Annotated in this window: 50 protein-coding genes, 1 tRNA gene and 1 pseudogene (1 of these 52 cut by a window edge); 17 read left to right on the forward strand and 35 right to left on the reverse strand. The window is 58.0% G+C overall.

Features of this window, described 5'->3' with window-relative positions; genetic code table 11:
- The 8 genes from rdgB to NUW46_RS02865 all read right to left on the reverse strand — a co-directional run.
- Positions 1-226: the start of an RdgB/HAM1 family non-canonical purine NTP pyrophosphatase gene (gene rdgB, locus NUW46_RS02830; protein WP_418141336.1), read on the reverse strand. The gene continues 374 nt to the left of window position 1, outside the view; 226 of the gene's 600 nt are visible here — the first part of the coding sequence; the start codon lies at positions 224-226; the stop codon falls past the left edge of the window.
- A 5-nt stretch (positions 227-231) separates the two neighbouring features.
- Entirely contained in the window at positions 232-687 is a 456-nt protein-coding gene (locus NUW46_RS02835) for a DUF4426 domain-containing protein (protein WP_153634881.1), read from the reverse strand.
- Positions 688-689: 2 nt separating this feature from the next.
- Complete coding sequence (metW, locus tag NUW46_RS02840) at positions 690-1,289, reverse strand: methionine biosynthesis protein MetW (RefSeq protein ID WP_069184764.1); 600 nt, start codon at positions 1,287-1,289, stop codon at positions 690-692.
- Complete coding sequence (metX, locus tag NUW46_RS02845; protein ID WP_069184765.1) at positions 1,286-2,434, reverse strand: homoserine O-succinyltransferase MetX; 1,149 nt, start codon at positions 2,432-2,434, stop codon at positions 1,286-1,288. Before metX ends, metW begins: the two co-directional genes overlap by 4 nt.
- A gap of 127 nt (positions 2,435-2,561) precedes the next feature.
- Positions 2,562-4,526, reverse strand: a complete 1,965-nt coding sequence (locus tag NUW46_RS02850) for a dynamin family protein (protein WP_136630823.1) — start codon at positions 4,524-4,526, stop codon at positions 2,562-2,564.
- Positions 4,527-4,769: 243 nt separating this feature from the next.
- A complete protein-coding gene (locus NUW46_RS02855; protein ID WP_064228405.1) occupies positions 4,770-5,354 on the reverse strand; it encodes a YggT family protein in 585 nt (194 codons plus the stop codon).
- Positions 5,355-5,376: 22 nt separating this feature from the next.
- Positions 5,377-6,210, reverse strand: coding sequence for a pyrroline-5-carboxylate reductase (proC, locus tag NUW46_RS02860; RefSeq protein WP_418141337.1), 834 nt, complete (start codon positions 6,208-6,210; stop codon positions 5,377-5,379).
- Between the two features lie 61 nt (positions 6,211-6,271).
- Positions 6,272-6,976, reverse strand: a complete 705-nt coding sequence (locus NUW46_RS02865) for a YggS family pyridoxal phosphate-dependent enzyme (RefSeq protein WP_418141338.1) — start codon at positions 6,974-6,976, stop codon at positions 6,272-6,274.
- Between the two features lie 140 nt (positions 6,977-7,116).
- Between NUW46_RS02865 and NUW46_RS02870 the strand changes: the two are divergent.
- The 3 genes and pseudogenes from NUW46_RS02870 to NUW46_RS02880 all read left to right on the forward strand — a co-directional run bounded on the left by NUW46_RS02870 (position 7,117) and on the right by NUW46_RS02880 (position 11,013).
- A pseudogene (locus NUW46_RS02870) lies at positions 7,117-8,151 on the forward strand (type IV pilus twitching motility protein PilT).
- 216 nt (positions 8,152-8,367) lie between these two features.
- Positions 8,368-9,489 carry a PilT/PilU family type 4a pilus ATPase gene (locus NUW46_RS02875; RefSeq protein WP_069184769.1) on the forward strand — a complete coding sequence of 374 codons (1,122 nt, stop codon included), beginning with the start codon at positions 8,368-8,370 and terminating at the stop codon, positions 9,487-9,489.
- A gap of 240 nt (positions 9,490-9,729) precedes the next feature.
- Positions 9,730-11,013, forward strand: a complete 1,284-nt coding sequence (locus NUW46_RS02880; RefSeq protein WP_418142003.1) for an OmpP1/FadL family transporter — start codon at positions 9,730-9,732, stop codon at positions 11,011-11,013.
- A gap of 36 nt (positions 11,014-11,049) precedes the next feature.
- Here NUW46_RS02880 and NUW46_RS02885 read toward each other — a convergent pair whose 3' ends face one another.
- Entirely contained in the window at positions 11,050-11,424 is a 375-nt protein-coding gene (locus NUW46_RS02885) for a hypothetical protein (RefSeq protein ID WP_418141339.1), read from the reverse strand.
- Positions 11,425-11,656: 232 nt separating this feature from the next.
- Positions 11,657-14,389: a DNA polymerase I gene (gene polA / locus NUW46_RS02890; protein WP_418141340.1), complete on the reverse strand. Its 2,733-nt coding sequence runs from the start codon at positions 14,387-14,389 to the stop codon at positions 11,657-11,659.
- 87 nt (positions 14,390-14,476) lie between these two features.
- Here polA and NUW46_RS02895 point away from each other — a divergent pair, with 87 nt between their 5' ends.
- Positions 14,477-14,815, forward strand: coding sequence for a DUF2782 domain-containing protein (locus NUW46_RS02895; protein ID WP_069184772.1), 339 nt, complete (start codon positions 14,477-14,479; stop codon positions 14,813-14,815).
- Positions 14,816-14,822: 7 nt separating this feature from the next.
- On the opposite strand, the gene NUW46_RS02900 is transcribed toward NUW46_RS02895, so the two are convergent.
- Positions 14,823-15,032 carry a fibronectin type III domain-containing protein gene (locus NUW46_RS02900; RefSeq protein WP_228290016.1) on the reverse strand — a complete coding sequence of 70 codons (210 nt, stop codon included), beginning with the start codon at positions 15,030-15,032 and terminating at the stop codon, positions 14,823-14,825.
- Positions 15,033-15,487: 455 nt separating this feature from the next.
- Here NUW46_RS02900 and NUW46_RS02905 point away from each other — a divergent pair, with 455 nt between their 5' ends.
- On the forward strand, positions 15,488-15,910 hold the full coding sequence (locus tag NUW46_RS02905) for a hypothetical protein (RefSeq protein WP_136630816.1): 423 nt from the start codon (positions 15,488-15,490) through the stop codon (positions 15,908-15,910).
- Between the two features lie 98 nt (positions 15,911-16,008).
- Here NUW46_RS02905 and NUW46_RS02910 read toward each other — a convergent pair whose 3' ends face one another.
- Both NUW46_RS02910 and pyrE read right to left on the reverse strand, forming a co-directional pair.
- On the reverse strand, positions 16,009-16,662 hold the full coding sequence (locus tag NUW46_RS02910) for a DUF4124 domain-containing protein (RefSeq protein WP_418141341.1): 654 nt from the start codon (positions 16,660-16,662) through the stop codon (positions 16,009-16,011).
- A 3-nt stretch (positions 16,663-16,665) separates the two neighbouring features.
- Complete coding sequence (pyrE, locus tag NUW46_RS02915) at positions 16,666-17,304, reverse strand: orotate phosphoribosyltransferase (RefSeq protein WP_069184776.1); 639 nt, start codon at positions 17,302-17,304, stop codon at positions 16,666-16,668.
- 81 nt (positions 17,305-17,385) lie between these two features.
- Between pyrE and NUW46_RS02920 the strand changes: the two genes are divergently transcribed.
- Complete coding sequence (locus tag NUW46_RS02920; protein ID WP_209399032.1) at positions 17,386-18,192, forward strand: exodeoxyribonuclease III; 807 nt, start codon at positions 17,386-17,388, stop codon at positions 18,190-18,192.
- 137 nt (positions 18,193-18,329) lie between these two features.
- On the opposite strand, the gene rph is transcribed toward NUW46_RS02920, so the two are convergent.
- Positions 18,330-19,046: a ribonuclease PH gene (gene rph, locus NUW46_RS02925; protein WP_136630813.1), complete on the reverse strand. Its 717-nt coding sequence runs from the start codon at positions 19,044-19,046 to the stop codon at positions 18,330-18,332.
- Between the two features lie 168 nt (positions 19,047-19,214).
- Here rph and NUW46_RS02930 point away from each other — a divergent pair, with 168 nt between their 5' ends.
- Positions 19,215-20,081: a YicC/YloC family endoribonuclease gene (locus tag NUW46_RS02930; protein ID WP_222466061.1), complete on the forward strand. Its 867-nt coding sequence runs from the start codon at positions 19,215-19,217 to the stop codon at positions 20,079-20,081.
- Positions 20,082-20,102: 21 nt separating this feature from the next.
- Here the strand turns inward: NUW46_RS02930 and NUW46_RS02935 are convergent, their stop codons facing one another.
- Positions 20,103-20,930 carry an RluA family pseudouridine synthase gene (locus tag NUW46_RS02935; RefSeq protein ID WP_412537047.1) on the reverse strand — a complete coding sequence of 276 codons (828 nt, stop codon included), beginning with the start codon at positions 20,928-20,930 and terminating at the stop codon, positions 20,103-20,105.
- Between the two features lie 149 nt (positions 20,931-21,079).
- On the opposite strand from NUW46_RS02935, the gene gmk reads away from it, so the two are divergent.
- From gmk to NUW46_RS02955, 4 genes are all read left to right on the forward strand, one after another.
- Positions 21,080-21,712, forward strand: a complete 633-nt coding sequence (gmk, locus tag NUW46_RS02940) for a guanylate kinase (protein WP_222466063.1) — start codon at positions 21,080-21,082, stop codon at positions 21,710-21,712.
- Positions 21,713-21,799: 87 nt separating this feature from the next.
- Positions 21,800-22,012 (forward strand): DNA-directed RNA polymerase subunit omega, encoded by a 213-nt coding sequence (rpoZ, locus tag NUW46_RS02945; RefSeq protein WP_069184782.1) that lies wholly within the window; start codon positions 21,800-21,802, stop codon positions 22,010-22,012.
- A gap of 171 nt (positions 22,013-22,183) precedes the next feature.
- A complete protein-coding gene (locus NUW46_RS02950) occupies positions 22,184-24,325 on the forward strand; it encodes a RelA/SpoT family protein (protein ID WP_136631405.1) in 2,142 nt (713 codons plus the stop codon).
- Positions 24,326-24,403: 78 nt separating this feature from the next.
- The gene (locus NUW46_RS02955; protein WP_008169589.1) at positions 24,404-24,790 is read left to right on the forward strand and encodes a RidA family protein; all 387 of its coding nucleotides are present in this window, start codon (positions 24,404-24,406) and stop codon (positions 24,788-24,790) included.
- Between the two features lie 67 nt (positions 24,791-24,857).
- On the opposite strand, the gene NUW46_RS02960 is transcribed toward NUW46_RS02955, so the two are convergent.
- Positions 24,858-25,724 (reverse strand): NAD-dependent epimerase/dehydratase family protein, encoded by an 867-nt coding sequence (locus tag NUW46_RS02960; protein WP_418141342.1) that lies wholly within the window; start codon positions 25,722-25,724, stop codon positions 24,858-24,860.
- 76 nt (positions 25,725-25,800) lie between these two features.
- Between NUW46_RS02960 and NUW46_RS02965 the strand changes: the two genes are divergently transcribed.
- The 3 genes from NUW46_RS02965 to NUW46_RS02975 all read left to right on the forward strand — a co-directional run bounded on the left by NUW46_RS02965 (position 25,801) and on the right by NUW46_RS02975 (position 30,360).
- Entirely contained in the window at positions 25,801-26,760 is a 960-nt protein-coding gene (locus tag NUW46_RS02965; RefSeq protein WP_069184785.1) for a hydrogen peroxide-inducible genes activator, read from the forward strand.
- A gap of 8 nt (positions 26,761-26,768) precedes the next feature.
- Entirely contained in the window at positions 26,769-28,844 is a 2,076-nt protein-coding gene (gene recG, locus NUW46_RS02970; RefSeq protein WP_418141343.1) for an ATP-dependent DNA helicase RecG, read from the forward strand.
- Between the two features lie 151 nt (positions 28,845-28,995).
- Positions 28,996-30,360, forward strand: coding sequence for an aminoacyl-tRNA deacylase and HDOD domain-containing protein (locus tag NUW46_RS02975; protein WP_222466066.1), 1,365 nt, complete (start codon positions 28,996-28,998; stop codon positions 30,358-30,360).
- A gap of 335 nt (positions 30,361-30,695) precedes the next feature.
- On the opposite strand, the gene NUW46_RS02980 is transcribed toward NUW46_RS02975, so the two are convergent.
- The 9 genes from NUW46_RS02980 to rpsU all read right to left on the reverse strand — a co-directional run bounded on the left by NUW46_RS02980 (position 30,696) and on the right by rpsU (position 43,624).
- On the reverse strand, positions 30,696-31,151 hold the full coding sequence (locus NUW46_RS02980) for a DUF2489 domain-containing protein (RefSeq protein ID WP_418141344.1): 456 nt from the start codon (positions 31,149-31,151) through the stop codon (positions 30,696-30,698).
- Between the two features lie 19 nt (positions 31,152-31,170).
- The gene (locus NUW46_RS02985) at positions 31,171-33,465 is read right to left on the reverse strand and encodes a molybdopterin oxidoreductase family protein (RefSeq protein ID WP_291910076.1); all 2,295 of its coding nucleotides are present in this window, start codon (positions 33,463-33,465) and stop codon (positions 31,171-31,173) included.
- A 158-nt stretch (positions 33,466-33,623) separates the two neighbouring features.
- Complete coding sequence (locus tag NUW46_RS02990) at positions 33,624-36,851, reverse strand: Ig-like domain-containing protein (protein WP_418141345.1); 3,228 nt, start codon at positions 36,849-36,851, stop codon at positions 33,624-33,626.
- Positions 36,852-36,863: 12 nt separating this feature from the next.
- Positions 36,864-38,201 carry an alkane uptake protein AupA gene (gene aupA / locus NUW46_RS02995; protein ID WP_418141346.1) on the reverse strand — a complete coding sequence of 446 codons (1,338 nt, stop codon included), beginning with the start codon at positions 38,199-38,201 and terminating at the stop codon, positions 36,864-36,866.
- Positions 38,202-38,474: 273 nt separating this feature from the next.
- Positions 38,475-39,026 carry a PEP-CTERM sorting domain-containing protein gene (locus NUW46_RS03000; protein ID WP_418141347.1) on the reverse strand — a complete coding sequence of 184 codons (552 nt, stop codon included), beginning with the start codon at positions 39,024-39,026 and terminating at the stop codon, positions 38,475-38,477.
- A gap of 368 nt (positions 39,027-39,394) precedes the next feature.
- Positions 39,395-39,471 (reverse strand) — tRNA-Ile (locus tag NUW46_RS03005).
- 96 nt (positions 39,472-39,567) lie between these two features.
- Complete coding sequence (gene rpoD / locus NUW46_RS03010) at positions 39,568-41,412, reverse strand: RNA polymerase sigma factor RpoD (RefSeq protein WP_069184791.1); 1,845 nt, start codon at positions 41,410-41,412, stop codon at positions 39,568-39,570.
- A 119-nt stretch (positions 41,413-41,531) separates the two neighbouring features.
- Complete coding sequence (dnaG, locus tag NUW46_RS03015; protein ID WP_349343860.1) at positions 41,532-43,259, reverse strand: DNA primase; 1,728 nt, start codon at positions 43,257-43,259, stop codon at positions 41,532-41,534.
- A gap of 149 nt (positions 43,260-43,408) precedes the next feature.
- Complete coding sequence (rpsU, locus tag NUW46_RS03020) at positions 43,409-43,624, reverse strand: 30S ribosomal protein S21 (protein ID WP_007153483.1); 216 nt, start codon at positions 43,622-43,624, stop codon at positions 43,409-43,411.
- 238 nt (positions 43,625-43,862) lie between these two features.
- Between rpsU and tsaD the strand changes: the two genes are divergently transcribed.
- Positions 43,863-44,918 carry a tRNA (adenosine(37)-N6)-threonylcarbamoyltransferase complex transferase subunit TsaD gene (gene tsaD, locus NUW46_RS03025; RefSeq protein WP_418141348.1) on the forward strand — a complete coding sequence of 352 codons (1,056 nt, stop codon included), beginning with the start codon at positions 43,863-43,865 and terminating at the stop codon, positions 44,916-44,918.
- Between the two features lie 3 nt (positions 44,919-44,921).
- Here tsaD and plsY read toward each other — a convergent pair whose 3' ends face one another.
- Complete coding sequence (gene plsY / locus NUW46_RS03030) at positions 44,922-45,512, reverse strand: glycerol-3-phosphate 1-O-acyltransferase PlsY (protein ID WP_153634891.1); 591 nt, start codon at positions 45,510-45,512, stop codon at positions 44,922-44,924.
- 140 nt (positions 45,513-45,652) lie between these two features.
- Here plsY and NUW46_RS03035 point away from each other — a divergent pair, with 140 nt between their 5' ends.
- Together NUW46_RS03035 and folK (NUW46_RS03040) are read left to right on the forward strand one after the other, a co-directional pair.
- On the forward strand, positions 45,653-46,027 hold the full coding sequence (locus NUW46_RS03035; protein ID WP_291910062.1) for a dihydroneopterin aldolase: 375 nt from the start codon (positions 45,653-45,655) through the stop codon (positions 46,025-46,027).
- Entirely contained in the window at positions 46,027-46,551 is a 525-nt protein-coding gene (folK, locus tag NUW46_RS03040) for a 2-amino-4-hydroxy-6-hydroxymethyldihydropteridine diphosphokinase (RefSeq protein WP_418141349.1), read from the forward strand. The genes NUW46_RS03035 and folK (NUW46_RS03040) overlap by 1 nt, the downstream gene beginning before the upstream one ends.
- Here folK (NUW46_RS03040) and pgi read toward each other — a convergent pair.
- The 9 genes from pgi to NUW46_RS03085 form a co-directional block, all read right to left on the reverse strand.
- Positions 46,534-48,195, reverse strand: coding sequence for a glucose-6-phosphate isomerase (gene pgi / locus NUW46_RS03045; RefSeq protein WP_418141350.1), 1,662 nt, complete (start codon positions 48,193-48,195; stop codon positions 46,534-46,536). The genes folK (NUW46_RS03040) and pgi overlap by 18 nt on opposite strands.
- Positions 48,196-48,217: 22 nt before the next feature.
- On the reverse strand, positions 48,218-49,066 hold the full coding sequence (gene panC / locus NUW46_RS03050; RefSeq protein WP_069184798.1) for a pantoate--beta-alanine ligase: 849 nt from the start codon (positions 49,064-49,066) through the stop codon (positions 48,218-48,220).
- The gene (panB, locus tag NUW46_RS03055; protein ID WP_069184799.1) at positions 49,063-49,857 is read right to left on the reverse strand and encodes a 3-methyl-2-oxobutanoate hydroxymethyltransferase; all 795 of its coding nucleotides are present in this window, start codon (positions 49,855-49,857) and stop codon (positions 49,063-49,065) included. The genes panC and panB overlap by 4 nt, the downstream gene beginning before the upstream one ends.
- A gap of 59 nt (positions 49,858-49,916) precedes the next feature.
- Entirely contained in the window at positions 49,917-50,414 is a 498-nt protein-coding gene (gene folK, locus NUW46_RS03060) for a 2-amino-4-hydroxy-6-hydroxymethyldihydropteridine diphosphokinase (RefSeq protein WP_418141351.1), read from the reverse strand.
- Positions 50,414-51,778: a polynucleotide adenylyltransferase PcnB gene (gene pcnB / locus NUW46_RS03065; protein WP_069184801.1), complete on the reverse strand. Its 1,365-nt coding sequence runs from the start codon at positions 51,776-51,778 to the stop codon at positions 50,414-50,416. The genes folK (NUW46_RS03060) and pcnB overlap by 1 nt, the downstream gene beginning before the upstream one ends.
- Positions 51,771-52,031, reverse strand: a complete 261-nt coding sequence (locus NUW46_RS03070) for a hypothetical protein (RefSeq protein WP_227514598.1) — start codon at positions 52,029-52,031, stop codon at positions 51,771-51,773. Before NUW46_RS03070 ends, pcnB begins: the two co-directional genes overlap by 8 nt.
- A gap of 417 nt (positions 52,032-52,448) precedes the next feature.
- Positions 52,449-53,852 carry a sigma-54-dependent transcriptional regulator gene (locus tag NUW46_RS03075; RefSeq protein ID WP_069184803.1) on the reverse strand — a complete coding sequence of 468 codons (1,404 nt, stop codon included), beginning with the start codon at positions 53,850-53,852 and terminating at the stop codon, positions 52,449-52,451.
- A gap of 7 nt (positions 53,853-53,859) precedes the next feature.
- A complete protein-coding gene (locus NUW46_RS03080) occupies positions 53,860-56,823 on the reverse strand; it encodes an ATP-binding protein (protein ID WP_418141352.1) in 2,964 nt (987 codons plus the stop codon).
- The gene (locus NUW46_RS03085; RefSeq protein WP_048497702.1) at positions 56,813-56,989 is read right to left on the reverse strand and encodes a hypothetical protein; all 177 of its coding nucleotides are present in this window, start codon (positions 56,987-56,989) and stop codon (positions 56,813-56,815) included. The genes NUW46_RS03080 and NUW46_RS03085 overlap by 11 nt, the downstream gene beginning before the upstream one ends.
- Positions 56,990-56,993 lie beyond the last annotated feature (4 nt).

Genomic DNA, 56,993 nt, shown 5'->3' on the forward strand with positions numbered 1-56,993 from the left:
CCACCGCCAGGCCGCTGTCGTCTGCCAGGGCCGGAAGGCCAGTTTCCCGAGCGGCGTGGCGGGCCTTGAGGATGGCGTTTTCAACAAAGGTAACCGCCGGCTCCTCGGCTTCGTTGACACCCAGGTCGCCCTGGGCAACTGGCGTCATGCCCAGAGGCGACAGCAGCTCCGTCAATTCGGCGATTTTCCCTTTGTTATTGCTGGCGATGACGAGTTTTTCGGTCATAGTACTCAATCGCTGAACAGTGTGTGAGCAAACCGCACCGCCAGGTCCTGCTGGTGTCCGGTCGGACGGGCCGTGACATTGAAGGTCATCAGCTCACCGGAGGAGTACTGGTACTCGGCGATAAAGTACACAGAGTCGCCTTCCTGGATGCGGCGGAACGCCAGGAAACGAACCTGCTGGACATCATTGGTGACCTTGCCTTCCACCTGGCCACTGACCGGGGACATGGATCCGTCCTCGTTTTCCTCCATGATGGAAATATTGACGATTCCGATGCCCTTGCTGCGTTGGAGATTGTTCGCCTTGGCAACTTCAGGGGCGAGGAACGTGCTGGGAAGAACACTCCAGAGCACCGTGTACTCCCCGAAATCTTTCGAACCAGCCTGTGCCTGCAGGCTGAACAGGCCAATCAGAGCAATTCCCAGAAGGTTACGGAATGTGGAGAAGGTTTTCGCAATCATCGCTATGTCTCCCGTGTGATTCGGTAAATGGCGATTTCACCCAACAAATTCGGCCACAGCCGCGCCAGCCAGCTGTTCTGGTGCTGGCCGTCGACCACCCTCCGGCTTTTGATTCTGATGCCTTTCTGCCGGCACAGGGCCTCAAAATCCTTGAAAGTGCACAGCCTTATGTTGGGCGTGTTGTACCATTTATAGGGCAGTGCTTCGGATTCGGGCATACGTCCGCTCAAAGTCAGTCCCCAACGCAGCCGCCAGTGGGCAAAGTTCGGGAAGGTAACGATGCCTTCTTTGCCAACCCGGAGCATCTCATCCAGCACCTTGTCGGGGCGCCGCACCGCCTGGAGCGCCTGGGTCATCAGAACAACATCGAAACTGCCATCGTCAAAGTTGCCCAGCCCCTGAGTGTCCAGATTCTGTTCGATGACCGCCACTCCCCGGCCCATACAGGTGGTGATGTGGTCCGGGTTGATTTCCAGGCCGAAGCCACTGGCCCCGCGCTCCCTCTGGAGGAAGTCGAGCAGGGTGCCGTCGCCGCAGCCCAGGTCCAGGACGTGATGACCCGGCTGAACCCATTGCTGGATGATTTCGAGATCCGGTCTCATGCGCCGACCTCCCGTGCAACCCGGTCCATGTAGGCGTTGAATATGTCAGTGTACCTCGGGGTCGGAATCAGGAACGCGTCATGGCCCCAGGGAGCATCCACCTCGGCGTAGCTGACCTTCCGGCGGGCGGCTATCATGGCGTTGACCATTTCCTCGGAGCGGGCGGGTGTGAAACGCCAGTCGGTGCTGAAAGACAACACCAGGTATTCACAACTGGCTGCCGACAGTGCTTTCGAAAGATCACCGCCAAACTCGTAGGCCGGGTCAAAATAATCCAGCGCCCGGGTCATCAGCAGATAGGTATTGGCGTCGAAAGACTCTGAAAACCGCTCGCCCTGGTAACGAAGGTAGCTTTCCACCTGAAATTCCGCGTCGTAACCAAACTTGTAGGCCTGGTCACGTAGCTCGCGGCCAAATTTTTCGCCCATGGAGGCATCTGACAGGTAGGTGATGTGCCCCACCATCCGGGCCAGCATCAGGCCACGCCTTGGAACAGTTTCAAAGTCGTAGTAGCGACCGTCGTGAAACTCCCGGTCGGTGGTGATGGCCTGGCGAGCCACCTCATTGAACGCAATATTCTGCGCCGTGAGTCTGGGCGTGGAGGCAATCACCACGGCGTGCCTCAGCCGGTCGGGATAATCCAGGCTCCACTGCAGGGCCTGCATGCCTCCGAGGGAGCCGCCAACAACTGCTGCCCAGCATTGAATGCCAAGCCGGTCGGCCAGCAATGCCTGGCTCTTGACCCAGTCGCCCACGGTGATGACCGGAAACTCAGGGCCGAAAGGTTTTCCGGTTTCCGGGTTGATACTGTTTGGCCCTGTGCTGCCGTGACAGCCGCCCAGGTTGTTCAGGCTGACAACAAAAAAACGGTCGGTATCGATCGGTTTGCCTGGGCCAATGCAACTGTCCCACCAGCCCGGTTTCCGGTCGTCGGCGGAATGATAGCCGGCGGCGTGATGGTGGCCACTCAGGGCATGGCAGATAAGAACGGCGTTGCTGGCATCGGCATTCAGGGTACCGTAGGTTTCCACGACCAGGTCATAGTTTTCCAGGGTCTGACCACAGGCCAGATCGATGGGAGCGTCGAAATGATAGGTCTGCGGGGTGACAATCCCGACAGAATCCGCAGGCAGGGTATCAGGCATCGGCGCGATTGGTTCCTGGTTCGATCCGTAAGTGTCTGGAAACGCAATGGCAAAGCCATCGCCAGCCCAGCAGTTTAAAGCCGGGGCGTGATGGCTGCAACCGCCTGAATAGTTGCTCTCGCGGGGCTCAGACGGCCCCGGAGATATTCACCACTTTTTGCTGGATCAGGGTGGGGGCCGGTTTGCGAATCTGTCGCTGCATGGCATCGGCCAGTTCCAGCTGTTTGCGCAGATCGGCAATGGTGTTGGTGAGGCGCTGGCGCTCGGTTCGGCTGTCCCGGTCATTGCGAACCATGTCGCGAAGGCGCCGGATCTGGTGCTCCAGTAGCTGCTTCTGCTCCATGGAGTACTGCATGATCGGCAAGAGTGCCTCTGACGGCCAGCGTTCAACGTCGTGGCGAACGCGAGCGTGCAGGGTGCGGGCTTCGCCCACCATGACGTTGAAGAAACGGCGAACCAGAACCGACTGTTCGGTCAGAAGGTTCTTCGGGCTGATACGGAAGCGTCGGGCCTTCTTGCGCAACTCACGAATGGCGATGACGTGGCGCCCTGCGCGGAGCGGGATGGGCTCGAGATGACGGGCCCGGTTGTCCTCGTTGTAACGACGGTAAATGGCGCCGACCATCTTCTCGGCCAGGTGCCCTTCGCTCAACAGGTTGGTCAGGTCGCTTTCAAGCAATTCGAAGAACTGGTCCATGGCGCGGTTCATGCCGGCGGTGGTCCAGCTTTTCGACATACTGGTGCGGACACGTTCAGCATGTTCTTCGAAACGGTCTTCGCTGACCAGTTTCTTCAGTAAGTCACCCTGGGAGTCCATCAGGCGCCGGCTGGAGCGCAGTGTAATCAGCTTCTTGTAATAAAAGTCGTAGTCTTTCTGGGCGCGCTCTGCCAGCCGGCCCAGCGCTGCCTTGTCCATGGTAACGCCTGCGCACGCCTGGAGTTCTTCCTCCAGGGATTCCAGCCGGTACTGCATCGCTGCCTGGCTGTTCTGGAGCATGCCCAGGAGGTCGTTGATCAGGCTCTGGGTGATCAACTGTTCCTTGTGCATCAGGATGCGCTGGATAATCAGTTGCTCAAGCTGGCCGATATTGGATCGGTCAAACAGGTCGCTGTCTTTCCTGACCCTGGCCACCAGACCCTGTTTGGCGGAAACGGGGATAACATCATGCTGCCGCATGCCGAGGTGATCGGCGGTGTAGCCACGCACCCGCTCGATTGCCTCGTTGGTGTGGCGTTCACCCTGCAGGTCGTCCCAGAGCACATCGATCTTGTTCAAGACGGCAAAACGACCGGCGCGGTGATCGGCGTGTTGAGTGTCGATATGCTCCTTCCAGATGGTCATATCGCTGGCGGTCACACCGGTGTCGGCGCTGAGCACAAAGATGACCGCATGGGCCCGGGGCAGCATGCTGATGGTCAGTTCCGGCTCTGAACCCAGGGCATTCAGGCCCGGAGTGTCGAGGATGCGCAAACCGCGTTCGAACAGAGGGTGACGGATACTGATCTGGGCATTACGCCAGGCCGGCACGAGGACGTTGCCGGGGTTGTTGCGGTCGTGCTCCAGCATATCCTCGTCGAAGCCCAGTTTCCGGGCTTCATCCGGTGATACGCTTTTCACCCGGGCAACTTCGGCCAGCACTTCCCGCATGATTTCCGGGTCACGCTCATCAAGCTCATGCTTTACCCACCGTTCCGGCTGTTTGCGCAGTTGCTGCAGGGACAGGTCTCCGTTTCGGGTTTCAATGGGCAGCAGGAGCAGGTAGTTCTCGTTGGCGCTGCGATCAAAAAACAGCTCGGTGGGGCACATGGTCGTACGCCCTGCCTGCGAAGGCAGCATGCGCTGGCCATATTCCGAGAAGAACAGGGCGTTGATCAGCTCGGTTTTCCCGCGGGAGTACTCGCCGACAAAGGCAATGGTAAGCTCATCCTCAATCAGCAGTTCCAGTCCATGGCGGATGCGGGTGCTGACATCGTCGGAAAACAGATTGTTATCCTGCAGCCACAACCGGTATCGGCCGATCTGTCGGATCAGCTCTTTTTTCCAGTTGTGATAAGCCTCTACCTGCTGCGACAGAGTTCCCTGTTGGTTCATCGGATTTTCCTTCTGCGCGACTTCCGGGTATCCCGGTTCAAACGGGGTGCTCACGGGTGACGGATTAATTACCGTTAATACTATCCTGTTCTATCTATGTTTGCGGCAGAGCGGCACGGAGAGGATTGGAGGCAGTTGGAGGGTTTTGAGATAAAGGACTGCAAAATCAATGACTTGACGTTGCAGTCCGGAGATTATGGATTTCGTGGCTAAGTGTTACAAAGTGTATATTTGAGACGGGGTTTACATACCCAGCCCGATAGAGCCAAGGCCTGCGGCCATTTTCATATGCTCAATCACCACCGAAATTACGTTCAGAATCAGGAACACAATAATGGGTGACAGGTCCAGACCGCCCATGGAGGGCATGATATTGCGCACTGGGCGCATCACCGGTTCCGTGATCTGGGCGACCAGCTGAATCGCCGGGTGGCCGCTGCCGGGAGCTATCCAGCTGACGACCACCACCGCAATCACTGACCAGAAGTAGATCTTTACGATCAGGTCAAGAACGTTCAGCACGGCCCATACGAGCAGAGTGATCGGATTCACGGCGGGGATGCCGCCATTCAGGGCAACCAGTATCAGGAAGAAAGTGATGCCCTGGATGATGACCGCAAGCACCAGCGAAGCGCCATCCACACCGCCCCAGCCGGGAATGAAGCGGCGCAGCGGACGCAGCGGCGGATTGGTGGCCTTGACCACGAATTGTGAGATCGGATTATAGAAGTCTGCCCGGGCCAGTTGCAGCAGGAATCGGAGCAGCACAATGGTCATGTAGAAGGTGGATGCGATCAGCAGGATGGTAATCAGAATGTCTGCCAGCATGAAGCCGTGTCTCCGTTATCGGTTACTGTTTGCCTGCCAGTTCTTTGGCCATTTCTTCCGAGCGTTTGAACGCCGCTTTGTAGGCTTTGGATACCAGCTGGCGCATCCCACCTTCCTCAAAGGTGTTGATGGCCTGCTCGGTCGTTCCGCCGGGAGACATCACGTTGCGCTTGAGTTGGCCGGGGTCGTGCTCGCTCCTCGCGGCCATTTCGGCGGCTCCTGCCATGGTCTGGATGGCCAGTTCTCGCGCGGTTCCGGCAGCAATGCCTGCTTCGGTGGCAGTCTCTTCAAGCGCCTCGAGCATCAGGAAAAAATAGGCCGGGCCGCTGCCGGAGAGGGCGGTGACCGCATGGAGCAGGTTCTCGTCCTCAACCCAGAGCGCTGAACCGATGCTTTCGAACACCGATTCCACCATTTTCTTCTGTTTGTCTTTCACTTCTGCGTTGGCGAACAGGCCCGCGGCCCCTTTGCCAACGAGGGAGGGCGTGTTGGGCATGACACGGACCAACGGCAGTCCGCCTCCCAGCCAGCCGTCCAGTGTGTCAGCTGTCAGGCCGGCGGCAATGGATACCATCAGGGGGCGGGTATTCTGAACGACCGGCGCGATATCGCGACAGACATCCGCCATTACCTGAGGTTTTACCGCGAGAACCACCATGTCAGCCTGCTGGGCGCAGTAGCGGTTGTCTGTCGTTACGCTCACGCCGAAGCGCTTGCGGATTGTTTGAAGGTGCGCGTCATCCGGCGCGCTCACCCAGATATTGCCGGCCTGATAGCCGTTATCCAGCATACCGCCAATGATGGCGCTGGCCATGTTGCCGGCACCAATAAAAGAAATGGTTGGTGATGTGCTCAAGGTTAACTCCCCGGTTGATCGTTTTAACGTCCGGCCCTGATCATAGCAGGAACCGGCAGATTCAGCGCTTTACTGGGCGTTGGCCGAAAAGTGCGGTGCCGACCCGTACCCAGGTGGCGCCTTCCGCAATAGCAACTTCCAGGTCGCCGGACATTCCCATGGACAGCGTGTCAAGCGGCCCGGCGTCGGGATGATCTGCCCTCAGTTGCTTCAGGGTATTGGCCAACTTCCGGAAGCTGGCTCTCAACCCGGATTCGGGCTGATCCGGATCCGGAATGGCCATCAACCCTCTCAATGTAAGGTTTGGCAGTTCGCCGATCTCAGCCACCAGGTCCGGCAACTCCCCAAGCGTGCACCCGGATTTGCTGTCCTCTTCATTAATATTGACCTGAAGGCAGATATTCAATGGTGGCAGTGCAGGGTCACGCTGTTCGCTGAGGCGACGGGCAATCTTGAGGCGGTCGACGCTGTGCACCCAACTGAAGGCAGAAGCCATCTGCCGGGTTTTGTTGGACTGGATCGGGCCGATGAAATGCCACTCCAGGCCATCAAGGTCAGACAGCGCCTCGATCTTTTCCAGGGCTTCCTGCAGATAGTTCTCCCCAAAGGCATGCTGACCGGCCGCGAAGGCTTCCCGCAGATCTTCCGGCGGTCGGGTTTTACTCACGGCGAGCAAATGCACAGCCCCCGGCTCGCGCCCAGCCTGCAATGTTGCTTTTTGTATGCGTCGGGTTACGCTCCCGATGTTGTCTGCTATGCTGCTCATAGTGTGAGATTGCCACGCTCGGTCTGTCACTTGTACGGTGACACGTTACCCGCAGGTCACTGAAATGCCAAGTGAACCGCGCCGGGGCCCCGCCGGGCGGAAGCTACCAGGATAAAAGAAAAAGCCTTCCGAGGATTCCTATGGATATTACTGAACTGCTTGCCTTTTCGGCGAAACAGGGCGCGTCTGACTTGCACCTCTCTGCCGGCCTCCCCCCTATGATTCGTGTTGATGGTGATGTGCGTCGCATCAATCTGCCGCCCATGGAGCACAAGGAGGTCCACGGGCTGATCTACGACATCATGAACGACAAGCAGCGCAAGGACTACGAGGAATTCCTGGAAACCGACTTTTCCTTCGAAGTGCCCGGTGTTGCCCGTTTCCGTGTTAACGCCTTTAACCAGAACCGTGGCGCCGGTGCCGTGTTCCGGACCATCCCTTCCAAGGTGTTGACCATGGAAGACCTGGGTATGGGGTAGGTGTTCAAGGATATTTCGTCGGTGCCTCGCGGCCTGGTGCTGGTAACCGGCCCTACGGGTTCCGGTAAGTCCACCACCCTTGCGGCGATGATGGACTACATCAACGACACCCGGTACGAGCACATCCTCACCATCGAGGACCCCATCGAATTCGTGCACGACTCCAAGAAGTGCCTGGTCAACCAGCGGGAAGTTCACAGGGATACCCTCGGCTTCAACGAAGCACTGCGTTCAGCCCTGCGGGAAGACCCCGACATCATCCTGGTTGGTGAGCTTCGGGATCTGGAAACCATCCGCCTGGCACTGACGGCCGCGGAAACCGGCCACCTCGTATTCGGCACCCTGCACACCACCTCCGCTGCCAAGACCATCGACCGTGTGGTCGACGTGTTCCCGGCGGAGGAAAAGTCCATGGTTCGGTCGATGCTGTCCGAATCCCTGCAGGCGGTTATCTCCCAGACCCTGATGAAGAAAATGGGCGGCGGTCGGATTGCGGCTCACGAGATCATGATTGGCACCTCGGCGATCCGGAACCTGATCCGGGAAGACAAGATCGCCCAGATGTATTCGTCGATCCAGACCGGCGGTTCTCTGGGTATGCAGACCCTCGACCAGTGCCTGGAGCGGCTGCTGCAGAAGGGCCTTATTTCCCGTGAAGCAGCGCGGGCCAAGGCCAAGATGCCTGATAACTTTTAATTGGATTGCTCCCGGCCGTGTCGTTGGTGCCAGGAGCAGACGGGGAATTCATAAGACTCCCCGAATACAGTTTGACGGGTGGGGCGGGTTCCGCTTCCCGGGACTGTCTGCAGCATGGATGCTGCAGTCAAGCGTACATGGACGTATTCACAGCGTGTCCCGGGAAGCGGAACCCGCCCCACCCAAGCACCAAACGATGAAGATTGGGTACAAAAAATGGAATTCGAAAAACTGTTACGGCTGATGGTGGAAAAGGGCGGCTCGGACCTGTTTATTACGGCGGGCGTTCCCCCAAGCATGAAGGTGAACGGGAAAGTGCTCCCGGTCACCAAGAACGCGCTGACGCCGGAGCAGACGAGGGAGTTTGTCTACGGCGCCATGAACGACAAGCAGCGCGCCGAGTTTGAGGAAACCCACGAGTGCAACTTTGCCATCAGTGCCCGGGGCATTGGCCGGTTCCGGGTGTCTGCGTTCTTCCAGCGGAACCTCTGTGGCATGGTGCTGCGTCGGATCGAGGTGAAGATTCCGCAGATTGACGACCTGTCGCTGCCGGAGGTGATCAAGGAACTCGCCATGACCAAGCGTGGCCTGATCATGTTCGTGGGCGCCACCGGTACCGGTAAGTCCACGTCTCTGGCGGCCATGCTGGGGCATCGGAACCGTAACAGTCGGGGCCACATCATTTCCATCGAAGACCCGATCGAATTCGTGCACCAGCATCAGGGCTGTATCGTTACCCAGCGTGAGGTGGGTATCGATACCGAAAGCTTCGAGGTGGCCCTGAAGAACACGTTGCGTCAGGCGCCCGACGTTATCCTGATCGGCGAGGTGCGGACCCGGCAGACCATGGAGTATTCCGTGCAGTTCGCCGAGACCGGTCACCTGTGTCTGGCCACCCTGCACGCCAACAACGCCAACCAGGCGCTGGACCGGATTATCCAGTTCTTCCCTCCGGAACAGCACAACCAGATCTGGATGGACCTGTCCCTGAACCTCAAGGCCATTGTGGCCCAGCAACTGGTGCCAACGCCGGATGGCAAGGGACGCAAAGCGGTAATCGAAGTGCTGATCAATACCCCGCTGGTGGCGGATCTGATCCGCAAGGGCGAGGTGCATCGTCTGAAGGAGCTGATGTCGAAATCCAACGAGTCTGGCATGCAGACCTTTGACCAGGCCCTGTATCAGTTGTACGCAGAGGGCTCCATTACCTACGAAGATGCCCTGGCCCATGCCGACTCTGCCAACGACCTGCGCCTGATGATCAAGCTGGGTGCCGACGCTCAGGGGGCGGACAAGCTGTCTTCCTCTGTGGACAAGCTCTCAATACAGGACGACTGATACGATCAGGTTTTTTTAGACTTTAGTTGTAGAAAGGTAGGCTCCTGAACCGTTAGGGATGGCATTTGAGGCCAGTAAGGGGTGGTGCGTATACTCCGCGCGATTCAATAAGGAGATACCATGCACCACCGATCTTCAATGCTTGCACGAGCCGTACGTTTTGCCACCCTCGCGGCGCTCGCCGCACCTGCCAGCACTCTCGCAGGCGGTTTTTCCCTCAATGAACAGAGCGCCAGCGCCATGGGCACCGCCAATGCCGGTGCCGCTGCCAACCCCGAGAATGCGACCACGGTTTTGTTCAATCCCGCCGGGATGAGCCAACTGTCCGGCACCAATATTTCTTTTGGTGCGGCGGTTCTGGATATTGATGCCGAGGCCAAAGAAAGTAGCATCCGGACGTCACGCAACAACCCTGCGGTACCCGTAAGTCCTGCCAGTAACGGCGGAGACATCGCTGAACCGGCTGTATTGCCCAACTTTTATCTCAGCCATGAGATCAACAAGTCGATTGATGTCGGTTTTGGAGTCCATGCGCCCTACGGCCTCGCGGCGGATTATGAAAACGATTTTGCCGGCCGCTTTTTCGCAGACAAAACAGAGCTTACGGCGATTGCGTTTACGCCCTCGATTTCTCTGAACAATGGCCAGGGACTTTCCATGGGGGTTGGTTTAAACATCCTCTATGCCGAAGGTCGCCTGAGTCGCTACCAGGACATCAGTGCCCAGGTAGGTGCCCCAGCGCTTGCACTTGAAGAACCCTATGCGGATGCAGAGGGTGACGACGTTGGCATGACGTTCCGTGTTGGATTCCTTTATGAGCTGACCAGGGCCACTCAAATTGGCCTCACGCTTCAGACGGGCACGGAACTTGAGCTGGAGGGTGACCTGGAAATCTCTGGCATAACCAATCCGGCTAATCCGATGGGACCGACAATGTCCGCCTCAGAAAATATCAAGGTGCCGTTGGCGATTCCTGAAAGCGCGACTCTCGGAGTGCGTCACAGCCTTACAGACGACGTTACTCTCCTGGCCGGTGCAACCTACGCCCGCTGGAGCCGGTTCGAGGAGCTTGATATCGTCAGCACCGAGGCTGGCGGTGCCATCAGCGGTGCACCGCAAGAGGGCGCCGTGATTTCTCACGTGACCGAGCAGTGGAAAAACAGCTGGCAGGTGAATGCCGGCGCTATCTGGCAGGCTTCGCCGGAGTGGGCGCTCAAAGCCGGGTATGCCTGGGATGAATCGCCTGTGGATCAGTATGTCACTGCCCGAATTCCCTCCAGTGATCGTCATTGGCTCACTCTCGGTGCCCAGTGGGCTGATGCCCAAAGCGGCTGGACGGTTGACGTGGCGCTTGGAACGCTCTTGTTCACGGACGATCCGCAAGTCAATGATAGGAACTATCAGCATGAAAATCCGAGTGAGATCGCGGAACTGGTGGCTGGTGTTCAAGACCCGAGCCGTTATGCTGCCGAGTACGATCTGAGCGCCTGGAGTGCTGCGTTCGAGGTAAGCAAGTCCTTCTGATCTCTCGTTAATCTGGTTGGCCAGCCCAAGGGCTGGTCAGCCAATAACCTGTCCCCGGTAAATCACCTTCTTCTTCCGTGGCGGGTCCAGCTTCCCTTCTTCCAGGTCGTCCGCCGATGCCGATGGGGCATCCGCTATCACCTGACCCCGATAGTTACGCTTGAAGCCGTCATCTTCCTCCTCGGGTTCGATGTTCAGCTGTGGAACCTGTTCCTTGAGAGTTTCCCAGGTACGGGTCAACTGGCTTGAGCGGGTTTTTCGCGCGTAATCGGCCAGTTGTTGTTCCAGGTGCTCTTCCGTGAGGTGCAGTTTCACGCCGAATTCCGTGTGAATCAGGCGGCGGCACTGGTGAACCAGTTTCAGCACGCTGGGGTCCAGCAGCCAGCTACGTTCAGATGCCAGAGAAGTCATGGTTTGAGCCTCGGAGATGGATGTCACAACATGGCGCTGCCCGGATAATGTGGTGGGGCAGGGCGCCGACTCTAATTACATTGCGAATTTCGTGCCGTGACGGTATCGATTCCGGAGAGAAGGCGTGTCCACGGCCTGCCGTGGAGTCCGGAGACTCACAGGCAGGTTCGGGGGTTGGTACTGCGGTTGATTTCGGTGCGTTTTTGGCTTCCATGCCCTGTTCTGGGTCGAATCAGTGTGCTTCGTCCCAGTTGTCACCGGCGCCGGCTTCCACCAGCAGGGGAACGTCCAGTTCGGCTGCTGCCGACATGCGCTTCTCGAGTCCCGAACGGATCTTGTCGAGGGCCGACTCCTTCACTTCCAGAATCAATTCATCGTGAACCTGCATGGTCATGCGGGCCTCATCAGCGTGATCCTTGAGTAGCCAGTTCTCCACATCCACCATGGCCCGTTTGATGATGTCCGCGGCTGTACCCTGCATGGGCGCGTTGATCGCCGTTCGCTCGGCCGCCTGCTGTAGCTGTTTGTTGCGGGCGTTGATTTCAGGCAGGTACAGGCGCCGGCCAAAGAGCGTCTCGACGAAACCGTCGTCATGAGCCTGCTTGCGGATGTTGTCCATGTATTTCAGGACGCCGGGGTAGCGCTCGAAATAGCGGTCGATGTACTGCTGGGCGACCTTGCGTTCAACGTCCAGTTGCCGCGACAGCCCAAAGGCAGACATGCCATAGATCAGGCCGAAGTTGATGGCCTTCGCGCTGCGCCGCTGGTCTGAGGATACTTCCTCCAGGCTGACGCCGAAGACTTCCGAGGCTGTCGCCTTGTGGATGTCTTCCCCTTTTTCAAAGGCCTTCAGCAGCCCCTTGTCGCCGGAGAGGTGGGCCATGATCCGCAGCTCGATCTGGGAATAATCGGCCGCCACCAGTTTGTAACCCTCAGGCGCGATAAAGGCCTGCCGTATACGGCGTCCCTGCTCGCTGCGAATGGGTATGTTCTGCAGGTTTGGCTCGGAAGACGACAATCGGCCGGTGGCGGTGACAGCCTGATGGTAGGAGGTATGAACACGGCCGGTGCGGTGGTGAATCAACTCCGGCAGGGTGTCGGTGTAAGTGGACTTCAGCTTGCTCAGGCTGCGGTGCTCAAGAATCAGGCGCGGCAACTCATGCTCGTGGGCCAGTTCCTGCAGCACCGGTTCCGCCGTTGATGGTGCGCCCTTGGGGGTTTTCTTGATGACCGGGAGCCCCATCTTGTCGTAGAAGATTGCCTGCAACTGTTTGGTAGAACCCAGGTTAAAGGTTTCACCGGCAACATCGTGAGCCTCTTTTTCCAGTTCCGCCATGCGCTCGGCCAGTTCCTGGCTGTGCTGGCGCAGCGTACTGGCGCTGATCAGGGTGCCTCGCTGCTCCATGCGTGAGAGCACCGGCACCAGTGGCAGATCGATTTCTTCATACACCGAAGCCAGTTTCCCGGTGGCTTTCAGCTTTGGCCTCAGGGTCTGGTGCAGGCGCAGGGTTATGTCTGCGTCCTCGGCGGCGTAGGGAGCAGCCTTTTCCAGCTCGATCTGGTTGAAGGTGAGCTGTTTGGCGCCTTTGCCGGCGATGGATTCGAAGCTGATGGTCTTCTCGCCGAGGTAGTGCATGGCGAGGCTGTCCATGTCGTGGCGGGTAGCGACAGAGTTCAGAACGTAGGATTCCAGCATAGTGTCCTCGGCAATGCCCTCCAGGGTGATGCCGTGGTTAGCCAGTACGTTCTTATCGTATTTCAGGTTCTGCCCGACCTTGGCCAGTTGAGGATCCTCCAGCAGCGGCTTGAGCTGCTCGAGAACCTGGTCACGACCCAGCTGTTCGGGGGCGCCCATGTAGTCGTGGCCCAGGGGAACGTAAGCGGCTTCGCCCGGGTTGATCGCGAAGGAGACACCCACTATTTCAGCGTCGATATAGCGAAGGCTGGTGGTTTCCGTGTCGAAGGCAAACAGGTCGGCCGATTTCAGGCGCTCCAGCCATTGATCCAGCTCCTTCTGGTCGGTGATGACGCTGTAGTCTTTTTTACCGGCCTCTTGTTCGGGTTTGTCTTCTCTGGATTGGGGGTTGCTGGAGGATGAAGTCTCTTCCTGCTCCAGTTCGGCAATCCAGGTGCGGAACTCATATTCCTTGAACAATTCGAGCAGCTGCTCGTCATCCTGCTCCCGAAGCTTCAGGTCTTCCAGGCCAAAATCCAGTTCCACGTCCGTGCGGATGGTGGCCAGTTCGCGACTCAGGGGCAGTGTTTCTGTGGCCTCGCGCAGGTATTCGCCGATCTTGCCCTTGATCTCGTCCGCGTGCTTGATGACGTTGTCCAGGTTTTCGTAGCTTTGCAGCCATTTGACCGCGGTTTTCGGGCCACACTTGTTCACCCCGGGGATGTTGTCGACCTTGTCGCCGACCAGGGCGAGGTAATCCACGATCTGCTCCGGCGTGACGCCAAATTTTTCCACAACGCCGTCCCGATCCATCCGCGTCTCTGTCATGGTATTGATCAGGGTGACGTGATCGCTGACCAGCTGCGCCATATCCTTGTCGCCGGTGGACACCACCACATCAATGCCCTTGCTGGTCGCTTCGTTGGCAAGGGTGCCGATCACATCGTCGGCCTCAACGCCTGTCACTGTCAGCAGCGGCAGTCCCATGGCCTTGACGATCTCGTGAATGGGCTCGATCTGACAGGCGAGATCCTCAGGCATGGGCGGCCGGTTAGCCTTGTACTCTTCATACAGGTCATGCCGGAAGGTCTTGCCCTTGGCGTCGAAGACCACCACCATTTTTGAGCCGGGGAAATCCTGCTCCAGGCGTCGGATCATGCTGATAACGCCCTTGATGGCACCGGTCGGATGGTTCTTGCTTGTGGTCAGTGGTGGAAGTGCATGATAAGCGCGAAAAAGATAGGACGATCCGTCCACAAGAACCACGGGTGGTGTGTTTTTGCTGGTCATGTCAAAACAGGTCCGGAATCTGATTGAAGCGTGGGTTGGCTTGTGCAACTCTGTACTGAAATCGATGGACGAAAGGGTATCACGAAAATGAAACGAATCGCCTGCCCGGCTTTGTTGCTCGCCTGCTTGCCTCTGGCTGCCCTGGCGCAGGAGCAAGGCGCCCTGGATGAGACACCGGTGGCAACCCCCGAGGAGCCGGTGGTGATCTCGGATTACCAGCCGGCGAGCGAGGGCCCGGAGATTGTTATCCGGCCGGGTGAAAAGGAAGTGTTCTACGAATACCGGGTTAATGGCCAACTCATGGAAATCAAGGTCGTGCCGGAGGCCGGCCCGGAGTATTACCTGGTGCCGGCAGACGGTGGCGGCTGGATCCGGGAAACCGAGTCCGACATGCTGGTGCCCAGCTGGGTGATTTTCCGCTGGTAAACCGCAATCAGATCAGGTCGATGGTGACCGGCGATGAACGTCGGCTCTCCAGCCCCTCGATATCCACGGTGGTAATTGCAAACTCGTAAGCGCCCGGAGCCATCTGCGCCAGAGAGAGACTCGTTGTAGCGGGGCTTTCAATGCGGATTACCTTGAAGTTTTCCTGATGCCTCAGGCGGTAGTAAATTCTGAACTCGGCGATTTCTCCGGGTTTCAATGAGGAGCCATCTTCGCGCGTCAGCGGAGCCGTCCACCTTAGCTCTCTCCCCTCGGTCGCCGAGTATCCGGATCCTTGGGAATCTCCTCTGCAGCCAGCAAGAAGGAAAAGCGTGGCCAACAATGGCAGAAGAATTCGGGCCAATGGCAGATGTCGTGGTCTACTGGTGATCATCGTTACTCACATACGTGCCGGAAATCGGCCTGATTTTGGGAAAAGCGTATGGAGCCAGAATAAAACGGGGAGACGGGCTTCTTTAACAGCCCGGCATTATGCCAGTCCGGTTTTCAGGATCAAGTGAATAATCCGTAAAACCCCTTATCCGTGCACCTCCTGCTTTTAGTATGAACATTCTAATTTTAGGGCGTAACTTTGATTTTGAGATTAAAGAAAGGCCCTCGTTGCACTGGTTTCGACAGGGTCTTGAAACCTTCAGGAAACCAAGGAGATTCATCATGGGTAAACTCAAGTCCTATCAGGAACAGCTTCAGGAAATCGTCGACAAAGGCATCAATGCCGCTGAAGAGCAGCAGAAAAAACTGGCTGCCAAGCCGTTCGACTACGCAGAAAAGCTGGAGTCCGAAGCGCGTGAATATAGCGTGAAGACCCTGCGCAAGCGCTACAACGGCTACAGCGATAGCCTGTTCGAGCAACTTCGCAACCTGAACAGTCGTTTCGGCAGCTTCGCTGGTGACCTGGTCGCCAAGCTGGAGAAAGAAGCCGCAGAAGGCGCGGATGCCGTTGCAGAAGCCGCTGAAGACGTATCTGACGCTGCCAAGGATGCCAAGAAATCAGTTGAGCCGAAGAAGCCGGCTGCCCGCAAGACCACTGCGCGCAAGACCACTTCTACTGCCAAGAAGAGCACCGCTTCTGCCTGAGCGGCGGATAGCGTCTCACCGGCAGGTGAGTGAAATGAAAAAGGCCGCCGTATAAAACCGGCGGCCTTTTTGTTTTGCAGGTGCGTTCCTGTGAAAATTCAGTCTTCGGTTTTGGTGTGATCGAGTGGTACGGTCCGCGCCTCGCCAGTGACCTCCTCCAGGCGCTCTATGTCGGCCTCGAAGGCCTTGCGCAGCTCTTCGATTTCCTGGGTTTGTGAGGTGATTTCCCGCTCAATATCTCGTATCTGGGATTCCAGGCGCCGGATTTTTTCCAGCGTGGCCTCTGGAATCTCGCGACCGGCCCGCTCCATGTTGGCGGCGCGGCTTTGTTCGCTATCCAGCTGGCTGGATATCACCGAGATGTTGCCTCGCTTGAGCTGTATCAGGCCCTCAAGCTCCCGGATTTTCCGATGCATGGCTTTTACCGCCTGATCCGGATGGCTGAAGCGCTTCAGTAGCGCGCGGTCCTTCTCGCGTTGCTCCGCGAGTTCCTTCTGGCGTTGCTTTTCCGCTTCCCGGGCGGCAATCTCTTCCTCGGTTGGCGCCGGCGGAATGGTCTCAATGACGCGGCCATTGTTGCTCAAAATGTCATAGCCACGTTTGGTGGCTTCCTGGGGAATGGTGCTGCTGATGACGATCTGGCCGTTTTCATCCGTGTAACGGTACATATTGGCAGCGACCTGGGCAGAGAAACCCAGGGCAAGCGCCAATGCCGTAGCTTTGACAGATACTGCGGTCAGACGATTGGCCATCAATCAGACTCCGTAACGATCCCGATAACTGGCCACCTTTTCGGCATGCCCGGCGAACTCCGGGTTGGCTTTGAGGTAGTCCAGCACTTGCTCAAGACGAATGATGCTCACCACCGGGATGCCGAATTCCTTTTCCACTTCCTGGATGGCGGACAGTTCGCCATTGCCTTTTTCCTGACGATCGAGGGCAATAAGCACGCCTGCCGGTTCGGCCCCGGCAGCCCGGATGATGTCGATGGATTCCCGGATCGCTGTTCCGGCAGTGATTACATCATCAACAATCAGTACCTTGCCCTGTAACGGTGCGCCAACAATGTTACCGCCCTCTCCATGATCTTTCTTTTCCTTGCGGTTAAACGCAAAGGGTTTGCTGTTACCGTCTGTAGCCAAGGCCATGGCGGTAACGGTGGCCAACGGAATGCCCTTATAGGCAGGGCCGAAAATAATGTCATAATCCAGCCCGCTGCGTGCTATCGCGGCGGCATAAGCCTTGCTTAATTGAAGCAGGTCGTCCCCGGTATTGAACAGACCGGCGTTAAAGAAGTAGGGGCTGGTTCGGCCCGACTTGAGCGTGAACTCACCAAAGCGTAGTACATTCCGGCGGATGGCAAATTCGATAAATGTTTGCTGATAGTCGTGCATGACAAGGCTTCTGGCGGGTGTTGATCTTTAATTAGCGCGTAAAAACGGTATCATACACACAAACCGAATCAGGGAACACGTATGCGGGTAGTATCAATCAGCGTCAATGGCCTCGCCCAGGCTGTTGAAAAAGGCTTTTTCGACTGGCTGGCAGAGCAGGACGCTGACGTGGTCTGTGTCCAGGATCACCGCATGCGCGCCTACGAGATTGAAGACTACAACCTGATTCCGGAAGGGTACGAAGCCTATTTCATCGATGGTGAAAAAAACGAGGATGGCGGTGTCGGTATCTACACCCGCCATTTCCCGAAAGCCATCATGTACGGGTTCGCGAATGAACAGGCGGATCGCGAAGGCCGGTTCATTCAGGCCGATTTTGACAAGGTGTCTGTCGCCTGCGTGCTGGCGCCCTGCGCCCTTGGCCGAGAAGAAGAGCTGATCGGCGAGGACGACCTCACGGTGCTGGATCACAAGGACGAGTTCATGGAGTCCTTCGGCCTGCACATGCAGAAAACACTGCGCAAGCGTCGGCAGTTCATCTTCTGCGCCAACCTCCAGACCGCCCATCACGTAACCGATGCCAGCCCGCTCTACCACAAACTGGATTTCTCCGGCTTTCTGCCCCACGAGCGTGCGTGGCTGGATCGCCTGTTCGATGAAATGGGCTGCGTTGACGGTTTCCGTGAGATCAACAAGCAGAGCAACCAGTTCACCTGGTGGCCCGAGCAGGCCGAGGGTTCCCGCAAGAATGCCGGCATCCGTGTGGATTACCAGCTACTGACACCTGGCATCCGCAAGACCATCGAAGATGGCTGGATTGACGACTCGACCCGCTTCTCCGATCACGCCCCAGTGATCATGGATTACGACATCGAAATCGGCTTCTAAGTCTGGGGGAAGGCGCCTGCGCGGCAACGCTTTCCCAGACACGCTACAAGCACATCCATGTGCGCTTGAATCGGGCCATCCATGGCCCTCAACAGTCTGGGAAAGCGTCACCACGCGGGCGGCTTAATCAGCAGTCGTCAGGCCTCCAGAGCAGCCTTTTGGATCTCAAACAACTGCTCAATACCCTGTTTGGCCAGAGTCAGCATGCTGTCCAGCTCTGACTGGTCGAACGGAGCTCCTTCCGCTGTTCCCTGGATTTCAATGAAGCCGCCCTGGTCAGTCATGATCACATTCATATCAGTCTCGGCTTCGGAATCTTCCGGATAGTCCAGATCCACCACCGGCGTGCCTTTGTAAACACCGACTGAGAGTGCGGCGACCATCTGCTTGAGGGGCGATTTCTTCAGGCGCTTCTCGGCGACCAGGTGGTTCAGGGCGTCCACCAGGGCCACGCAGCCGCCGGTGATCGCCGCGGTGCGGGTGCCGCCATCGGCCTGGATGACGTCGCAATCGATGGTAATGGAGTGTTCACCAAGGGCGGTCAGATCCACCGCAGCACGCAGGGAGCGACCAATCAGGCGCTGGATTTCGACGGTGCGACCACCCTGTTTGCCGCGGGCAGCCTCCCGACCCATTCGGCTGCCCGTGGAGCGGGGCAGCATGCCGTATTCGGCGGTGATCCAGCCCTTGCCTTCGCCCCTGAGAAATGGGGGAACCTTGTTTTCGACGGAGGCGGTGCAGATGACTTTGGTATCCCCGAATTCCACCAGCACCGAGCCTTCGGCATGACGGGTGTAGTTGCGGGTGATTCGAACATCTCTGGGTTGCTCGGGCGTTCTGCCGCTTGGACGCATAGTATTTCCTGAAATCATTATTGAATGTCCGGGCGCGTGTCCCGGTCGAACGTTTGTCGAAAAGGCCAGTCAGTATAACACGTTGGTGTTGGGCTTTTGTCCGGTTCGCCGACGCTGTTAAGAGCCTGTTAGACTGGGTTTATCATTATCTATCGAAGCGGAGCCAACATGATCCGAAGTATGACCGCATTTGCCCGCAAGGATGTCCAGGGAGACTGGGGTACGCTGACCTGTGAAATCCGGACCGTCAACCATCGATATCTGGAGCCCTCATTCCGGTTGCCGGAGGCTTTCAGGGAACTGGAAAACCGGTTTCGGGAAGAGCTGAGAAAACAGCTGAAACGGGGCAAGGTGGATGTGTCCATGCGCCTGCAGTCTGCAGAGAAGGCGTCCCAGAGCTTCGAGATCAGCGAAGACATGGCCCAGGCGGTGAATGAGGCGGCCAACCACATCAACCGGATGCTGGATAATCCGGCCCACATCAATGCCCTGGATATCCTCAGATGGCCGGGCGTATTGTCTGTGCCGGAGCAGGATTTCAGCCCTGCAAAAGAGGCTGCTATAGGACTCTTCGAACAGACCGTGTCCGACCTGGCCTCGGTGCGCGAGCGTGAGGGGGAGCGCCTGCGGCCTCTGTTCGAGGATCGCCTCAATACCATGGGCAGTCTTGTCGCCGATGTGCGTAAACGCATGCCGGAATTGCTGGATGCCCAGGAAAAAACGCTTCGGGAGCGGTTTGAAAAAGCCAAAGTGGAGCTGGATGCCGAGCGGGTGGCCCAGGAGATGGTCATGCTGGCCCAGAAGAGCGATGTTGCCGAAGAATTGGATCGGTTGGACGCGCATATTGGCGAGGTGACGGATACCCTCAAAAGCGACGACGCTATAGGCCGGCGGCTCGACTTCCTGATGCAGGAGCTGAACCGGGAGGCCAATACCCTGAGCAGCAAGAGCATCGATGCCGGCGTCACACGCATCGCGGTGGATCTCAAGGTGCTCATCGAGCAGATGAGGGAGCAGGTGCAGAACCTGGAATAGCCCGGGCTTCTGTTTTAGTGGTCAGCTCTGGTTCTGTCCCAGGGTGTCCAGCTCTGCGGGCAGTTCGAACACCATCTTGCGTTTGTTGAGGGGGCAGTCGAATTCGAGATAGAAGGCCAGGAGCTGCAAGGGAACGCCCGCGGCCCGACCATACAGGCGATCACCGAGTATCGGGTGCCCGAGGCCAGCCAGATGGCGGCGGATCTGGTGCTTCCGACCGGTCTCGATACTGACCTGGAGCAGGGAAGTCTGCTCAGCCTCATTGGTCGCCAGTGTCGAAACATGACTGACCGCCGGTTTTCCCTCAACGGGCGCATCAACCACCTGGTCTTGCGTCTCCATCACGCCACACACTCGCGCTTTGTAACGCTTGGTCATGGTTCTGCCTGAAAAGCGCTGGGAAAGGGCGCCTGCGGCTTTCGGGTCATGGGCAATCAGCATCAGCCCGGCGGCATCGGCATCAAGTCGGTGGATCAGGTGGCAGGGGCGCTGAAGCTGAAGTTCCGCCAGGCGAAGCAGGCTGCAATGGTCACCCCACTGTGAGCCCTGGGCCAGCAGGCCGTGAGGCTTGAACCACACTGTGTAGCGCTCCAGATCCTCCAGTAGAACCGGACCCTCCGGTTTTCTCGCCAACACCTTTTCATCGTAGTAAAGCTGCAGCCGGATGCCCGGCTTGAGTTCCTTGGTGGCGCGGCGCAGTCGAAGGCGTTTGCCCTTGTGCGTCCACCAGCAAGCACCCTTCGCCATGGCATCCTTGATTTTCTGTCGGGAGAGCCCCGGCGCCGCCTCACTCAGGGCGTCTATGGCTTTGCTGGTTTGTTTCAGGGTGATATCGATGGTGGTTCGCATGGGATTTTGCAGTCATTGAGCGGATGTATAGGTAAATGGTATCAGCTGGCTCGCCTCTGGGGTGCGGTGTTTTGGCAAAGTCCGTATAATTCCCGGCTTTACCGGTCGAAACAGGCGGCCGTCGCGTTCAGGTTTGGAGTTCTCGGGTTATGAGTCAGGCAGTTGAGCAGGGTACTCTGTACGTTATCTCCGCGCCATCCGGTGCCGGCAAGACCAGCCTTGTGGCGGAAATGCTCCGCAATGACGAGAAACTCGGCGTGTCCGTTTCCCATACCACGCGCTCCATGCGAGAAGGTGAGCAGGACGGGGTGAATTATCATTTCGTGGGCAGGGTCGAGTTTGAGGCGATGATCGCCCGGGGCGATTTTCTTGAGCACGCCGACGTCTTTGGTAACTACTACGGTACCTCTCAGGTCTGGGTTCGGGAAACCCTGTCAAAGGGCCAGGATGTGATCCTGGAGATTGACTGGCAGGGCGCCGCCCAGGTGCGCCGACTGATTCCCGAGTGTGTCAGCATTTTCATCGTTCCTCCTTCGCCTGAAGTGTTGCGCCAGCGGCTGGTCGGCCGTGGCACCGATGCGCCGGAAGTGGTGGAGCGTCGTCTGGCAGAGGCTGAGGAGGAGTGCCGTCACGCGGTGGAGTTCGATTACCTGGTGGTCAACGATGACTTCGCCGCTGCGCTCGCTGATCTGCTGGCCATTGTTCGCGCCCAACGCCTGCGCATGGAGGTTCAGCAGCCCAGGCACCGGGCGCTCCTGGCGGGGTTGTCGGGCCCGCGCTGATACGGGGTTTTCCTGTATACAAATTGAACCGGTCACAGTAAACTGTGCGGTCTGCTGAAAACAGTCATTTTATGAGTCGGGGAAGTTATGGCACGAGTTACCGTTGAAGATTGTCTGGAAAACGTAGATAACCGCTTCCAGCTGGTAATGCTGGCAACCAAGCGTGCCCGTCAGCTCGCTACCAAGGGTGCCGAGCCGATGGTGGCCGAAGAAAATGATAAGCCCACGGTTATCGCCCTGCGCGAAATTGCCGAAGGCAAGGTTACTCGTGATCTGCTCAAGGAAGACGACGACGAGTAAGGCACCTGCGGCCAGGTATATAAGTATCTGTCCGCAAGTGAGAAGCATTGAAATCTGTCCCCGCGGTTTTATAGTGTAATTATAGAACGTTGCTGGAAGGACTATGGAAGGACCCGGATGCGTGCATTCGGGTTTTTTTGTCCCTGAATTTCATGGAATTGTGGAGGCGCGGTGTCGGCAGAGGCTACGGTTGAAGGACTGGCTCGAGAGCTCAGCTCCTATCTTGATACCAATCGCATCAACCAGGTGCGACGGGCCTACTATTACGCCGAGCAGGCCCATGAGGGCCAGATGCGCAAGAGCGGCGACCGCTACATTACCCATCCCCTGGCTGTTGCTCATATTCTCGCCGACCTGCGGCTGGATCATCAGAGTCTGATGGCGGCCATGCTCCATGATGTAATTGAAGACACCGGTATTCCCAAGGACGCTCTGGCGGAGCAGTTTGGCGAGGACGTCGCGGAACTGGTGGATGGTGTCAGCAAACTCACCCAGATCGAGTTCCGCTCCAGGGCGGAAGCCCAGGCCGAAAACTTCCAGAAAATGACTCTGGCCATGGCGCGGGACATCCGAGTCATTCTGGTGAAGCTGGCGGACCGGTTGCATAACATGCGCACGCTCGGCCCGATGCCCTACGAAAAGCGCCAACGCATCGCCACCGAAACCCTCGATATCTATGCCCCCATCGCGAACCGCCTGGGCATGCACTCCATCTGCACCGAGCTTGAGGACCTGGGCTTTACCTCCCTGTACCCCATGCGCTCCAAGTACATTTCCAAGGCCGTGGACAAACTCCGGGGCAGTCATCGGGAAATTATCGAGGATATCCGCGGGAAGCTGCAGGAAAAGCTGGAGGAGCGAGGCCTGCCGGGCCGGATTCTGGGCCGGGAAAAACACCTGAACAGCATCTATAACAAGATGAAGTTCAAGCAGAAGTCCTTCCATGAAATCATGGATGTGTATGCCTTCCGGATCATCACCGACACCGAAGATGACTGCTACCGCATTCTTGGCGCCGTTCACAGCCTGTACAAGCCGCTGCCTGGCCGGTTCAAGGACTACATTGCCATGCCCAAGGCCAATGGCTACCAGTCGCTCCATACCACCCTGTTCGGTATGCATGTGAACATCGAGATCCAGATCCGTACGGAGGAGATGGAGCACATCGCCAACAACGGTATCGCGGCTCACTGGATGTACAAGAACGAGCCCAGCAGCGTAACCAGCGTGAATCAGGCGCGGGTGGACCGCTGGGTGAAGGGGTTGATGGAAATGCGGGAGCGGGCCGATGACTCCATGGAGTTCATCGAACACGTGAAAGTGGATCTGTTCCCGGATGAAATCTACGTGTTCACGCCCAAAGGCCGCATCATGGAGTTGCCCAGCGGGGCAACGCCGGTGGACTTCGCCTACGCCATCCATACCGATATTGGTAACGCTACCGTCGCCTGCCGAATAAACCGCAACCTGGGTTCATTGAGTCAGCCTCTGCAGAGTGGCCAGACCGTTGAGATCATTACCGCACCCGGGGCCCGGCCTAATCCGGCGTGGCTGAGTTTCGTGGTGACCGGCAAGGCGCGCAGCAGTATCCGTCATGTGCTCAAGAGCCAGAAGCGGGCGGAATCGCTGGAGCTGGGCCGCACATTGCTCAAGAAGTCCCTCAAAGGCTTTGGCGCGAAACTGTCAGAGATCAGCGACGCCCAGAAGCAGGCGGTCGTGAATCATAATCAGGTGAACAGTTTTGATGATCTGATCAGTGACATCGGCCTGGGCAATCGTATGGCCTACCTGGTTGCCCGTCAGCTAGTCAGCGGCTCTGAAGAAACTGAGGCAGCTGAGGGGCCTCGCGATATCGAGGGTGGCAATCACAGCCCCGTGACCATCCGTGGCACCGAAGGTTTGCTGGTCCGGTTCGCCAGCTGTTGTAAGCCGATTCCGGGAGACCCGGTGGTTGGGGTGATGGATTCCGGCAAAGGCATGGTGATTCATTCTGATACCTGCTCCCGCTTGCCGGAGGATGACGAGGGCCGGGCCCGCCTGACCCATCTGAAGTGGGCCAAGGACATTACCGATGAGTTTTCCGTTGAGCTGCGGGTAGAGCTGGAGCGCCAGCGTGGTGTGATTGCCGAGATGGCCAATGCCGTAGCCATGGCTGACGGAAACATCGAGCGCATTAATGTGGAAGAGCAGAATGCCCGGTTTGGCGTTGTCAGCCTGGTGGTGCATGTCAATGGTCGGCGGCACCTGGCCCGGGTAATGCGTCGAATCCGCAACATTCGTGCAATTACCCACATCAGCCGCGTGCGGCACTGAACCCGACCAAAGCCCGGTTGACAGGCGCGCGCCGCAAGGGCGACGATTGGCGTTTTGGATGAGAGGAAACCAAGGGTCATGACCAACAAATCTGTAATTCAGACCGAGAATGCGCCCCAGGCGATCGGTACATACTCCCAGGCGGTCAAGGCAGGGGACACCGTGTACCTGTCTGGCCAGATTCCGCTGGTACCGGAAACCATGGAAGTGGTCGCCGGCGATTTTTCTGCCAAGACCCGGCAGGTGTTTGATAACCTCAAGGCTGTCTGCGAGGCCGCCGGTGGCGAGCTGAAGGACATCGTGAAGCTGAATATCTACATGACTGATCTGGCGAATTTCGCCACGGTCAACGAGATCATGGCCACCTATTTCCAGGAACCCTATCCGGCCCGCGCGGCGGTGGGTGTCGCGGCGCTGCCCAAGGGTGTGCCCATTGAAATGGAAGCGGTGATGGTGCTCAGCTAAGACCTGATGACACCAGAATTCAGAAAAGGCGGCCTCGGGCCGCCTTTTTTATTTTAATGCCGAAGGCTCAGCCCTGGTCGATCATGCCACGGTAGCCGGCCCGGAAATCCGGATAGCGGAACTGAAAGCCGGTGCTCAGCAGTCTTTTGTTGCAGCAGCGTTTACTGCCGGCCCGCCCGCCTTTTCGGGCATCGGGCTTTGGCTCGGCACAGGGTGTTTGCTGCCGGACCCAGTCCACCACCTCATCAAGCCGCACTGGCTCGCAGTCGCTGGCAAGGTAGCAGGTTTGAAGAGTCGCTCCCGAAAGTGCCAGGCCCACCAGATGGGCCGCCGCGTCTGCGGCATCGTCTTCATGAATCCGGTTGCTGAACGGTGCTGGCTTGGTCGGATTCATGCGTCCCGCCTGAACCTCCTCAAGAAAACGCCGCCGGGAGGGCCCATAAATCCCGCTGTACCGGATGATCGTTGCCGGATGGCCGCTTTCCAGCGCGGTCTGCTCACCGGCCAGAACCTGCTCGCCGCTGAACCGGACCGGTCTGGTAGGGCTGGATTCATCCACCCAGCTATCGTCATCCTGTGAATAGACACTGCTGCTACTGACAAAGAACAGGTGCTTCAGCGATTGACCGCCGAGGGCTTCCAACAAGTTTGCCAGGCCGGTCACGTAGGCGTCCCGATAACCCTGCTCATCGTAGCTGGAGGGCGTCAGGCAATAGAGAACGATGTCGAGCCCTTCCGGCAGTTTACCGCTGAGGGTTTCCGGTTGGGTCAGGTCGGCGCCAATGCCTTGAATGCCCTCTGGAACCCGGTCGGGGTTTCGGCGCAGGCCGTACACGGTGGCCGAGGTTTCCAGTCGGCTGGCAATGGCACCCCCGAGTTTGCCGCAACCGGCCACCAGAATTCGGGGCGCCTTACTACCTGCGGTGATTGCCATAGACAATTTCAATCCTTATGCTTGACCTCATAAATTCGTGAAACTTCGACCCGCATCTTTCTGACCGGAGCTCACCATGACTCTCACCGAGTTACGATACGTCGTTACGCTGGCCCGCGAAAGGCATTTTGGCCGGGCCGCAGAGCGTTGCCATGTCAGTCAGCCAACGCTCAGTGTTGCCGTTAAAAAGCTGGAGGATGAGCTCGGAATCCCGCTGTTCGAGCGAAGCAAAAGCAGCATTCGTGTCACCGAAACCGGGCTACGTATTATCGAGCAGGCACAGCGTGTCCTTGATCAGGTAGGCCTCATCAAAGACATGGCGCAGGATGGCAAGAACCAGCTCAACTCACCGTTGAAAGTGGGTGCCATCTATACCATTGGTCCCTATCTGTTCCCGCACCTGCTGCCGGAACTGCGGCGTGCTGCTCCGGAAATGCCGCTTTACATTGAAGAGAATTACACTGCCAACCTGAGGCAGAAACTCCGGCAGTCCGAGCTGGACGCCATTATTATTGCCCTGCCGTTTGAAGAGCCGGAAGTGGTTACCCTGCCGCTGTACGACGAGCCGTTTGTTGTCCTGCTGCCTGCCGGACACCCGCTGGCAAGCAAGGAGCAGTTGACGGCCGATGAACTGGCTAAAGAGCAATTGCTATTGTTGGGGCCAGGCCACTGTTTCCGGGATCAGGTGTTGGAATCCTGCCCACCCCTGGTGGAGGCGGTAACGCATCGGGCCAACAACGGCTCACCGGCTCTGGTCACCGAAGGCAGTTCCCTCGAAACCATTCGCCATATGGTCGCCTCCGGTCTGGGCATCACGGTACTGCCACTCTCGGCCGCCACGGCCATGCAGTACCATGAGGACATTCTGGCCGTTCGGCCGTTCGCGCCGCCGGTGCCGTTCCGCACGGTGGCTCTGGCCTGGCGGGTTACCTTCCCCCGGCCCAAGGCTATTGATGTGCTGTCCCTGGCTGCCAGTCAGTGCCGGGTCATTGAAAAGGCGAAAACGGATACACCGGCTGTGGCCGAAAGCGCCTGAGCCTGACTATGACGTCACTGGATGACATACCGGTCACCCAGCTCAAGGGCGTAGGGAACGCCCTGGCGGAGAAACTCGCCAAGCTGGGTATCATCTCCCTGCAGGATCTGTTGTTCCATTTACCCCATCGGTACGAAGACCGCACCCGTATCGTACCCATGGGAAGCCTTCGCATTGGCGATGTGGCGGTGGTTGAAGGGGAGGTGATGAAAGCCGATCTCGTGATGGGGCGCAGGCGCAGCCTGCAGGTGACTCTGCGGGATAACAGCGGCTTCCTGGTGATGCGTTTTTTTCATTTCAACGCTGCCCAGAAAAACCAGCTGAGCGAGGGCGCCAGGGTTCGCTGCTTTGGCGAGGTTCGTCCGGGCCGTTCTGGTTATGAGTTTTACCACCCGGAATACCAGGTTAATCCACCGCCTATGCCAGCTGAAGGTGAGGCAACCCTGACGCCGGTTTACCCTCTAACCGAGGGAATTCAGCAGCCCCGGGTGCGCTCGCTGTGCCAGCAGGCCCTGGGCTATCTCCAGAGGTTCCCGATTCGCGACTGGCTGCCGGAGAATCTGCTGGCCGAGTACCAGTTGCCCGGAATCACCGACGCCGTGCAGCTTGTGCATTCCCCTCCTGCGTGCGCGCCGGTAAATCTCCTGATGGAAGGGCGTCACCCGGCTCAGCAGCGGCTGGTAATGGAGGAGTTGCTGGCGCACCAACTTAGCTTGCTTCAGGTACGCGAACAAATCCAGGCCAGGGAGGCGCTGCCACTTTTGCCCACGGGGGATCTGCCCGACCGTTTCCTGGATTCCTTGCCTTTCGCGCTCACTGGTGCCCAGCGTCATGTACTGGCCGACATCCGTCAGGACCTGAGTCAGCCGCTGCCAATGCTCCGGCTTGTCCAGGGGGATGTTGGCTCCGGCAAGACCGTGGTGGCGGCGCTAGCCGCCTTGCAGGCCATTGGCGCCGGTGCCCAGGTGGCATTGATGGCGCCCACCGAAATCCTCGCTGAACAGCATTTCCAGAATTTCCGGGCCTGGCTGGAGCCACTCGGTATTCGCCTCGCCTGGCTATCCGGGAAGGTCAAGGGTAAAGCCCGGGCTGAAACACTGGACGCGGTCCAATCCGGCGATGCCACCGTGGTGATAGGCACCCATGCCTTGTTCCAGGAAGACGTCGAGTTTTACCGCCTTGCCCTGGTGATCGTGGACGAACAGCATCGTTTCGGCGTACACCAGAGGCTGGCCTTGCGGGAAAAGGGCGTGGGTGGGTCGCTGGCGCCCCACCAGCTGATCATGACGGCAACGCCGATTCCCCGAACGCTGGCCATGAGCGCCTATGCAGACCTGGATACCTCAGTTATTGACGAACTTCCGCCGGGCAGAAAGCCGATAGAAACCATCGTGATTCCCGACAGCCGCAGGGAAGATGTGATTGAACGGGTTCGCAGCGCTTGCCGTGAAGGGCGACAGGCCTACTGGGTTTGCACTCTCATCGAAGAATCCGAAGCCCTTCAGTGTCAGGCGGCAGAGGTCACCGCTCAGGAGTTGGCCGAGCGATTGCCGGATCTGAAGGTGGGGCTGGTGCACGGGCGGCTAAAGGCTCAGGAAAAGGCGGCGGTGATGGAGCAGTTCAAGGTAGGCGAATTGGATCTGCTGGTTGCAACCACGGTTATTGAGGTGGGCGTGGACGTACCGAACGCCTCGCTGATTATCATTGAAAACCCTGAACGGCTTGGGCTGGCACAGCTGCATCAGCTTCGCGGTCGTGTTGGCAGGGGCGAGCAGGCCAGTTTCTGTGTGCTGATGTATCACCCGCCGTTGTCTGTGAATGGCAAGGCACGACTACAGGCCCTGAGGGACAGTCAGGATGGCTTCTTCATCGCCGAGAAAGACCTGGAAATCAGGGGGCCGGGAGAGGTGTTGGGGACCCGGCAAACCGGTATGATGCAGTTTCGGCTGGCGGACTTTGAACGGGACAAGGGCTGGATCGAGCCGGTTCGGGAAATGGCGCCAGGCCTGATGGCTCACCCGGAGATTGTCGGCGCTCTGGTTCGACGTTGGCTTGGTGAAAGAACCCGTTACGGCGATGTGTAAAAACGTCCATTCGGTCGCTGAGTGCGTATGAAAGCGGTCTGGAAATAGAGTTCGGTCAACGTCAGGGTAATTTCTTTGCCCTATACTGAGTTTAGTGTGAATTTCAGGCTCGGCGTATACGACGGAAAACAGGAATATTCGGGAGAGATTTATGGAATTACCTGTCGCAGTTCAGCAGGCTCTGGGGGAGACAGCAGCTGGTGTATCCCTGAGGGATGCAGGCCAGGCGAGCCAGAAAGAACTGTTGCGAATGGTTCTGCTCAGTGATGAGCAAGGGAATCTGCAGGTAATCTGCCGGCGCGACGATCTGATTGATCTGGAACAGCTGAACAAGCAGCTTGGCCGCGATCTTCGCCTGATGAAGCGGCGTGAACAGTTGCGGGTTCGGGAAAGGGCCGGTCTCAAGGCGCTTCCGGCTCTGCCGTCACTGACAGGCTGGCCAACCGTGGTCGATGAACGCGTGGATGACCTGCCGGCGGTTGCCCTGGAACTGGGCGAGCAGAATCTGGCGATGGTCATGCCAGCAGAGGATTTCCGGGCCCTGACCGCCAAGGCAGATCGGCGTTCCTTCGCCGTTGCTCCGGAATCCATCAACGTGAATCTTGATGACCACGGCAGGGATCGGGACCAGTTTCATTCCGCCATCAAGAAATTCACCGGCCTGAGAATACAGCAGCGACTGGAAGACACTCTGGAGCTGCCGCCTCTGCCGGAAACGGCCCAGCGGATTATCCATCTCAGGGTCAATCCCAACGCCGTCATGGGTGACCTCGTTGATATTGTCGAGAGTGACCCGAGCCTCGCGGCACAGGTGGTCAGCTGGGCATCCTCTTCCTTCTATGCGGCGGCAGGCCAGGTAAAGTCAGTGCACGACGCCGTTTCCCGGGTGCTCGGTTTCGATCTGGTCATGAACCTGGCGATGGGCCTTTCTCTCGGGCGGGCACTAAAGCAGCCCCAGGATCACCCGGAGGGCTACGTTGATTACTGGCAGCAGGCAATCTGGCAGGCTCAGTCAGCGGGCATCCTGGCCAGCATGATGCCTCGTGGTGAGCGACCAGTGTTCGGCCTTGCCTACCTCGGCGGACTGCTCCATAACTTCGGTCATCTGGTTCTTGCACAGGTGTTCCCACCCCATTTCAAGCTGGTGTGCCGGTCACTGGAAGTAAATCCCGATATTGATTCTTCGGTTATCGAGCACTATCTGCTTGGCATTACCCGGGAACAGATCGCCGCCCAGTTGATGGAGAACTGGGGCATGCCGGATGAGGTCACCCTGGCGATCCGCTACCAGAAGAACCCCTCCTACGATGGCACTCACAGCGTCTATGCCAGGTTGCTGTGGTTGGGCCGTCAGTTGCTAACGGCCAGGGGCGTGGCTCTGGGCGCGGGAGAGGAAGTCAGTCAGGGGTTTTATGATGGGCTCGGGCTCGATCGGGCGCAGGTTGAAGAACAGTTTGATGAACTGGTTAACAGCAAGGACAGTGTGATGGCCATGGCCGGCATGATGAGCCAGTAACAAGCGATCTCTTCCAGATTCATACCAAAAAAAGCCGGCCCCAAGGCCGGCAAGCTCACCCGCTTTATTGCAGTGTCGTCCAAACTTATCAGGAGAAAACAACGTTAGGTGGCACCTTCCGCAGATGATAGGTGCGTCCCTGATTTCAATTTAGACCCTGATAGAAAAAAGAAAAGTCAACAGTTGTAACTGTGAAGGAATGAGCAGGGTGTCAGTTTTTCGAATCTACAGAACCTTTTGATTTGCTGAACTAAAATATCTGTTTTACCACTATTCAAGTTACAAAATGTTACAAAAATGAGGTCTGACCAGTTGCTGCGAGCGCGTAACTGCGGTCAAAAAGAATGGTGTCGGACAGCCGTTGCCGCTCTGCGAATCTCGTCGGCGTGTTTCTGCTCAACCTCGAATCGCTCCTTGTCCATTTTATCCACGAACTTCGTTTCCGTTGCCTGACGGGCCCGATGGGTGGGCATGTGCTGCAGTTGGTCGTGTACTTCCTGAAAAATCTTGAAAGGCGCCTGATCCAACAACTCCGGGGCAATGTGGTCGAGGAGGCCCTTTAGCCTGAGGCAGGCTTCCGAGTATTCGATCTGGTCCTCTTCAACGGCCATAGCTATGACCCGGATACTGCGGATCATGTCTTTTCTGCGGTTGGTCTGGAACTCCTCGGCCTTGGCCTGCCGCTTGCGATTTTCCGAGAGCAATCCTATTTGACGGCGGATAAACACCAGCAAAAGGATGATGGCGACCAGGCCAGCGATGATCAGACTCCATTGCAGCCACTGGGGCATTATCGACTCCTTTTTTGAATCAAGCCCGTTTGCGTTGGCGCTCCGGGCGCCAGACTTTGACACTGACGGGTTGCCCATTCAATACGGAAGTACCGGAGAGCGGATCAATATCGCCGTCGCTGAGCACGTCGTTGATGCTGGCGCCAGCGTGGGCTGTAGCCACCGACTGGCCGGTGCCGTCCCGGTCATGGCCCCAGCCATGGGGAATGGACACCACGCCCGGCATGAGATCCTCGGTAATCTCGACCGGTAAAACAATCTGCCCGGATTCGGATGCAATCTCGGCGGAGTCAGCCGCCTGCAAACCCAGGCGACTGGCATCCCTGGGGTGGATCATCAAAGTGCAACGGTCCTTGCCTTTTACCAGCCGCTGACTGTTGTGCATCCACGAGTTGTTGCTTCGGACATGGCGCCGGCCGATCAGTTGTAGGGAATCTCCTCCGGGAGCTGCCAGGGTATCGCGCAGCCTCCCTAGATCGTCAAGGTAGCGCCTGGGGGCAAGGTTGATCTTGCCGTCGCGTGTAAACAGCCGCTCTGGCAGGGATGGTCGCAGCGGCCCTAGATCGACCCCATTTGGATTATCCTTCAGGGCGCTCAAGGAGAGTCCTTTGGGTAGTTCGTCCCAGTGGCGGTTCAGGGGGCTGAGTTTGGCCAGGCCACGAAGCGGGTTTCGCTTCGGCAGGATGTCAATGGCGAGATCAACTGCGGGCTGCACAAAGCCCCGGGCGCGTCCGGCATCAGCGCCATAGGGACCTGAGCGCAACAGCAGATCAAGAATGGGATCGGGGCCAATCTGTTTGAAAGCGCGCCAGCCCAGCTCCGTGCGCATGGGGAGCTTCCCGCCCTTCTGGAGCTTTTCCAGCCGATGGGCCAGTTCCAGCAAGATCTGCCAGTCATGGCGGGTGTCCGGGCCGGCATCGAACAGTGCTTCGCTGTATTTGGCGAAATTGCGCACCGCAAACATGCTGAAAATCAGGTCGTAGTGGCTGCGTTCCAATGCCGCTGTTGGCGGCAGAATGATATCGGCATGACGGGTAGTTTCGTTCAGGTAATAGTCCACCGAGACCATGAAGTCGAGGCCGGCAAGAGCCTCTTCCAGGCGTCGCCCGTTAGGGCTGGAGAGCACCGGGTTGCCGGCAACGGTGACAAAGGCCCGGATCTGCCCTTCACCAGGTGTCAGCATCTCATCGGCCATGGTGCTGGCCGGGTACTCGCCGGCAAACTCAGGCAACCCCTTGACGCGGCTGTGGCGTTTGCCGAAGTGGCCTTTTTGACCGGCCATGGCGCCGAGTTCCACAAGATCGATCGCCGGTTGCGAAAACAGAACTCCGCCCGGCAGATCCAGTTTTCCGGTCAGGATATTAAGGCAGTAGGCCAGCCAGGTAGCCACACCGCCAAACGTCTGGGTGCTGGTGCCCATCCGGGTATACAGGGCCGCCTTCCGGGTATTGGCCAGTTGCCTGGCCAGCGCCCGGATGTCCTCTGCGGAGATGCCGGTGGGCTCGCTGACGGCCTCGGGGGTGAAGCTGAGGGCGGCCAGGCGCAGAAGGTCTACGTCCTTCACCAAGCGCTCGGCCGGTCCAGGATCCACCAACCCTTCTTCAAACAATGTGTGCACCATAGCCATCAGCATCAGGGCATCGCTTCCGGGCCGGATGAAATGGAACTCGTCGGCCAGCTTCGCGGTCTCGGTGCGGCGAGGGTCAACCACGATCATCCTGCCGCCACGCTGTTTCAGGGCCTTGAGCCGTCCACGAAAGTCCGGAACGGTCATCAGGCTGCCATTGGATGCCATGGGATTGGCGCCAATGCAGATAAACAGATCCGTGTGATCGATATCGGGAATGGGAAACAGAACCTGGTGCCCGAACATCTCCAGGCTGGCCAGCATGTGAGGTAGTTGATCGTTGGAGGTTGCCGAGAACCGGTTCTGGGTTCCGATTGCCCGCAGCAACGGCATGGTGGCAACCAGAGAGCCGTGGTTGTGGACATTCGGGTTGCCCAGATAGACGCCGATGCTGTTGCGACCGTGGTCCTGACGGGTCTGGTGGAGCTTTTCGGCAACCAGATCAAACGCCTCGGCCCATTCCATTTCCTGCCAGCCGCTCTGGGTCTTCCGTACCGGCTTTTTCAAGCGGTCCGGATCCTCGTGCAGGTCTTGCAACGCAACCGCCTTCGGGCAGATATGTCCCCGGCTCAGTGGATCATTTTCATCACCCTTGATGGATGCGATCCGACCGTCCTTCAGTTCGATTGCAACACCGCACATGGCCTCGCAAAGGTGACAGGTACGATAGTGGGTGCCGTTTTCCATGAGGAGGCGCTCCTGGCAGGTTGTTATTGTGTTGTCGCGGTTTCAATGTGCAACCAGATTAGCAGTAAATGACCGAGAGGGGGAATGACCATGGGGTATCCTCCTTTGCAAAAAGGGCCAACCCGAAGGCTGACCCTTTGTGCGGACTCCAGAGCTCTTTAGTGGTCTACCGGTATCTCTTTGACCGGGTTGGAGATGAAGTTGAGGTAGACGCCCTGTTCGGGAATCTGAAGAGGCAGATCAATCGTCACAATTTCACCACCGGGAACGCCCAGGGCTCGCGCCCGAACGTTGATGTCCACCAGATTGGAGTTGCGTTGCTCAATCTGCATCCGGCCGTCATCGAAAAAGGTGATATTGCCTTCGAGTTCAAGCACAAATTCCCGGCCATAAAGATCGTGACGGCCCCCGAGAGGAATTTCCATGTCCGGTGCATCCAGCATCAGTTCCGCCCGGGTCTTGAATACCGGTTGGCCATTGTCGCCTTCGGTGATCACCCCGGGTATCAGGCTGGAGCGGCTGCAGGCTGGGCCCGAACACGTCGGATCGTCCTTGGAGTAGCGCATACGGAGAACCTGGGTATTGGTAATGGATTCCTCCTGAAGTGGAATAAATCCAAATACCCTGAGCTCTGTGAACACGCTGATCGAAGTGGTCGCCAATTGCGTGGGATACAGGTTCACCAGAATCCCTTTATCGCCGGTCGGTTCATACACGCCAGGGCCAACCACCTCCGTGTTCAGGGCATAGGTCTGATAGATGAACTTGTCTTTCGGGCAACGCTCGCCGGTTTCGCAGCCAACCCGGGCATCGGCAGTACTGGCCACAATAACAGGCGGAGAAGCGGAGGCCTCGTTATTGCGCACCCTCAGTTTGGTTGAATTGGCTGAAGCGGCCCAACCGTCATTGTCGCTGCCCTCGTGGGCGAAAGGCTCAAGACACTCCGGATTGGTATTTGAGTCGCAATCCACCAGGAAGTTTGCGTTGGTATCGCGAACGGGCAGGTTCCGCAGCGGTGTGAACACGCTGTCCAGCGGCTCTGTTCCAGTGAAATAGATCACCATGTCATCGGGACCGTTGTTGCTGCCGCCGTCATCCAGCCCTTCAAGCAGGTCGGTTTTCAGGGCTAATCCATCGCTGTCGCAAATCGAACCGTAGTTTCCGGCTGTGCAGGTACCGGCGTCTTCGGATGATTTCAGGGTGTAGCGGTAGTGTGCGCCAGGCTCCCAGGGCTGGTCCGGGTAGAAGCGGATCCGCTGAAGGTTTTTCTCAAGCCGACCAGGCACATCGCTTTCCAGGACTGTCACCGAGCCATTCGGTTCCTGACTCACTTTTTCAACCATAAACGTGTCGCCGGGAACAATCGAATCCAGATCCATGGACTTTGAGAAGACCACGGTGATGGGGCGATCTGACGGCATGGTACTGACTGGTAGAATGTCTCCGACACCGCCATCCGAATAGCACTGCCCAAGTACGCCAGCGGAGAGGTCCAGAAGGCTGTGGTCGGTTTCGCATGGGTAGCCCGGATAGGTGGTCAGGGCCAGGGCAGGGCGTCTGGTTACGGAGGAGTCCCCGATGTCTTCCAGTGAAAACTGCAAGGGAGCGGTGGTGGCCGGGTTGCCGGCGAGATCGGTCAAACCATCAACAACGACTTCATAGTCGACTCCATGGCGAAGGCCACCTTCGGGATTGAGGATGATCGCCGTTCCGTCCAGCTTGGTCTCAAGTGCCTCGACGGGAACACCATCAGCGAACAGCGAGACGCCTGAATCAATGGAGTACTTGGACAGGGGCTCGTCAAAGAAGAGAATGACTGGATCCCCCGGCCGCTGCATAGACTGGCGCGTGTCTGGAATGGCATTGTCGGGGCCGGGCATCCAACTGGACAGGCTCGGCGGTGTGCTGTCCAATTCACGGAGCATTTCGGCATCAAGTACCGAGTCGGCATCGGTCGCGGCCTGCAGGTGGAACGCGATGGTCGAGTCAGTGTACTCCTGCCCCAGAAGATTGGGCTCCACCATGCCGATGGCGTCGATGGTCAGTACACCATCCTGCACCAGGGCAATGCCGCGCAGCTCCACACCCATCAAATCCTGAGACAGCGCCGCATTGGGCTGTGCGTTTTCGGTGTTCATGGAGACATCCATAAACAACGTAATGTGCCTTGGTGCGTTGATGTCGTCGGTATAGGGGTTAGGGCTCAGGTAGCCCGAGGCATCTGAGAGCATGGTGACCTTGATGTTGCCGGTCGTCTGGAGTTGGCCGGTGGCGGCATCCAGAACCGGCACCTCCCCGCCCACGAGAACATCAAGACTGGTGCTGTTCAGCACGCTGCCGCGGGCAATGCGCAACGGCAGTGCTTCATCGGCCCCGAACGCTGGTGCATAGGCCAGCTCCGCAAACAGGTCGCCGGTCTGTTGGGATGGGCCGGCTTCACCTTGCAGTACGGAATTGAGAGTTACGCCGTTGATGACCTGTCCGTTCAGAACTGACCGGGTTGCGTCCTCTTCCACTGCACCTGACGCCAGGCCGGAGTCAACGGCCGATTGCTGCAGCACCACGGTGGGTCCGGTTTCTCTGGGCGTGAATGTAAACTCGTGACTGAACCGATCGGTCTGCGGGGAGTTGAGGCTGGCCAGGTTTTCGAGTTGCAGCGTGTAGGTCTGGCTAGTATCCAGAACATCGTCCTTGCTGCCACATTCCCTGGGATCCTCTACCACGCAGGGATCCACGGTTATCCGGTTGCCTTTTACCCGAACCATCGCCGGGACTTCATCGCCGTTGCCATCGCGAAGCTGGATCGACCCGCCCAGGGCCTCCCACTCTGGGTGGACGGGATGGGTCATGGCCAACCGGAAGGTAGAGAAGTTCATGGCCTTGAACGGACCATCATTTGCCGGCACCTGCCAGGCAATACCAAAATCCTCGGCTGAGTTGGTTGTGCTCGCCGGCCCGGAGAAGCCGCCCCGGGTCTCGAACTGGATGCCGGCGTCGCCCACCGCGTTGGGTGTGACTATTTGTCGACCGCCTTCGGCCACCAGGGGCTCGCTAAAGGTCACCGTGTACGCGCCGAGCTGGTCGAGCTCTGAGGTAGGGGACAGCTTCAGGCTTTTACCCCCGTCCACCCGGCTGATCGAGAAGGGCACGGGTTGGCCCTGGGATTCCACCAGGATCTTTTCTTGCAGGCCCACATCCTCGTCGGTCAAGGCGTGGCTGAAGCGCAGAACGATGTCGGCCTTCGGGCTGACACCCGCCTGCCCGTCGGTCGGATAGGAATAGATCACAGAGCCGGGAGAGACTGTCTCGTTCATGGTCTGTTCGTCGCCGCCACAGGCGGCTAGCAACAGGGCGGGAACCAGTGCCAGTGTTTTGTTGTACTTCATGGCGTGCCCTCCTTAAAACTTCAGGGTAATGGAGCCGCTGACAACGTGAACGTCGCCGTCTGCCGTAACCGGTGTTTCGTTGCCGTCAAAATCCACCAGCGTGAAATCCCGTTCCTGAAGCTGCTGGTACTGATAACCAATGTCCAGGCGGACGGGGTAGGCCAGCAGACGCGTGCGGTCGTAAGTGGCGCTCAGGCCCAGGCCGACCACGATCTTGTCGGTATCGAGATAATTGATCTCCGGATTGCGAGTGGACTTCAGGGGGGATTCCTCGTAGGCCACACCGCCACGCACGGAGAAATTCTTGTTGAGTGCGTACTCGGCGCCGATTCGGGGAATCAGCACGTCGTCGAACTGAATCCGGCTACCCGCTGGCACTGACTGCTGATCCTTGATTGTGTCGGAAGAAAACTCGTTCTCCAGTTCTGACCAGTTTTGCTGCTCCACGCTGCCCCCGATCCGCCAGTTTTCGCCCCTGTACTGGGCACCAACACCAAAGGTTTCCGGTTGGAAGGAATCAATGGTAGAGACCGCCAGACTCAGGCCCGGATCCGGTATGGTCTGGGTAACAATAATGTTGGAGTCCACCGATGTGGAAGCAGCTGACTTGGTGCGATAGGTGAATGCGGTTTCCCAGCCGTCCAGGAAACAGTCGCTGTCCGGGCAAAACGTGCTTCCCAGGTCGATGTTGGTGCCCAGGATCGTTTTCAGTGAGGGTTCAGCGTTGACTGCCAGTCGCTCGCGGCTGGTTTCGCCACCGAGGGTCGAGACCGCATCAAGGTTTGCCTGGGCATCCAGGGTAACGCGCACCGAGGCACCGGCGGAGATGCCACGCCAGATCGGCGTAGCGCCCCCGATATTCAGGAACAAGGGTTCTTTTCCGTACTGCAGGAACTGGCCGTTCTCCGTGGTTTGCGAATCGAAGGCCAGCATTTCCTTGCCGTATTTCTCGACGCCGGCAATAAAGCCCAGATAGATTGGATGCTTGAAGCGAGTTAAAGAACCCAGATTGGTTTTCATGCCAATAAGCACGTGCTGGCTTGGCGAGTTGGCCAGGATATCGCCATTGGCATTCGGGTTGGCAGAACGAAGCTCCTGCTCGGCATGCAGAATGCCGGCGGTCAGCTCACCACGCTCATCCTTGGTCAGATAAGCGGGGTTATAGTAGGTGGCGGATACCTGGTCGTTGAACATCGACAGGGACTGGGCCGTGGCGACATCCACCGGCATAACACCGTAGGTGGTGCCAAGGTTGCCCATGCTGGCATTAACCTGAAGAGAAAAACCGACAGAGGCGGTGGCGATGGCAAGAGACAGTGCTCTTGACCGGGAAAGGGAGGAAAAAGCCATTGATACACTCCATTACTTCGTTGTTTTTATACTCGTGCCGTGAGGTGTCCTTGCACGGCTGGTATTTTTGTTCAGGAGGTAGTGTATTCGGCTTGTCTTTTGGGGACGTTGGCTTTTTTGACACAAATGGACGTCTTTGGAACCACGAGGCAAAGATAGGAAAAGGTTGTGTCTGGATTTACAAGTGCTTTAGGTGGTGCTTAGTTTTTCGTGATTAAAGAAAAAGCTCCTCGTAGAGGAGCTTGGAGAGGTGTTTAAAAAGCTGACAGGTGCTTATGAGGTCTTTCTCTTCCGACGTGCCAGCCCAAGACCGGCCAGGCCAATCCCGAGGAGGCCGATGATTCCGGGCTCTGGTACGCTCACCGTTCCGCCTTGGAATTCAGTAAGGTGGCTGAGAAAAAGTCTGCCCCCTTCCTCATCATCGGGTTCGAGTTTGTTGAGTCCAAAGTAGGTTTCTAAGTCTAGGACCGCCCAATCAAGGCTGGTCTCATTCTCAAACAGCACTGCGTTTTGGCCATCTTTGATGAGGTAATAGCCCGGACTAGTCAACAACTTAATTGCGATTACAGACAGGTCCTCTTTAGTTGAAGTAAAAAATGCCGGGTCAATTTTCGTATCATCGCTTGCGGTTACGGTAAATGGCAGTACTGAACTCGCCCATGCTGCCTCATCTGCTGGGCTCCCCAATACGCCAGTTGAAGCAATGAAGGTGTCTAGACCTCCTACGTCGACGTCAGTTCCGTTGTCATTAATAAAATAGCCAAACGCCGAGCTACTTGCGCCCAAAGCAATGGCCATTCCACAACCGATCATTAGCTTTTTCATTTGTTACCCCTTCATCCTCATACTTGGGCGAGGAATTGCCACCTGCTTACTGCAGCAGTCATGTCCTTGAGTTATGTCGCAGCAAAAAGGGGGCCAAAAACGCATCTGCATGATTTGGTTTTCATTTTTTACAGTTTCAGTTGCGATACTTCCTTAATGCGTAAAAATTTCTGACATGTTCATGACGACTGTGTAAGTGCAGAGGAAATTGACCCTCCAGCAAACAGGCGGATTTGTTGATGGCGGCAGTCGATAGGCTGGTCAGTGGTTCGCTTGGGAGAGGCTCTTTGTATGAGTAAGGCCCTGTTTACGTTCGGTTGACACCTGGCGGAGATGAACGATTAGGGGCATTGTAAGTGCTTGAAATATGGTGGGCCCAGCTGGACTCGAACCAGCGACCAAGGGATTATGAGTCCCCTGCTCTAACCAACTGAGCTATAGGCCCGTTCAGCGAATGCTGTTTTGAAAGGTGTTTCCTGGGGGGAAACAAAGCGGGCGCCATTATACCGGTGAGGTGTGGCGCCCGCTACTGTTGTGGTGCTTATCCGTTGCCCTGGTCGTCGATAAAGCCGCGCAGGTGGTCGGAGCGTGACGGGTGACGCAGTTTGCGCAGGGCCTTGGCTTCGATCTGACGGATCCGCTCCCGGGTTACGTCGAACTGTTTGCCGACTTCTTCCAGGGTGTGGTCGGTGTTCATCTCGATACCAAAACGCATCCGCAGTACCTTGGATTCGCGGGCGGTAAGGCCGGCCAGTACCGAGCGGGTGGCTTCGCGCAGGCCTTCGGCGGTAGCAGAATCCACCGGGGAGAGAGCCTGGATATCTTCGATGAAGTCGCCCAGATGGCTGTCTTCGTCGTCGCCGATCGGGGTTTCCATGGAAATAGGCTCTTTGGCGATCTTCAGTACCTTGCGGATCTTGTCCTCGGGCATCTCCATGCGCTCGCCCAGCTCTTCCGGCGTGGGCTCGCGGCCCATCTCCTGCAGCATCTGTCGGGAGATGCGGTTGAGCTTGTTGATGGTCTCGATCATGTGCACCGGAATACGGATGGTGCGGGCCTGGTCCGCGATGGAGCGGGTGATAGCCTGACGGATCCACCAGGTCGCGTAGGTCGAGAACTTGTAACCCCGACGGTACTCGAACTTGTCGACAGCCTTCATCAGGCCGATGTTGCCCTCCTGGATCAGATCCAGGAACTGCAGGCCACGGTTGGTGTACTTCTTGGCGATAGAAATAACCAGACGCAGGTTGGCTTCAACCATTTCTTTCTTGGCACGGCGAGCCTTGGCTTCACCAATGGAGACGCGACGGTTGATTTCCTTGATATCGGCAACGTCCAGATCCACTTCAGTCTGCACGTTCTGGATGCGCTTCTGCAGGCGAACAATCTCGTCAATACGCTCGGCCATCGGCGCTGCGTAAGGCTTCTTGCTCTTGGCGATCTTGTCGGCCCAATCCAGATTGGTTTCATTGCCCGGGAATGACTTGATGAAGTCCTTGCGGGGCATTTTGCACTCGCGAACACAGATCTGCATGATCGCGCGCTCGTTCTCTCGAACCAGATCATTGGTGGAACGAACCACGTTGACCAGTTCGTCAAATGCCTTGTTGGCGAGCTTGAACGGAGCGAATACCTGGCCCAGCTCGTTCAGTGCTTCCTGGGTTTTCTTGTCGGAACGACCGTGCTTGGCCAAAGCCTTGTTGGCGGCATCCAGCTTTTCGTTGAGCAGTTCGAAACGAAGCCGGGTCTCTTCCGGATCCGGGCCGTTATCGGTTTCTTCTTCCGAGGAGTCGTCGTCATCGTCTGAATCAGAGTCGGAATCATCAGAGCTTTCGGGGGTGGTGTCCTCACCCATGAACGGCTCGGCATCGTCCGGATCCAGGAAGCCCGTTACGATGTCGCTGATACGGCCTTCGTTTTCAAGAATGCGGTCGTAGGCCTGGATAACGGTGCCAGCGGTGCCTGGGAAGTGGGCAACGGCGGCCATCACATCGCGAATGCCTTCCTCGATGCGCTTGGCAATGACGATTTCGCCCTCGCGAGTAAGCAGCTCGACGGTGCCCATTTCGCGCATGTACATGCGAACTGGATCCGTAGTGCGGCCGGCATCGGTTTCAACAGCGGCCAGAGCGGCGGCGGCTTCAGCGGCGGCGGCTTCGTCAGCGGTGGAATCGCCCTCGGTCATGAGCAGGGTATCGGCGTCGGGTGTTTCTTCGCACACCTGGATACCCATGTCGTTGATCATGCGGATTATGTCTTCGACCTGATCCGGGTCGGCGATGTCTTCCGGGAGGTGGTCGTTTACCTCGGCGTAAGTCAGGTAACCTTGTTCCTTGCCTCGTGCAATGAGGTCTTTCAAACGTGATTTTTGCGAATTGCCTGACATAGACACCCTGTGAACTCGCTTTTAGACGGAAAAAAGTTAAACAGCCATTATAGCTGTCGCTCGGTCGCTCTGCCACCGAATGGTTAGATGGTGATCAGTGCGTCAAGTTTCAAGTGCTGCTAGTCCGCGGAGCCACTACTCAGGGACTTCAGCTCCTGTCGTTCCTCGCTTGTGAGGTTGGACAGGTTTCTCAATAATGTGGCAAGCCGCTGCTGGCGGGATGCCTCTTCGTTCGGACTCAGCAGCTCTCGGGCGGCGGCCAGTGTGCTCTCCCGCGCCGGAATATGTTCAATTCCGTCAAACAGGTGGAAAAACCGCTCGCGAGCAGACGAATCCAGTGCCAGAGTACGCACCAGCGTTTTCCGGTCCCGAATGTCGCTTGCCAGAATCCACTCGGCAAAATTCCGGGCCTGATTGAACTGCCGTGAACTGCGGGCCAGCTCGGTCACCTCGGTTGCCAGGTCCGGTGCTTCCAGCAGGGCAAGGCACAGAATGCTGTCCTTGCTGAGCTTTACATCAATCCGATCTTCGGAAACCCGGTCCCTTCGCTCGCCGTTCCACCGGCCTTTCTGTCCCTGCTGGCGGTTCTGCCACTGGTTCCGGCCACCGCAAAGGCGCAGCATTTCGTGCCACATGGCATCCCGAAGGGTGCTTCTGGGCATTTTGTTCAGCAGGGGTTCAACCCTGGCTCGCAGTTCGCCCCGGTGTTCCGGCAGCTGCAGGTCCAGTCCTTCACTCTGCCGGTCAAACAGGTACCGTGACAGAGGTGTTGCGCCTTCAATGCGCTTCTGGAACGCCTGCGCTCCCTCCTTGCGCACCAGGGTGTCCGGATCCTCGCCCTGAGGCAGCATCAGAAACTGCAGGTGCAGACCGTCGGCCATCAGTTCCAGCGCGTTTTCCATGGCCTTGTCGGCGGCCCGGAAGCCGGCCTGATCGCCGTCGAAGCAGAACACTATGTGCCTGACCTGCTTTAACAGTGCCTGCAGGCTGTCCTGATTCGTCGCGGTGCCCAGTGTCGCAACTGCATAGTGAATGCCGTGTTGGGCGAGGGCTATCACATCCATGTAACCCTCAACCACCAGTAGCTTGTCTAGCTGCCGGATGGCCTGCTTGGCTTCGAAAAGCCCGTAAATCTCGCGACTCTTGTGGAATACATCTGACTCCGGAGAGTTGATGTATTTTGCCTTGTCGTCACCAAGCGTGCGCCCACCAAAGGCAACGGTTCTGCCGCGGGTGTTACGGATCGGGAACATGACCCGGTTGCGGAACAGATCTCTTGGCCTGCCGTATTTGTCAGACACCGTCCCTGTTTCAATCAGCGGGCCTTGCAGGTCCTTGCTGGCGGCATCAAACAGGGCGGTACCGGTTGAGGGGGCATACCCCACCTGATACTGCTCAATGATGGCGTTATCTAGTCCCCGTTGTTTCAGATAGTCCCGGGCGTAGGCGCCTTGCTGACCCTTGAGCGCCGATTGATAGAAACGGGTGGCAAAGTCCAGCGCGTCGGTTAGAGTCCGCGCCTGCTGCATTTCCTGCTTTGCCGCCCGGTCATAGGGGACTTCAAGCCCCACCCGTTTGGCCAGTTCCTCAACCGCTTCGGTAAATCCCAGGCCTTCAAACTCCCTCACGAAGCTGATGGCATCGCCGTGGGCGCCGCATCCGAAACAATGGTAAAAGCCTTTGTCTGGCCGGACGTTGAACGAGGGCGTTTTCTCGTCGTGGAACGGGCAGCAGGCCTTGTAGTTGGCGCCGGCTTTCTTGAGCGTAATGCGGGAACCGATCAGCTCCGCCAGATCGATACGATCCAGCAGGTTTTCAACAAACTGTTGAGGGATCAGTCCGCTCATGGGGGCTCCACATCAGGCCGTCATCGGAGTTGGCCAATAGCCAAAAATGCCGCCGAAGCCAGGCCTCGGCGGCATTTTTGAGTCGCTCTGTGCAGCCTGCGGCTGGACAGGCAATCAGTGCTTTGCAGTCAAGCGGCGTCAGGTAAAACTCAGTACAGACGCTCGAACTTGCGCTGTTCCCGCTGAAGCTTCTTGAGATGACGCTTAACGGCAGCGGCTGCTTTGCGCTTACGAACAGCGGTCGGCTTCTCGTAGTGCTCGCGACGACGTACTTCAGAAAGTACACCCGCTTTTTCGCAGGAACGCTTGAAGCGACGCAGTGCTACGTCAAACGGTTCATTCTCTTTCACTTTAACAGCTGGCATTCGGAAATCACCTACCTGATAGATTCGGTTTCAATTTTGTCCGTCTGGCATGGCCAGATCGGTTCTCGATCCCTGGTCAGATTGGCTAAAACTCGACCAGTGCATATTTTAGGGCGGCAATGATAGCGCCTGCGTTATAGCAAGGTCAATGTTTGTTCGATGAATCTGCCAGTGGGTTTCGGGTTTCTGCTAAAATGCGCGTCGTTTTCATTTCTGCCAACCAATATGGCCAGACATTATGCTGATTCTAGGTATCGAGACGTCCTGTGATGAGACCGGCGTGGCGCTGTATGACACCGAAGCGGGATTGCTGGGACATGCCCTGTTCAGTCAGATCGACATGCACGCCGATTACGGGGGGGTCGTGCCTGAGCTGGCGTCCCGGGATCACGTTCGAAAGCTGCTGCCCCTGTGCGACCAGGTACTTTCAGACGCGGGCAAACGTCGGTCAGATATAGAAGGTATTGCCTACACTGCAGGCCCCGGATTGGTGGGCGCCCTGATGGTGGGCGGCTCGGTGGCCCATGCCCTGGGTTTTGCCCTGGGTGTTCCTGTTCTGGGCGTGCACCACATGGAAGGGCATCTGCTGGCCCCCATGTTGGAAGACAACCCGCCCGGATTTCCGTTCGTCGCATTGCTGGTCTCTGGTGGCCACACCCAGCTGGTCAGGGTTGATGGCATTGGCGAGTACGAGATGCTGGGCGAATCGGTGGACGATGCCGCCGGTGAAGCCTTTGACAAGACTGCCAAGATGCTCGGCCTGGACTATCCGGGTGGCCCCCGGGTGGCGGCGCTCGCGGAAAAGGGAACCGAAGGCCGTTACCGGTTCCCCAGGCCAATGACCGACCGGCCCGGGTTGGATTTCAGCTTCAGCGGCCTGAAAACCTTCACCCTCAACACCGTCAATGCTGCACGGAAGGCAGGCGGGCTGGATGAGCAGACCCGGGCGGATATCGCCCTGGCGTTTGAGGCTGCTGTGGTTGATACACTGACTATCAAGTGCCGTCGGGCCCTGGAGCAGACAGGTTGCAAGCGTCTGGTCATTGCCGGGGGTGTCAGTGCCAACAAACGCCTTCGGGCGGGCCTGGAGAAAATGACTGCCAAGCTAAAGGCCCACGTGTTCTATGCCCGGCCGGAATTCTGCACGGATAACGGTGCAATGATCGCCTACGCTGGCGCCCAGCGCATGAGGGCTGGCCAGCAGGATGGTGAGCGGATTGTGGCGGTGCCCCGATGGCCAATGAATACGCTGCCACCGATCAACGAACCGCGATCCACCGGTCTGGTGGACTGATCGCTACAGCCCGGCTTCGCGTCCCTGGGCCAGCCGGATCAGATTGTTCCGATGGCGAACCACAATCAGCAGGGCGAGCAGACCGAACAGGGGCAGGGTTTCCGGTTCAAGGAAGGCGCTGATCAACGGGCCACTGATAATCGCCACCAGGGAGGCGAGAGCTGAGATGCGCCAGCGCCAGATCACCAGCATCCAGATAGCGGCCATCATCAACGTTGTAACCGGAGCCAGGGCAAGGCCGGCTCCGAGAGCGGTTGCAACCCCTTTTCCACCCTTGAAACGATAGAACATCGGGATCATGTGGCCGGTGACGGCGCAAAGGGCAACGACGGCCTGAACCATTACCGAAAGGCCGGCAGCATGGGCCAGCCATACAGGTAGCCAGCCTTTGGCCGCATCCAGCGCCAGAGTCAGCAGCGCTGGCGGCCAACCGCCTGTGCGGTAGACGTTGGTGGCACCGGGGTTGCCGGAGCCCTGGGCCCGCGGGTCTGGCAGTTTCCAGAGTTGGCATACCGGCAGCGCAAACAGCACCGAGCCTGCCACATACGCGGCGGCGCAGAGTAAAACCGTTAACACCGGGTCACTGAGAAGCATGCTGTGGGCTCGGAAGCAAAGACGACCATGGCCAATATGTGCGAAAATGCCCGCCCTGAAAACGCAGGTGGGCTTGATCACAGTATCCCCTGGCTGTGCGTTATTCAATCACCAAAGAGTGGAAGAACCCGGGAGCACCCTTGGCAGACACCGTATTGATCGAAGGCCTGGTTGTGGAGACTGTGGTCGGAGTTTACGACTGGGAGCGGGAAGTCACCCAGAGCCTGGTGATTGATCTGGAAATGGCCTGGGATAACCGGGTACCGGGCAAGACCGACGATGTTGCTGACGCCCTGGATTACGCGGCTGTGAGTACCCGGGTCGAGTCCTGCCTGCAGGCGCTCAGGCCGAAACTGCTTGAATATGGGGCGGAAGTTCTGGCCAAAACCCTTCAGGATGAATTCGGTATAAGCTGGCTGCGACTGGCTATTCGCAAGCCTGGCGCCGTTCCCGCAGCAAAGGCGGTGGGCGTGCGGATCGAACGGGGAGAGAAAACTGAGACAGGAGCACGTTAATGGCAGCGGCCGCCCGGGTATACATCAGCATTGGCAGCAATGTGGACAGGGAGCGCTACGTCACTGCGGCACTTGATGCCCTTTCTGGGTGGTTTGGCGAGCTGATTATCTCCCCGGTCTATGACAGCGAGGCTGTCGGATTTGACGGGTCACCGTTCTTGAACCTTGTGGTGGGTGTAGATACGTCCTTGTCGGTTGCCGAGCTGTCACAGCGTTTCAAACAGTTGGAAGCCGACAACGGCCGGCGTAGGGATGTCCCGAAATTCAGCGCGCGGACCCTTGATCTGGATATTCTCACCTATGGTAACGCGGTTGGTCGGATAGACGGCGTCGAGCTGCCCAGAGGGGAAATCCTGAAAAACGCTTTCGTGCTGCGGCCGCTCGCCGACATCGCGCCGGAGGAGGTGCATCCGGTGTGCGGTAAATCCTACGCCCAGTTGTGGCGGGAATACAGCACCGGCCAGCGGCTCTGGCCGGTGGATTTCAACTGGCAAGGGCGGCAGATCTCAAGCGCTGCCGGCTGAGCGGAACCGCTCAATAAGGTGATCGGTCGAGCTGTCGCTGGCCTGGTTGCCTCCTTCATCCCCAAGCAGTCGCGGCAAAATACCCTTGCCCAGTTGTTTGCCTAGTTCCACGCCCCACTGGTCGAATGAATCTACATCCCAGATTACCCCCTGAACAAAGGTGCGGTGTTCGTAGAGCGCGATCAGGGCTCCCACGGTCTCCGGGGTAACCTTTTCCATGGTCAGGGTATTGCTCGGCTTATTGCCGGGGATGACCTTGTGGGGCGCAAGCTGCTCAATCTCGCTTTCGTCCCGCCCTTCTGCTTTGAGCTCAGACCTGGCTTCTTCCAGTGATTTGCCGGCCATCATGGCCCGGGACTGGCTCAGGCAGTTGGCAAACAGGTCTGCGTGATGGGTAGCCACCGGATTGTGGGATTTCAGGGGGATGATGAAATCCGCCGGAATCAGTCGAGTGCCCTGGTGGATCAATTGGTGATAGGCGTGCTGGCCATTGGCGCCGACCCCACCCCAGATGACCGGTCCGGATTGCCAGCCCAGGGTATCGCCGGCCTGGGTCACGCTCTTGCCATTGCTTTCCATGTCCAGCTGCTGGAGGTGGTCCGGCAGGCTGCGAAGGTAGTGATCGTAGGGCAGGATTGCGTGGGTCTCGGCACCCCAGAAGTTGTTGTACCAGACGCCAAGCATGGCCATGACGACAGGCAGATTTTCCGCCAGTGGCGCTTCACGAAAGTGCTGATCCATGGCATGGGCGCCGGCCAGCAGAGCCCGGAAGTTGGCCATGCCAACACGGAAGGCAATGGGAAGTCCGATGGCAGACCAGAGCGAGTAACGTCCGCCTACCCAATCCCACATTGGGAAAACGTTGTCCGAATCAATGCCGAAGTCCTGTGCCGCGGGGACGTTGGCGGTCACTGCCATGAAATGCCGCGAGACAGCCTGTTCCTCACCGCAGCGGTCCAGAAACCACTGTCGCGCCACCTTGCTGTTCTCCAGCGTTTCCTGCGTACGGAAGGACTTCGACTGGATCAGGAAAAGGGTGGTTTCCGGGTTTACCTGGCGAAGCGTCTCACAAATCTCTGTGCCGTCGATGTTGGCCACGTAATGGCAGCGGATACCAGACTGGGCGTAGGGCTGAAGGGCTTCGCTGACCAGCTTTGGGCCCAGATAGGAGCCGCCGATACCGATGCTCACTACATCGGTGAAAGGCTTGCCGGTGTATCCGGTACGACGTTGGTGCAGAACGTCGTTTACCAGTGTTTCCATGCGATCGAGAGTGCTCTGTACCACGGCGACCACGTCCTCGCCGTCTATCATGATGGCCTCGTTGCCGGGATGGCGCAGGGCGGTATGCAGGGCAGGGCGATCTTCGGTAATGTTGACCCGCTCCCCCTGCAACAGGGCCTCCCGCCTGGCTTCCAGGTCGCAGCTGCTGGCCAGAGCCAACAGTGCCTCCAGCACCTCATCCGTAAGCCGGTTCTTGGAAAAATCCAGTGACAGACCTGCTCCCTCGATAAAATAGCGCTTTGCCCGCCCCGGATCTTTATCGAACAGATCCTTCATCAAAACGCCTTCCAGGCGTTCCCTGTGCTCCTTCAGTGTCTGCCATTCGGGTTTCGAGGTCAGTACTGCAGGATGTGCGGGCATCAGAGGTTCCTTTTCTGTTGGCTTATCGGGTAAGGGACAGGTTGTCGATCAAGCGGGTTTTGCCCAGGAAGGCTGCTGCCAGAATAGTAATCTCCCTGTCCTCCGGTGTGGCCGGCTTGAGGGTCTGGCTGTTGACGATGTTGAAGTAGTCCGGCCTGAGACCAGCATCCCCGAGACTCTGCTCAGCTTCGCTTTCCAGTGCCTGGAAATCTGTACGACCATCGTTGATCTTGGTCGCTGTGGCCTGCAGGGCCTGGTGGACCGCCGGCGCAATCTGCCGCTCCTGAGGTGTCAGGTAACCATTACGTGAGCTTTTCGCCAGCCCATCGTCCTCTCTCACCGTGGGGGCGCCCACCACGTCCACCGGAATCATCAGGTCCCTGACCATTTTCCGGATTACGGCGAGTTGCTGGAAATCCTTCTCGCCAAATACGGCAAAGTCTGGCTGAACCATGTTAAACAACATGGTAACCACCGTGGCTACGCCCTCAAAGTGACCTGGCCGGCTGGCACCGCAGTGGCCATCGCTGACATCAGGCACAATAACCTGGGTCTGCTTCGCCAGGCCTTCCGGGTAGATTTCTTCGGCGGCGGGCGCAAATACCAGGGTGTTTCCGGCGGAAGCGAGCTTTTCCTGGTCTTCGGCTAGCGTTCTCGGGTAGGTATCCAGGTCTTCGCCGGCTCCGAACTGCATCGGATTCACGAAGATGCTGGTTACCACCACATCCGCCATTTCAGCCGCCTTGCGAACCAGTGAAATATGACCTTCGTGCAGGTTGCCCATGGTGGGAACCAGGCCGATGGTTTTTCCCTGCTGGCGATAGCCGCGGAGGATGGTTCTCAGTTCTTTCAGGGAATGTACGGTTCTCATGCCTTGAACGTATGCTCCTCAGCGGGGAATGTGCGCTCGCCCACGGCTTTCACGTAGGCCTGCAGGGCTTCCTGTATTGAATCTGTCTCTGCCAGGAAGTTCTTCACGAACCGCGGCTTGCGGCCAGTGGTAATGCCCAGCATGTCGTGCAGGACAAGAATCTGGCCGTCAGTGTCCGGGCCTGCGCCTATTCCAATGACCGGTGCTTTGACGGCCTGGGCGATTCGCGCCGCCAGAGGCGCGGGGACGCATTCCAGAAGGATGACATCGGCGCCGGCTGCCTCCAGTTCGCAGGCATGCTCGATCATCATTTCGGCCGCCTTTTCGTCGCGGCCCTGCACCTTGTAGCCGCCAAATTTATTGACGAACTGCGGCGTCAGGCCAAGATGCGCACATACGGGCACGGCCCGTTCGGTCAGGGCGGTAATGGTCTCTTTCATCCAGTCCGTGCCCTCAAGTTTTACCATGTGGGCGCCTGCCCGCATCAGTTCGGCGGCATTTTCCAGGGCAGTCTCAACGGTGCCGTAACTCATAAAGGGCATGTCTGCCATGATCAGGGACCCGCGGTTGCCTTTGGCCACGCAGCTGACGTGATACACCATTTGATCCATGGTGACCGGCAGAGTGCTGTCGTGCCCCTGGAGTACCATGCCCAGGGAATCGCCAATCAGGATGACGTGAACGCCCGCTTCGCTGACCACCTGAGAAAAGGTGGCGTCGTAGGAGGTAAGGGCAGCGAAGGCTTCGCCCTTCTGCTTGAACTCACGCAGGGTATTGATGGTAACAGCCATAGAATCCTTGCCTTTTGGGTGGATGGGCCTGGGCGTGCCGGGGTATCGGCGTTGAAGTGTTAAGGGTAATCCGCCGGCGGAAGCTTGCGCAAGCCGTTGTCGGGGCATTGGCTGCGCAGCTTGGAAATGGCGGTGCCATCCGGCAGAGCGAGGTCGGCCTTCAGGTCCATTAGGGGTTGGAGCGCAAAGTCACGGTTCCGTAGCTCCCGATGAGGGATGGTGAGGCGATCATCGTCGAGTACCTGGTTGCCGTACAGCAGTATGTCCAGATCGAGCGTGCGGGGCCCCCAGTGCCGGAGCCGCTCCCGGCCGTGCTGTTGTTCGACGTTTTGCAGCTCGTCAAGCAACTGGTGTGGCGCCAGGGATGTCCTCAACCAAACCGCCCCATTAACAAAGTCGGGCTGGTCCTGGGGCCCCACCGGGCGGCTGGCATAAAAGGGCGATTGGGCCACCAGAACCGTCTCTGGAAGGTTAGCCAGGGCAGAGACTGCCCGGGCCAGCTGGGCTGCAGGGTCTTTCAGATTGCTGCCAAGACCGATAAAGACGTCTGTCATCATTACTGGGCGGGGCGTTTGACCGGCTTGCGGCGACGCCGACGCTTTTTGGGCGCATCGCTGCTTAATTGTGACAGCATCCGTTCCTGGCCACGTTCGTCTTCTTGCTGGAACTCGGTCCACCATTGGCCCAGTCCCGGTTCAATCTCGCCCGACGCCTCTCGAACCAGCAGGAAATCGTAAGCCGCGCGAAACCGCGGGTGGCTCATGGTGGCAAAAGCCCGCTTGCCCTGGCGGCGGGGCAGGCGCATCTGGAGTTCCCAGATTTCCTTCATGGGGCCGGAGAAGCGCTTGGGAATCGATGTCGCCTGAACCTGGCGGCCAATCACCTTGCCAATGGCACCGTGCAGGGCGGGCTGGACCGGGTCACCGTTATCCTGCCTGCGGTGCCATTCTGCTTGCAGCGCCGGCCAGAGCATGGCGGCAAACAGGAAGTAGGGTGTGACCGACTTGCCCTGGGCAATCCGGGCATCGGTGTTTCTCAGGGCCTGGCGAATAAGCTCATCCGGCTCTCCGGCCTGAATGGCTCTGACCGTCTCCGGAAACAGGGGCTCCAGCAGGTTGTAACGGGTCAGTAGATCGTAAGTGGCTTCACCATGGCCTGCGGAGAACAGTTTGAGTACTTCATCAAACAGGCGCGCGGGCGGGATATGGGTTAACAGAGGGGCTAACTCACCGATTGGCGCTTCGGTTTCCGGTTCAATATCGAAGCCCAGTTTGGCGGCAAAGCGAATAGCACGAAGCATACGGACCGGGTCCTCCCGGTAGCGGGTTTCCGGGTCGCCAATCAGGCGCAGTTGCCGGTTGCGCAGATCTTCGATGCCGTTTGCAAAGTCGATAACGGTGAAGTCGCGGATGCAGTAGTACAGGGCATTGACGGTAAAGTCGCGCCGCAGGGCATCCTCTTCCTGGTTGCCGTAGACATTGTCGCGCAGCAGCAGACCGTGTTCATTGGTCCTGCGATCGTCATCATCTGTGTCGGTATCCGCTTCCGTGGCGTTGCCCCGGAAGGTCGTTACCTCAATTACCTCGCGGCCAAACACCACGTGGACAATCCGGAACCGGCGTCCGATCAGCCGGGAATTGCGGAACAGGTCGTGAACTTCCTCCGGCGTGGCATTGGTGGCAATGTCGAAATCCTTGGGCTTTCCACCCAGCAGGATATCCCTGACGCCGCCGCCTACAAGGTAGGCTTCATAGCCCGATTTGTTCAGACGATGCAGGACTTTCTTTGCAGGCTCGCTGATCACCGAGCGTGAGACATTGTGTTGGTCCCGGGGAATTTCCCGTCGCTGGTAGGTGCGGGCTTTCTTCTTTCCGTTGCCGGGCATAAAGGAACGGAGTTTTTCGACGAGTCGTTTAGGCATTGAAATCCGTGGTTGCGATGAGCAAAAACCGAGAGTTTAACGGTTTGAGCAGGATTTGCACACGTTTGCCGTGGATTACCGTTCCGGGGCCCAGAAAATCAAAAGGCGGATCCGTTTTCACGAATCCGCCCTCAAAGCGTTGACGATCTGCATTGTTTTTGTTTTTGCCGGGATTTTTCTTGGTTTTTGTACCCCACTGCATATCCCCATTGAGGGGCATCTCAGCAGCGCAAACGGAAAGCTTTGAATACACAGAGCGGTCAGAGACATCGGGCGGGTCTGGGGTAGCTGCAGCGTCACCTCAAAGGCGATTCTTCTCTACATCTACAACTCGCACGTGCCGTGGGACCACTAAAAAGCAAAGTACCCAAAACACTCAGTTCGCTCACGTTCTGTTGTTGTTTTTGTTACCGAACGTTTCCCGCAGCTTTTTGTTCTTGTTGTTGGCGCTGCTTTGTCACTCTTGTTTTTGTTGTTGTGCGCCAAATAGATTGCAGTCCGTGTGCCAGTTTTTGAATGTTCTTTATTAACAGTACCTTACGATTTTGTAGGTCATAAGTGTTACCCCGTATTCAACCTAAGTGTTACCCAGATCACGTTACTTTAGTGGGGAGTGTTACCGACAGGAACATGGGGTAACAACTGAGTGCCGATTCACACTTTGGCGAGCTCAGTTGCCCGAGGATTTTTTCCGGGGGATGCCGAGCCGCTGCCGACGTTCCCAGAGGGATTTTCGGCTGATGCCCAATTTTTGAGCCAGCTCTGTCTCGCTCATGCGATCCTGGTTCTCCAGGACAAAATGCTGGAAGTAGTCTTCCAAAGAGAGATCGTTGGAGGAATCCACCTCGCGGGTGTGAGTCTGCTCGTTGTTGCCTTCCACGAGGGTCTCAGGGATGTATTCGTCGTTGCCTTCGCTATCAAGGTCCAGCAATGACGGCGTAATCACATCCCCGTCGCAGAGGATGGTGGCGCGCTCAATGGCGTTTTCCAGCTCCCGTACGTTACCCGGCCAGCGATGGCGTTCCAGGGCGCGCATGGCCTCGGGGCTGAGGTTGAGATCGGGTTTGCCCATTCTCTCCCCCTGGCGTTTGAGGAAGCGGCGAGCCAGTCCCAGAATATCGCTCTGGCGCTCGCGTAAAGGCGGTATCCGGATCTGCATAACATTCAACCGGTAATACAGGTCTTCCCGGAATTCCCCGGTTCGGGTCATGGCCTTCAGGTTGCGATGGGTGGCCGCAATCATTCGCACATTTACGGTGCGGCTCTGGGTTGAACCCACTTTCCGGATCTCGCTCTCCTGCAGCACGCGAAGCAGGCGGGCCTGGGCTTCAGCCGGCAGTTCGCCGATCTCGTCCAGAAACAGGCTACCGCCATCAGCCGCCTCAATCAGACCCGTTCTTGCCGAAACCGCACCGGTAAAAGCGCCTTTCTCATGGCCGAACAGTTCCGATTCGATCAGGCTTTCCGGGATGGCCGCGCAGTTTACCGAAATCAGCGGTTTCGCGGCGCGGGGGCTCAGCAGGTGCAGGGCGCGCGCGGCCAACTCTTTGCCGGTACCGGATTCGCCCTGGATCAGTACGGTGGTTTCTGTCGGAGCCACCTTCCGGATCAGGGTAAATACCCTCTGCATAGGCTCGCACTGGCCGAACATGATATTGGCCGGATCGCTACTCTCGGGCGTTTCCGAGGGTGCCGCCGAGTCATCACCCGCATTGCGGGCAGAGGGCTGGCGGGCCAGGATATTCTCCACCGCAGCAAGCATTTCATCATGGTCGAACGGTTTGGCGATGTACTCAACGGCCCCCATTTTCATGGAATCCACGGCTGACCGGAGGCTGGCATAGCTGGTCATGATCAGCACCGGTGTATTGGGTGCGCGGTTGATCAGTTCCGTGCCTGCTGCTCCTGGCAAGCGCAGATCCGATATGATCAGGTCAAACTGATCCGGCTCGTGGTGCTGTTCGGCTTCCTCCACGGAAGCCGCATCGGCGACTTCATAGCCGGCATGCAGCAGCAGCTTGCGAACTGCCGAGCGAATAATGTCTTCGTCTTCCACGATCAGAATGCGAGGCATAGGAGTCTCAAGACCTTTGGTTCTGGCTGATGGCAATGTTGCCGGTTTCCGGTTCGTAGGCTGGCAATCTCAGCCTCACACAGGTTCCCCGGCCAGTGTCGGCGTCCACCGGGCTGTCTACCTGAACGTTGCCATAGTGCTCTTCAATAATGCTGTACACCAGCGACAGGCCAAGACCGGTTCCCTGGTTGGGGGCCTTGGTGGTGTAAAACGGCTCGAAGATATGATCAAGCTGATCCCCGGGGATTCCGGAGCCCTCATCAACGACTTCGATGATAGCGGAGTAGCCATCGCCCTTTCCACTGACCCGGATGGTGCCTCCTTCGGGCGAGGCATCCCGGGCGTTGGCAAGAAGGTTAACAAACACCTGCACCAGGCGCTGTTCATCGCCCAGCACCTGCAAGGAGGGCGGGCAGTCGTTGATGTAGTGAATGCCCAGGCCCTTGTCGCTCAGGGAGAGCAGGTTGATAGACTCTTCCACGCAACGATGTATCGTCACCGGTTCGTACCGGTTGGCCTGGGCGTGGTTGCCGGTGCGGGCAAAGTTCATCAGCGACTGCAGTATGGTGGAGATGCGCCGCGTCTGTTGCTGGATCTGGTCTGCCGTATCGAGAATATCGGGGTTATCGGTTTCCAGTTTCAGGTTCTGGGCCAGCGATGAGATGCCGGTTACCGGGTTCCCGATCTCGTGGGCGACGCCGACCGCCAGTCTACCCACCGACGCCAACCGTTCGCTGTGCATCAGCTCATCTTCCAGCAGTCGGGTTTCGGTCTGGTCTTCCACCAGGATGATGCTGCCGCCTTCGGTGTGGTCCGGCCCACTCAGGGCGGCTTTGTGAAGGTTCAGCCAATGGGGCTTGCCACGCAGATCCAGTCGGTGTTTGTAGCGATGCAGGTCGGGCCCGCGGTTGAAATCCTCGAGCAGCAGATGCCAGTGCTCCGGCAGTGCCATCAGCCGGGCACCGACCACATCATCGGCGGTAATGCCGGTGAGCGCCTCCATGGCGTGGTTCCACATCAGGATTTCACCGTCCTCGCCCACCGAGCAGGCGGGAATCGGCAGGTTTTGCAGTGTCTGGCGGTAATGTCGTCGCAGGTTGTCCAGCTCGCCGGCCAGGCCGGTAAGGCGGTTCTGGTAGTCGCCGAGGGCCCGCTCGACATAGCGAATGTCCTGGGCGGTGCCACCCTGGGCCATGGGCTTGAAGCCGAGATGGCGTTTGACCATATCCCGGGCGACAGAGGGGCCGAGGAGACCTGACAGATTGATCTCCACCTGATCCCGCAGTCGTCTGAGCTGGTAAGGCCGGTATTCCACGTTGGGTAGCTTCAACTGGCTCAGTGCCCGCTCCACTTCCCGCCGTGCGACGCCATAGCCCAAAGGCTCTGCTAGTTGCCGCACAAAATCACTGGAGGATGTTGCCAGCAGTTCACGGCGTTGAGGGCGGGACAGCGCACCCAGCGAGCAGGCCTGTGCTGCACTGTTCTCTTCACTGGTACTGGTGCTGAGGATGGAAATCAGCGCGAACACAGTAATGTTGGCGGTCAGGCTGACGAACGTGAAAATGTGCCAGTTGGTGTAATCCGGTATCAGCGGCGCGTCTATCCAGGCCAGCAGATTGGCCGTGTGGGAGAAGGGTAGTACCAGGGTAACCACCCAGATGGTCAACCCGACAATCAGGCCGGCAATCAGGCCGCGGCGGTTGCCCTCCGGCCAGTAAATCACTCCCAGGGCGCCCGGGAGAAGCTGTAATGTGCCTGACAGGGAAATGGCGCCGAGAATGGAAAGGTCAAGGTTCTTGCCAACGGCCTCGTGAAACAGCAATGCCAGGAAAATGATCACGGCGATGAGCAGACGTTTGATCCACTGTAGCCAGCGATAGATGTCGCCCTGGTCTTTCGGGGTTTTCAGCGGCAGGACCACGTGGTTCAGGGCCATGCCCGCCAGTGCCAGCGTGCTGACGATCATCAGGCCGCTGGCTGCGGACAGGCCGGCAATGTACATGAACAGCGTCAGTACAGGGCTCTCCAGCGCTTGGGCAGCGCCGATAGCGAAGAACCCGGGGCCGGTGGTGACGGCCAACTCCTGCCCGCCCCACAGAATCAGGGGTACCGGCAGGCCCAGCAGTAACAGGTACAGTGGCAGGCCCCAGCTGGCCTTGGCCAGTGCCTTTGGGGAAGGGTTCTCGCTGAAGGTCATGTGATACATGTGCGGCAGCACCAGTGCGGCGGCAAAGGACATCAGCATCAATGCCCGCCAGCTGCCGTCGTCAATGCTCAGAGTCATGGTGGTGGCTGGCGAGGTTCGGTTGTCCAGCCAACGCTCCAGACCGTTCATGCCATCGAAGACCCCGAACAGGATCACGCCCCCGAGCACCAGCAGCGCCGCCAGTTTGACCAGAGAATCAAAGGCAATGGCCAGTACCAGGCCCTGGTGGTTATCGGAATTCTGGTTACGGCGTGCTCCGAACAGCATGGCAAACAACACCACGATCATACTGAACATCACACTGATCAGCTTGGGAGAGGTGTCCGGCGCCAGGATACTGGCGGAGGTGGCGACGGCCTGGATCTGCATGCTCAGCAGCGCCAGTATGGCCCCGCCGGAACACAGGGTGACCAGGGTTCCTGCCCACTGGCTCCGGTAGCGGTAGGCGAACAGGTCGGCCAGGGAGGTTAACTGATAGGCGCGGCCAATCCTCATGACCGGGTTCAGAAGTACCGGTGCCAGCAAAAAGGCGCCACTGATGCCCAGGTAGTAGGCGAGGAAGCCGTAGCCGGATTCGGCGGCCATGCCAACGGCGCCGTAGACCGCCCAGATGCCCGCGTATACCCCCAGGCTGAGCACGTAAACCAGCGGGTGGCGAACCCAGCGCCTCGGCACCATGCCCCGCTCGGTAAACCAGGCAATGCCGAACAGCAGAATCAGGTACAGCAGGCTGGCGAGCAGCAGACCGGAGGCACTAAAACTCATTGGGGTCCCGCCGCCATTCCAGCCAGAAACCGATGGCAATCAGCCCGGCCCAGATAATGTAGGGGCTGTACCAGACGTTTCCCGGCGAAGTCCACCAGTCAAGGATGTTGGGCGAAAAGATATAGATGGCCAGTACCAACAGGAAGACCAGACGGTAGATATACATCAGG

Origin of the sequence: Marinobacter sp. MA (assembly GCF_048298425.1) — a bacterium.
GTDB lineage: Bacteria > Pseudomonadota > Gammaproteobacteria > Pseudomonadales > Oleiphilaceae > Marinobacter > Marinobacter salsuginis.

Coding starts and splice junctions, on each gene's coding strand:
- NUW46_RS02835 (WP_153634881.1), bottom strand. CDS start 687: ATGATTGCGAAAACCTTCTCCACATTCCGTAACCTTCTGGGAATTGCT.
- metW (WP_069184764.1), bottom strand. CDS start 1,289: ATGAGACCGGATCTCGAAATCATCCAGCAATGGGTTCAGCCGGGTCAT.
- metX (WP_069184765.1), bottom strand. CDS start 2,434: ATGCCTGATACCCTGCCTGCGGATTCTGTCGGGATTGTCACCCCGCAG.
- NUW46_RS02850 (WP_136630823.1), bottom strand. CDS start 4,526: ATGAACCAACAGGGAACTCTGTCGCAGCAGGTAGAGGCTTATCACAAC.
- NUW46_RS02855 (WP_064228405.1), bottom strand. CDS start 5,354: ATGCTGGCAGACATTCTGATTACCATCCTGCTGATCGCATCCACCTTC.
- NUW46_RS02865 (WP_418141338.1), bottom strand. CDS start 6,976: ATGAGCAGCATAGCAGACAACATCGGGAGCGTAACCCGACGCATACAA.
- NUW46_RS02875 (WP_069184769.1), top strand. CDS start 8,368: ATGGAATTCGAAAAACTGTTACGGCTGATGGTGGAAAAGGGCGGCTCG.
- NUW46_RS02880 (WP_418142003.1), top strand. CDS start 9,730: ATGGGCACCGCCAATGCCGGTGCCGCTGCCAACCCCGAGAATGCGACC.
- NUW46_RS02885 (WP_418141339.1), bottom strand. CDS start 11,424: ATGACTTCTCTGGCATCTGAACGTAGCTGGCTGCTGGACCCCAGCGTG.
- polA (WP_418141340.1), bottom strand. CDS start 14,389: ATGACCAGCAAAAACACACCACCCGTGGTTCTTGTGGACGGATCGTCC.
- NUW46_RS02895 (WP_069184772.1), top strand. CDS start 14,477: ATGAAACGAATCGCCTGCCCGGCTTTGTTGCTCGCCTGCTTGCCTCTG.
- NUW46_RS02905 (WP_136630816.1), top strand. CDS start 15,488: ATGGGTAAACTCAAGTCCTATCAGGAACAGCTTCAGGAAATCGTCGAC.
- NUW46_RS02910 (WP_418141341.1), bottom strand. CDS start 16,662: ATGGCCAATCGTCTGACCGCAGTATCTGTCAAAGCTACGGCATTGGCG.
- pyrE (WP_069184776.1), bottom strand. CDS start 17,304: ATGCACGACTATCAGCAAACATTTATCGAATTTGCCATCCGCCGGAAT.
- NUW46_RS02920 (WP_209399032.1), top strand. CDS start 17,386: ATGCGGGTAGTATCAATCAGCGTCAATGGCCTCGCCCAGGCTGTTGAA.
- rph (WP_136630813.1), bottom strand. CDS start 19,046: ATGCGTCCAAGCGGCAGAACGCCCGAGCAACCCAGAGATGTTCGAATC.
- NUW46_RS02930 (WP_222466061.1), top strand. CDS start 19,215: ATGATCCGAAGTATGACCGCATTTGCCCGCAAGGATGTCCAGGGAGAC.
- NUW46_RS02935 (WP_412537047.1), bottom strand. CDS start 20,930: ATGCGAACCACCATCGATATCACCCTGAAACAAACCAGCAAAGCCATA.
- gmk (WP_222466063.1), top strand. CDS start 21,080: ATGAGTCAGGCAGTTGAGCAGGGTACTCTGTACGTTATCTCCGCGCCA.
- rpoZ (WP_069184782.1), top strand. CDS start 21,800: ATGGCACGAGTTACCGTTGAAGATTGTCTGGAAAACGTAGATAACCGC.
- NUW46_RS02955 (WP_008169589.1), top strand. CDS start 24,404: ATGACCAACAAATCTGTAATTCAGACCGAGAATGCGCCCCAGGCGATC.
- NUW46_RS02960 (WP_418141342.1), bottom strand. CDS start 25,724: ATGGCAATCACCGCAGGTAGTAAGGCGCCCCGAATTCTGGTGGCCGGT.
- NUW46_RS02965 (WP_069184785.1), top strand. CDS start 25,801: ATGACTCTCACCGAGTTACGATACGTCGTTACGCTGGCCCGCGAAAGG.
- recG (WP_418141343.1), top strand. CDS start 26,769: ATGACGTCACTGGATGACATACCGGTCACCCAGCTCAAGGGCGTAGGG.
- NUW46_RS02975 (WP_222466066.1), top strand. CDS start 28,996: ATGGAATTACCTGTCGCAGTTCAGCAGGCTCTGGGGGAGACAGCAGCT.
- NUW46_RS02980 (WP_418141344.1), bottom strand. CDS start 31,151: ATGCCCCAGTGGCTGCAATGGAGTCTGATCATCGCTGGCCTGGTCGCC.
- NUW46_RS02985 (WP_291910076.1), bottom strand. CDS start 33,465: ATGGAAAACGGCACCCACTATCGTACCTGTCACCTTTGCGAGGCCATG.
- NUW46_RS02990 (WP_418141345.1), bottom strand. CDS start 36,851: ATGAAGTACAACAAAACACTGGCACTGGTTCCCGCCCTGTTGCTAGCC.
- aupA (WP_418141346.1), bottom strand. CDS start 38,201: ATGGCTTTTTCCTCCCTTTCCCGGTCAAGAGCACTGTCTCTTGCCATC.
- NUW46_RS03000 (WP_418141347.1), bottom strand. CDS start 39,026: ATGAAAAAGCTAATGATCGGTTGTGGAATGGCCATTGCTTTGGGCGCA.
- rpoD (WP_069184791.1), bottom strand. CDS start 41,412: ATGTCAGGCAATTCGCAAAAATCACGTTTGAAAGACCTCATTGCACGA.
- dnaG (WP_349343860.1), bottom strand. CDS start 43,259: ATGAGCGGACTGATCCCTCAACAGTTTGTTGAAAACCTGCTGGATCGT.
- rpsU (WP_007153483.1), bottom strand. CDS start 43,624: ATGCCAGCTGTTAAAGTGAAAGAGAATGAACCGTTTGACGTAGCACTG.
- tsaD (WP_418141348.1), top strand. CDS start 43,863: ATGCTGATTCTAGGTATCGAGACGTCCTGTGATGAGACCGGCGTGGCG.
- plsY (WP_153634891.1), bottom strand. CDS start 45,512: ATGCTTCTCAGTGACCCGGTGTTAACGGTTTTACTCTGCGCCGCCGCG.
- folK (WP_418141349.1), top strand. CDS start 46,027: ATGGCAGCGGCCGCCCGGGTATACATCAGCATTGGCAGCAATGTGGAC.
- pgi (WP_418141350.1), bottom strand. CDS start 48,195: ATGCCCGCACATCCTGCAGTACTGACCTCGAAACCCGAATGGCAGACA.
- panC (WP_069184798.1), bottom strand. CDS start 49,066: ATGAGAACCGTACATTCCCTGAAAGAACTGAGAACCATCCTCCGCGGC.
- panB (WP_069184799.1), bottom strand. CDS start 49,857: ATGGCTGTTACCATCAATACCCTGCGTGAGTTCAAGCAGAAGGGCGAA.
- folK (WP_418141351.1), bottom strand. CDS start 50,414: ATGATGACAGACGTCTTTATCGGTCTTGGCAGCAATCTGAAAGACCCT.
- pcnB (WP_069184801.1), bottom strand. CDS start 51,778: ATGCCTAAACGACTCGTCGAAAAACTCCGTTCCTTTATGCCCGGCAAC.
- NUW46_RS03075 (WP_069184803.1), bottom strand. CDS start 53,852: ATGCCTCGCATTCTGATCGTGGAAGACGAAGACATTATTCGCTCGGCA.
- NUW46_RS03080 (WP_418141352.1), bottom strand. CDS start 56,823: ATGAGTTTTAGTGCCTCCGGTCTGCTGCTCGCCAGCCTGCTGTACCTG.
- NUW46_RS03085 (WP_048497702.1), bottom strand. CDS start 56,989: ATGTATATCTACCGTCTGGTCTTCCTGTTGGTACTGGCCATCTATATC.